This is a genomic window from Acinetobacter sp. ANC 4805, assembly GCF_022549495.1.
Lineage (GTDB): Bacteria > Pseudomonadota > Gammaproteobacteria > Pseudomonadales > Moraxellaceae > Acinetobacter.
Genome location: NZ_JAKZGD010000001.1, coordinates 461,372 through 519,042 on the forward strand (window position 1 = coordinate 461,372; position 57,671 = coordinate 519,042).

Here is a 57,671-nt window from a genome sequence, read left to right on the forward strand (position 1 = left end):
ATTTGCCACATCATGACGTAATGGTAGTGGATAAGGCAGTGCTGTGAAAAAGCTCCAAAAATCAACTTGAGCAAGATTTCTGACCAATACATATTCATCATTATCGGTACGTTTTACTAAATTTTGCTGTTCTAGCTGTAAGATATACGCAGGTAAGCGACCTAATTCACCACGTCCAATAATATTGAGAAGTTCTTGCTCACTGACACTTTCTCCAATTTGTTGCTTTTTATAAAACAACTCCAATATGTCCAATAACATTAAGATGGGATGACGCTTTTGTTCTTTATCTGAATGAAAAGCAGTTAGGGCATAACTTACTTCTACACCTAATAAGATAATGTTCCAAGACAAATAAATCCAAAGTAGAAAAATTGGAACAGCAGCAAAAGCACCATATACAATTTCATAGCTGGTGAAATTACTCATGACCCAACCGAAGAAACGTTTTAAAATTTCAAATACTGTTGCGCTAAAACATGCAGCAATAACAGCGGAAAGAATAGGGACGCTACGATTGGGGATAGTCCAATATAAAATGAAAAAGCCGACAATTGTAAGTAGGAATGAAATGAGCCATAAAAGGAAAGAGCCATCTAATTGATAGCCTGCAAAATTATTACTGAGAATATTCATTGAAGCGACAGTAGATGAAAGTACAAAAGCACTGCCTAGAATAATTGGACCTAGAGAAATAATCGTCCAATAACGCATAAAACCAACAAGACCTGTTCGAGTTTCTTTGACACGCCAAATACGGTTAAACACATTTTCAATAGACGTTAGCATGAGTACAGTGGTCACAAACAGAAACAGCACACCAATAATGGTGAGATTACTGGATTTATCTGTAAATGCGTTTAAGGCTTTGTCAAAGGCGATGGTACTTTTAGGTAGAAAGTTACTATAAATGAGTTGCTGTAATTGTTGTCGAGCAGGCTCTAAGGCTTTAATTGAGGAGATAATGACTAAGAAAACAGTCAACATCGGAACAACGGCAAAGAGTGTGGTGTAGGTTAAACCACCTGCTTGTTCTCGACAGCGATCAGCTTCGAAACGTCGTAACACAAACACAATAAATTGAAACCATGTTTTTTCTAAAAAAGGCAGTTTTTTTAGATAACGATTTAAGATCATGGGTTCTATCCTAGTTATTTTTAATAAAATCCTGTGTAAGCACAGGATTGACTACAGCTCAAAAGATGAAAAATGTCGTATAGTGTTCTTTTTAACAAAATTCATTAAAGTGATGCAACCTTACGTTCTTGTTCTTTATTACAGTAAATATGGTTCAACTCGAGAAATGGCACATTTAATTGCCGATGGAATTGAATCTTCTGGCATGACAGCTCGTATTCGAACTGTTCCTAATCTTTCAACTGTAGTGACGCAAGCAGAGCCAAGCATTCCAGCAGATGGGGATATTTATTGTACTTTGGATGATTTGACGTATTGCTCTGGTTTGGCACTCGGTTCACCTACTCGCTTTGGTAATATGGCGAGTGAGATGAAATACTTTTGGGATCAAACGACGAGTTTATGGTTGAATGGCGCTTTGCACAATAAACCTGCATGTGTCTTCACGTCATCGGGCTCGATGCATGGTGGGCAGGAAAGTACTTTACTCAGCATGTTACCGCCATTGTTCCATCATGGTATGTTAATTATGGGATTGCCCAATTCAATTCCAGCTTTGTCGAATACTAAAACAGGCGGTACGCCGTATGGGGCAAGCCATGTCAGTGGTCCTCGCCATGATCAAAGCCTAAGTGCAGATGAGAAAATCTTATGCGCAGCGCAAGGTAAACGCTTGGGTGATGTTGTGAAAGCTTTGCTCGGGAATGTTTAGATCTAAAAATGGGAGCATTTGCTCCCATTATTTTATTTTTTAATTTGCCAATCGTAGATTTTTTTCTGATAGGCATACCACATCATCCACAGTCCAATCAGTAACATTGGAACTGTGAGAATCTGACCTTTAGTCATCCAACCGAATAGAATGAAACCTTGATCTGCATCGGGTTGGCGGAAGAATTCCATAAAGAAACGGGCTACCCCATAACCCATCAAGAATAATGCTGAAACCGCCATACGTGGACGAGGTTTAGCGCTAAACCACCAAAGTATGATAAATAGAATCAGACCTTCACAAAGTGCTTGATAAATTTGTGACGGATGGCGAACTAAGCCCAATGGATCAGTTGGAAAAATCATCCCAAATGGATAGCTAAGGTCTTGAACTTGGCGACCATACAATTCACCACCAATAAAGTTACCGATGCGACCAAACATTAAACCTGTAGGCACACATGGGGCAATAAAGTCCAAGGTTTGAAACCATGTTTTCTGATATTTCTTACACCAGAATAACATGGCGATCATGACACCAAGGAAGCCACCATGGAAGCTCATACCGCCAGTCCAGACTTGGAATAACCAAAGAGGATGTTCTAGAAACTTACCAAACTCGTAAAACAAGACATAGCCGATACGACCACCAAGTACCACGCCCAAAGCACCATAAAACACCAGATCTGAGACCATGTCGGCAGTCCAACCATCACGTTGTTTAGCACGATAAGAGGCTAAGCCCCAGGCGCATAAAAATGCCAAGAGATACATGAGTCCGTACCAATGCACTTTGACTGGTCCCAAGCTCAGCGCAACTGGATCAATATTTGGATAGGTCAGCATTGCTGTTCCTCAATTTAGAATTTGAAATTAAGTTTTGAGCAGATTGTAGCGGAATGATGTGAAAAATGTTGTACATTCAATGTGTAAAGATGTGAGAACAGAATTAATGTGTATTGTCGCTTTTGCATGGCAGGTTCTTGATGATATGCCGTTGTGTTTAATTTCAAATCGTGATGAGTTCTATTATCGCCCCAGTGCTGTCTTACATCAGTGGGAAGCAAGTTCGATTATTGCTGGGCAAGATTTACAGTCAGGTGGAACATGGATGGGAGTTACTGAGTCTGGGCGTTGGGCAATCGTGACTAATTTTCGCAATGGACGAGATAAAAACCAATATTCAACTTCACGCGGGCATTTAATCCAGTCTTTTTTAGAAAGTGAGTTAGCCCCCATCCGTTTTGCACAACAGTTAGAACAGCAGCAACAAGATTATGCTGGGTTTAATTTATTTGTCGGTGATCGAGAGCAAGCCGTTTATATCAGTAATCGTGGTGAAGCACCACAAGTCTTAGCCAATGGTGTTTATGTTGTTTCCAATGGATTAATGTCAGAAGATTGGGAAAAAACCAAACATTTGCGTAAACGTTTTACTCAAGAATTTTTACCAATGTTGCAACAATCAACAATTACTGAATCCGATGTGCAATATTCAGTCTGGGATATTTTGGAAGATGAACGGAAAATCATTCCAGATTTGTTGCCAGACACAGGAATAAGTGTGGAAATGGAAGAATTATTATCTTCAACTTTTATCCAGAGTCCTATTTATGGAACACGATGTTCAAACTTTTTAACCATGACCAAGAGTGAGTGGAAGTGGATTGAAAAGACACAGCAAGGTGAACAGCAGGGGCTTGTCATGGAAATAAACGTGGATGTGTTGAAATAAAAAAGTGTCTACCCGAAGATAGACACTTTGTTAGAATAATTTCAGGTTTTATCCTGCAATTACACCACCATCTTTACGTGTAATCACAACTGTCGCTGAACGTGGGCGAGCAGTTTTATTACTTGGATTTGTTTGTGTTGCAGGCCAGTTACTACTCGGTGTTGCATAATCTTTCGAGTCTTCACCAGGGTGCTGTACATTGATGAAAATAGCTTTGTAATCTGGTGTCATTGCAATACCTGTGATCTCACATTCCTTTGGTCCAGTAAGGAAGCGACGTAAGGTATCATCAGTGACTTTTTTACCAACAAGGGTCTCTGTACCATTAGATGTTGTTGCTTTTGTACCGTCACCAATTTGACCAGGTAAAGCCGCTAACATCATACAATTGGTCACATCTGTATATGCGCCATCATCAGTTTGAATCCAAAGTACACCACGAGGATCGAACCACATACCGTCTGGGCTTGATAAGTCATTATTATCAGTTAAACCTGAGAGGTTAATATTTGATGCCATAGATGCTTCTGCGCCAAATAAGTAGATGTCCCATTTAAAACTTTCAGCAGTGGTTACATCACCTGTTTCACGGAAACGGATAATGTGACCATTGACATTCCCTTTCTGTGTTTTTTGATTGTTATAGAGGTCTTCGTAAGCACGTGGGTTAGCAGCATCAGTTGGGTAGCTTGAACCACGGTTAGAGTTATTGGTTAAAGTCACATAAATTTCGCCGTTAACAGGGTTGACTGTACACCATTCTGGACGATCCATTTTTGTTGCACCAACAGCATCAGCAGCTAAACGGGCAAAGGTTACGACATCCGCTTGAGAGCTAAAAGGATAGACTGAATTGCTTTGGTTTAAACCATTCTTACCAAAAGCTAACTCAATCCATTGACCAGTACCGTCATTATTGAACTTGGCAACATATAATTTACCAGCATTCATATATTTATCACCAGCAGCATAGCCACCGTTGATATCTTTACTGTCCCATTTTGCATCAGAAACGAATTTATAAATGTATTCGCCGCGAGAATCATCACCCATATAGAAGGCAAGCTGTTGACCAACGATGGCACGGCATGCGCTATCTTCATGAGCAAAGCGACCTAATGATGTACGTTTTACTGGATTTTGGCGACCATCAAAAGGATCGATTTCTACCATCCAACCAAATGTATTTGGGCCATTGCGATAATCTTTGGTTGCAAGATCTGCTTTGACATCAGTATTCCAACGGTCATATAAATCTTGTGATTCAATACCGCCGTTTGCTGTTTCCCAACCATAACGAGAGCTTGAACCAGCTTTTAAACCATAACGTTTAAGCGCAACGATCTCTTCTGGGCGTCGTAAACTATCATCAGTTGCGCTACGCACAAAATAACCGATAAAGTTCTCTTCCGTTGTCAGATAGGTGCCCCAAGGTGTATGACCATTACCACAGTTATTGTGGGTACCACGTGTTTGACGACCTGCAGGAGAATATGCTGTCGACAGAAGGGTTGAACCTGCTGCAACACCTGCAAAGTCCATTACTGTAGACCCTGTAATACGGCGGTTAAAAATAGAGCTTTTAACAATTTCTACTTTTTGAGTTGTTTTATCTTTTTTAATTTCAACAACTGAAACACCATGTGCATTTACTTCGCGAATGACCTCATCTTCAGGGCGACGACCATCGACTTTTGTTGGGCCTTTTGGATGCAAAAACGTTGGGTTAATGTATTCATGGTTCATAACCAATAAACCGCGATCAGAAACACTCTCATCAAAGCGTTGCGTAGATGCATTTAATCCGAAGAAATGCATACCATCATGGCAGTCGCCAGAACGGAATTGAAAGCTTGGACCTGACGGAATATTGTTATCATCCCATTCAGAATAAACAGGATTAATTGAATCACCTAAAGCGTATAAAACAGTTGCTTGATAGCCTTCTGGAACAGTAACGATATCATTCAAATTTTTTGAAACTGTTTTAAATGTTAACTTTTCTGGTTTTTTATTCACATCTACAGGTGTTGTTGGTGTTCCAGTACTATTATTTGTAGAGTTATCGTCACTACTATTACAGCCAGTTAATGTTGATGCTAAAGTTAATGCAACAGCACCACTTGCAGTTTTACTGATTAAACTACGACGGCTGATATGCTGTTCTAAAATGTCGCGGAAGTGGATGTTATCTGAAGTATTGTTGTCTAACTCTTGATCTTCATGATATGGCGATAGCTCGGTCATGGAATATTCCTAAAATAATTACAGTTGTTCTGAAAAATCTCTCCATATAAACTTAATAGCTGAATGTGACGAAGGATTTACATTTGTATTACAAAATGGTGAAATTTCAATTGATAAGTGAAATAAATTAAATAAAAAACAGGTCAGTAGACCTGTTTAATGATGATTGAATTTTAAGTATTTTTTCTTTTTTCTATAATTTTTCCAAAAAACAGTCCTAATTCAAAAAGTAGCCACATTGGTACGGCTAACATAATCATAGAAATAGCGTCAGGAGGAGTGACAAACATAGCAACAAAGAAGCATCCAACAACGATAAAGCGCCTTTTCTCAATCAAACTCTGAGTGCTCACAATACCAATTAGAATTAACAATAAAGTAATAATCGGAATTTCGAAGGTAAGACCAAATACAAGAAACAACTTCAAACAAAATGCTAAATAACTATTAATGTCGGTCATGGGAGCGACAGTTTCTGGGGATACACTCATAAAAAAGTGCAGGATCGAAGGGAGCGCAATAAAATATGCAAATGCAATACCTGCATAAAATAAAACAATACTGCTGATCAGTAAGGGGAATGCTAAGGCTTTTTCTTTTTCATAAAGTGCTGGCTTCGCAAAAGCCCAAATCTGATAAATAATGAAAGGCATAGCCAACATGAGTGCAACGAAGAAATTTAGTTTAAATGGTGCCATAAAAGTAGCAGTAACATCTGTTGCAATCATAGAGGAATTAACAGGAAGTTGAGCTCTTAATGGTTCTGATAGTAATTGATAGGTGCGGTTTGCAAAGGGTAATAAGCAGAAAAATAAAATTAATAAGATGCCCACTACTTTAAATAAATGCTGCCGTAGAATCATTAAATGCTTAGTAATGGGCATTTCTTCAAGCTTAACGTCTTCATCGGTATCTAATAATGTTGACTGTGGAAGTTGAGGGGTTGATGAGTTCATATAGCCACCTTTAATTCAGAAATTGAGGAAGCTAAATGTGTTTTGGATATACAAATAGGCGACTCCATATATAACGCTGCAAATTTTGGCTGATATATGGATCTAAGTGGTTTGATTAAGTAGTGATAACTTAATTGCAAGTTTTTATTATTGGATATAACCGTATCAGATTGTTTTTCTAATATTGCAGTTTTTTGCTGCTCTAACTCAGTCATCTGTGCTTGCATTTTTTGTTCAAGTTCATTGATACGTTGCATTTCTTTTTGCATTTGCTCACGTAGCTCAGATAAGCGTAACTCGCGATCAAGATCATTTTGAACATTGTTCACGAGTCGCTTCACTTTGCCATACCATTTACCGACAAATCGAGCAGCTTGGGGGAGTTTATCTGGCCCGAGTACAAGTAAAGCAATAATGCCGAACACTAAAAGCTCGGACATTCCTACATCTAACATAATGTCGCTCGCTTAGCTTTTTACAGAGCTTTCAGCATTCTTAACTTGAGCATCAATCGTACGAGGCTCATTAAGTGGTGCAGCCACTTCATCATCTTTAATTGATTTTTTAAAGTCTTTTACTGCACCGCCAACATCTTTGCCTAAGTTTTTAAGCTTAGCTGTACCAAATAATAAAATAACCACAATTGCAAAAATCAACACATGCCAAATTGATAAACCAGCCATAATTTTATTCCTATCAAACTTTGTTTATATCTCAACAGTTTGGCATGACAAAGATGTGACACTTATATTGCAATTTTGCGACAAAGAGTTGTAATAATTAGTATTGGTGAATGGAATTTTTTACTTTTTGGTTTGTAATCAATGCTTAATAGAGTGAGGTATTGTTTGCTAACAAGAGGGTGTTTTTTATTCAATCTTGATTTAAATCACTTGCCCTAGGTTTTAGCTAGGGCAAGCTATTTTTAGATCAAACTTGCTTTAAATAGCTGCATGGCTTGACCACGGTGACTGATTTTATTTTTATCTGTTTTGCTTAACTCTGCACTCGAAAGATTGAGTTCTGGCAACCAAAACAGTGGGTCATAACCAAAACCATTTTCGCCACGTGCTGCTTCTAGGATCTCACCTTTCCAGATACCTTGGAAAATTTGTGGTAGTGGATCTTCGGCATGTGTGACCAGTGCCAAGACACAGACAAACATGCCTTCAATGGCTTCACCATCTTTACGAAAGGGCACAAGATCAGCCAACAGTTTTTGATTATTGGCAGCATCATTACCATGCTCACCCGCATAGCGTGCCGAGTAAATCCCAGGTGCACCGCCTAAAATGGGTACACAAAGCCCTGAGTCATCTGCAAGTGCAGGTTGACCTGAAAGCTTAGATGCATGACGTGCTTTGATAATGGCATTTTCAACAAAGCTGAGGCCGTCTTCAATCGCATCTTCAATATCCAGTTTGCCTTGAGGAATAATCTCTACAGGTAGATCAAGTTGTTGAAAGAGATGCTCAAATTCAACCACTTTGCCTTTGTTGTTACTTGCAAGGACAAGGCTGCCTTGGTTTAACCATGCTTGGGTAGACATATCAGTTTTAGATTAGTTTAGATTGAGTGGAATTCTAGGATGTTTTTATTGAATAAGGTAGTGCTGAGTTATCTCATTCTGAAAGCTAAGCGGAATTGCTCTTTTCCCATATCTTTAACTTTGTGTAGATAAGAAATCTTTTAAATCGTTTATGAAATCTTTAAATACAGCATCTGGTTCAGAAAGCGTATATCCTTCAAAACTTAAGTAGAACTGGTCATCATAGTAATTTAATAACTCAAAAAGATCTTCATTCTCTACAGCCTTAGATAAAGCCAAGAGCTTTTGAAGAAAAGGAAATAGAAGCTCTTGGCTTTTGATTAACTCTAGATGTTTTTCAATATAATCTTTTAAGAGGTTATTGACGGATTCCTTTGTTAAGCCTGTATTAAATAGACTTCGGGATAATTGATTAAAATAGGTTGTAACTTGTTGTGGTGTTGATAGAAAGCATATTTCTAGAGCTAAATCATTAGATGGATCTTTTTCTAATGCCTCAATTGCCCATCTTTGGATTTCTTCTGGTGTTATTGTTTCCAATTCTAGTTTTGCTTTGAATATGGCCTTTTCTATATCGCTCATTTAGTAAACTTAATTCAGAATGAATGTTATCACTATAATAAAAAAACCGACTATCACAAGTCGGTTTTTATTATCCAATAGATCTAAATCAGATTATTGCGCTTGAATCCATTTATCTGCACGATCACGTGCAGTACGGATTTGATCTTGAGTTAAGTTCGCAGCCAACGCTGTTTTCTTACCTTCAGAAAGGCTAATCACTTTGGTATCAAGCATGCCATCACGCGTTGAAAGCTCATACCACTGGTAAGCACCAACAAAGTTTTTCTTCTGTTCTTCCATCATTGCAAGATTGAAACTTGCACGGTTATCACCATTGCTCGCAGCTTTCTCAAAATATTTACGTGCTAAAGTTTCGTCTTTTTTGATGCCAATACCATCTGCATACATACGACCAACATTTAACTGCGCCGCAGATAAACCTTGATCTGCTGCTGCCTTAAATAAAGAAAAAGCTTGTTTTTCATCTTTCGCAACGTCTTTGCCAAATTGGTAACGCGTTGCTAAATAAAACTGTGCCCCAGCTTGACCAGACTTCGCTGCGCTTTGTAATTCACTGATACTCATGACTGAATATCGCGCTGCCTGTGTTGCCACAGATTGTGGTTGAGCAACATAGTCAGCGTGCGCTTGTATACTGATCAGACCAAATAAAAATGTGCTGATTAATGTCTTTTTCATAGAGCGCTCACTCGATAAATTGCGACTTCACCAAATAGGTTCGGCATATGCTTGCTGAGCACACTACCTTGTTGGTCACCATTAACGGCAAGTCGATTAATAATTTTAATCCGATTCTCAGCACATAAGGCTTCAAAGTCTCGGAAAGTACATAAATGAATATTCGGGGTGTTATACCACATATAGGGTAAAGCTTCCGAAACAGGCATTTTTCCTTTTATTGCAAGAAAAGAACGAGTCTTCCAATACGCAAAGTTTGGAAAGGTAATAATTGCCTGTTTACCAACACGCACCATATCCCGTAATAATACATCGGGTGCATCTACTGCTTGCAAAGCTTGTGCCATGACCACAGAATCAAAAGATTGGTCGGCAAAACGGCTTAAACCTAAGTTTAAGTCCTGTTGAATAATATTTAACCCCCGACTGATGGCAATTGCAATCTTTTCTTGATCAATTTCTAAGCCATAAGCACGAATATTGTGCTGTTTGCTCATATGAGCAAGCAATTCGCCATCACCACAGCCTAGGTCTAATACGCTAGAGTTCGGGCTGATCCATTTTTCAGCGAGTCGTTGATCTATACGCATTAGTGCTGCTCCTGCGGTGTAGCTTGTAACTGTTGTTCTCCACCTAAAAATGCACGTAGTGTTTTTACATATAGTGGGATAGGGAATAAGAACGAGTCATGACCTTGTTCAGCATCAATGTCTAAATAGCTGACAGGTTTATGATTATCAATCAAAGCATCCACGATTTCTTGTGAACGACTTGGGCTAAAACGCCAGTCAGTGGTAAAGGAAACCACTAAAAATTTGCATTTCGGCTGACTCATGGCTTTGGTCAATGAATGCTCATATTCACGAGAGGGATCAAAGTAATCCAATGCCTTGGTCATAATCAAGTAGGTATTTGCATCAAAATTACGGCTAAATTGTTCGCCTTGGTAACGCAAATAACTTTCGACTTGGAATTCGACATCAAAACCATACATAAATTTGCCCGATTTTAAATCACGACCAAATTTTTGTTTCATGGCTTCTTCAGACAGATACGTGATATGACCGACCATACGTGCCAAAATTAAACCACGTTTCGGGTAACTATCATTTTCTAAATAACGCCCATGATGAAAATCAGGGTCAGACAGAATGGATTGGCGAGCAACCTCATTGAAGGCAATATTTTGTGCAGAAAGCTTTGGCGCACTGGCAATAATCACACATTTATTTAAACGATCAGCATAGTCCAAAGACCATTGTAAAGCCTGCATGCCCCCTAATGAACCGCCAATAATGGCATACCAAACCTCAATTCCTAATACATCTGACAGCATCGCTTGGGTTTTGACCCAGTCACGAACTGTGACTAATGGAAAATCTGGGCCATACGGTCGGTTTTCATTTTCAGGGTTAGGTGAGGTCGGTCCTGTTGAACCATTACAGCCACCAATATTATTTAAAGAAACAATAAAGAAGTGATTGGTGTCAATGGCTTTTCCTGGACCAATACAACTGTCCCACCAGCCTGCTTTTTTATCATCTTCATGATGATAACCCGCAGCATGATGATGCCCTGATAATGCATGACAAATCAGGATTGCATTGGATTTATCTGCATTGAGTGTTCCATAGGTTTCAACCATTAGATCGAAGCGTGGCAAAATACGCCCACATTCAAGATGTAATGGTTGCTCAAATTGAAATTTTTGTGGTGTGACTAAACCCACTGAATCCGATGGAAAAGACACTGTAATGATTCGCCTTATATTTAAAGTCCCTCTTAATAAAAGAGGGATTTAGGAGGATTTGGAAAATAAATAAAAGGATACCAATTCAGGTATCCTTTCCAAAGTCATTTTTTCTGATATTACAACTCAGCTTTACTTAGACTGCGGCAGCCGCAACTTGCTCAGTTGTCAGTACACCTTGCTCAATCAAGCGGTTGGTACATGCAATAATCGCTTCGATTGATGACGTTACAATGTTGTCATGAATCCCTGCACCAAATGCGCTCTTACCCGTGCCTTTGACTTGAAGTTCAATCAATGCAAGTGCTTTGGCATTCGCCCCAGAACTGATACTGCGCTCTTCATAGTTTAAGACATCAATTGGTAATTGTAATGCATCTAACATTGCCGAGATTGGACCATTGCCTTCGCCGTGTAAACGTTGGATTTGACCATCAATCTCAATGTCTAATTCAATGATTTGTTTGCCATCAATATCAGACAATTGATAATGTTTTGTTTGGTAATGACTATTTTTCACATCCACATACGTATTTTGGAATAAAGTCCAAATTTCATGGGCGTTGATTTCTGTGCCATTTTCATCGGTATATTGCTGTACGATTTGGCTGAATTCAATTTGAACACGGCGTGGTAATGCCACGTTGTAATTTGATTCTAATAAGTATGCGATACCACCTTTACCTGATTGGCTATTCACACGGATCACCGCATCATAGTCACGACCTAAATCTTTAGGGTCGATTGGTAAGTATGGCATATCCCAGATTTCTTCATTTTTCTGGAACTCAAAACCTTTTTTAATCGCATCTTGGTGTGAACCAGAAAACGCAGTAAAGACCAAGTCACCTGCATATGGATGACGAGGGTGTACAGGTAAACCTGTGCATTCTTCAACGGTTGCAATCACTTCATTGATATTTGAGAAGTCTAAGTTAGGTGCTACACCTTGGGTATACATATTCAAGGCAATTGCAGCAACGTCGACGTTACCTGTACGTTCACCATTACCAAACACACAACCCTCGACACGGTCTGCACCTGCCATGATTGCCAATTCAGAGGCGGCGATACCACAACCACGGTCATTATGACAGTGAACTGAGATAATCACGCCATCGCGACGTGCCAAGTTACGGTGCATCCATTCTATTTGATCGGCATAGACATTTGGTGTTGAAACTTCGACCGTCGCAGGCAAGTTCAAGATGACTTTATTGGTCGGTGAAGCTTCCCAAATTTCAGTGACTGCATCACAGACATCTTTGGCAACTTCTAATTCTGTTGCAGAAAAACATTCTGGGCTGTATTGGAAAATCCAGTCGGTTGCAGGATATTGCGCTGCATACTCTTTCACTTTATTGGCTGCATTAATGGCAAGTTGTTTTGCGCCGTTTGCATCCACATTCAATACTTTTTGACGGAAGGTGGGTGAGTTAGAGTTATAGATATGTACAATCGCACGTTTAGCATCAACCAACGCTTCAAAAGTACGTGCAATCAAATGATCACGTGCTTGGACTAAAACCTCGATATACACATCGTCAGGAATCAAATCTTCTTCAATCAATTTACGCGTAAAATCGAAGTCAATTTGTGAAGCAGATGGGAAACCAATTTCAATGTGTTTGAAGCCGATACCGACCAACATTTTGAACATTTTTAATTTTTGATCCATATTCATCGGTTCAAAAATCGCTTGGTTACCGTCACGAAGGTCGGTGCTCATCCAAATCGGCGCTTGGTTAATTTCATTATTTGGCCATTGGCGATCTGGTAAATCCACACGTTGATACATACGGCGGTATTTTTTGCTTGGGTCAGCCAACATCATGAGATAACTCCTTGTTATAGCTTGGGTTGCAAATTCAGATTAAATGCAACGTGCTATAAATATATATGGTGTCTATAAGAATCAATTTAAAGCGAATAAGGGATTGAATACCTAAAAATTAGGTTAAAAAATTTATACGCGCGCAAGGCGCAGCATCAGCAGTGCATGACGATGGTTTGAATAAGACGAAGAGCTAAAGCCGTGATTTATTTTCATTATCTACCATTCAAATGCGTTATTCGGTTGTGCAGTGATATGAGTCACCTAATAGACATCAGTCTAGGTGAAAATACAAGCGACTGCAAAGGTCTGTAACTTATTTTAATTCGAATGGATGGAAAATATTTCCCTATTTTTTGCGTAATAGTGAAAAATGAAGAAAATATTTTCCGTAAATACCCTTAGATTCGATAAATGTAGTCTTGGTTAATGTCTTTTATGGTTGCTGTTCCCATGAGTGCCATCGTAATTTCGAATTCTTCTTTTAACATCCGTATGACATGCGCTACACCGAGTGCGCCTGCTGTTGCTAAACCATAAATGTAGGGACGACCAATCAATACAGCATTTGCACCTAAGGCAATTGCTTTGAACACATCCGTTCCACGTCGAATACCACCATCGAATAGTACAGGATAATCAGCAGGAACAATTGCTCTGATTTTTTCTAATGCAATTAAGGGGGAGATGGTGGTATCAACGATACGTCCACCATGATTTGAAACGATGATTCCTGCAACACCATAATCAAGTGCTTTCTGAGCATCAGCAGGGTGTAAAATTCCTTTTAAAATAACGGGTAATTGGGTATTTGCAATGACCCATGCAATATCAGACCACTTTGGCGCGATTTGCATTAAACCTTGAAACAACTGACTTTCGGATGGAGATACATCAGGAAAACTCAGGTGTGTAGGCGTATGTGGGTGCTGCATATCTTTAGGTAATTGGAAGAATAATTTGCGTTCTCGATCTCGAATACCAACATGTGGAGCATCGACGGTGATGACCAGTGCGCGATAACCTGATTGTTCAGCTTGTTTGATTAAAGCCGATGATTTTTCTCGAGAACCCTGCCAATAAAGCTGAAACCATTTATATGGATTATGGTGCGTGAGTTCATCCATTGCGGTATTACTAAAAGTACTGAGGATGATATTACTCTGCATCACTTCGGCAGCAAGGGCAGAAGCAGCCTCTGCTTGTGGGTGAAAAAGTGCTTGATGACCAATCGGTGCTAAAAAAATAGGATGAGGATATTCCAAACCAAATAAATGAAAACGGGTATTCCCCTGTGTTAAATCATTTAAATGTCTCGGAATTAGTTGAATATTTTGAAATTGCTGGCAATTATTTTGCACACTAAGTTCATGCATTGCACCGCCATTTAAATATCCCCACACATCTTCAGGCACATGCCGTTGAGCTTGTTGTTGATAGTCGTGAATGGTTTGAATATATGCCGGAATCGCATCTAATGGTGCTAATGGTCTGTGCTGAGACATTATAAATTGCCCCATTGTCTTAATAAATTATGATAATGACTGGTCAAGCTCACAACTTCTTCGGTGTCTCCCAATTGTTGTCTGAGTTTGATAATGGTCATATCGAGATTAAAGAGCATGGTTCGCTGCCAGTCATCTTTCACCATACTTTGAATCCAAGTAAAAGCCGCAATTCGGCTGCCTTGAGTCACTGGTTCAACGCGATGTAAACTGGTTGCTGGATAGACAATTGCGTCTCCTGCATCAAGCTTAACTTCATGGCTGCCATAGGTATCTTCGATGACTAATTCACCACCTTCATATTCATCAGGTTCAGATAAGAAAACGGTAATAGAGACATCGGTACGAATCATTTGCCCAGTTTTTGTTGAATATTGAATTGCATTATCAACATGATTGCCATAGTTACCTTGACTTTGGTAACAGTTAAACATAGGCGATAAAATATGCTGGGGGAGAGCCGCTGAGCGAAGCAGTAAGTTTTGTTGTAAGGCATTTAAAACACGATGGCTGATTGAAGGATATACATCACTATGCACATCAATTTGTAAATTGTTTTTAATTTGTTGAGCTTGTTGTCCCGCACTTTGGATACCATTGACCCAGACTGATGCTTGTTGTATTTGTTGGCGTAGTTCAGCAACTTGTTGTTTATTTAGGACTTCGGGGATATGCAACATCATATTTAAAATCTTCCAAAAAAATACAGCCTGTCGAAAGTATAACTTTTCTGACAGGCTGTTTTCATGTGTTAAATCATTAATGATTTAACACATCGATTTAGAACTTATAGTTGAAGCTGAGCGCCGCTGAACGTGGTTGACCAAGAACGAGACGGCTACCGCCACCATTTAATGTGCTGATATAGTCTTTATCTGCAAGGTTATAGACGTTTAAAGTCATTGATGCATTTTTGTTAAAGGTATAGGCAGCCATTGCATCAAATACCACATAAGATGGAATAGTTGGCATCACTACAGGTGTTGCACTATTGGTAATCAAACGTTTTTGTTCATCTACATAACGTGCACCAATACCTGCTTTAAAGCCAGCAACGCTATATGTTGTCCACAAAGAAGCAGTCCAATCTGGCGACCAACGAACGCCATCGGTATATGTCCATGTTTTGGTTGTAGAGTTATAGGTCTGCTGATTTTCCTGTTCTGTGTTCATATAAGCAACACCAGCAGAGACATTCCATGCACGTGTAATTTGTCCAACAGCACCAAGTTCTAAGCCTTTAACCGTTATTTTACCTTCAGGAATATACGTTAAACTGATTGGATCTTGAGTGATTTGGTTTTCATTCTCTGTATGGTAAGCCGCGGCAGTTAAAATGATTTTATCGTCATTTAAAACCCATTTGGTTCCAATCTCATAATGATGTGTTTCTTGAGGTTTGGTTGATGGGTTGTTGGTTACAGCATTGACTGAATTTGAAGCACTACTTAATACAAAGCCCGTTCCTGGAGGGGTTAATGATTTAGCATAAGATGCATAAACACTACTTTCGGTTGTTGGTTTAAATACACCACCGAGTTTCCAGCTAACCAAGGTATCATGTACTTTTAAATTTGTTTGTACTTCTGTAATTTCAGATGTCGTTGAATTCGTATTTACTTCGAGTGCATCATATTGAGTATCAAAATAATCGACACGAACACCACCATTTAACTGGAAACGTTCACCAAATTTGAGTGTGTCAAACAAATAAAGTGCCGCTGTATCCGTTTGTGCGTCTGTATATCCGCCTGTGTAAACCAAATCAGGTAATACTGTATCTTGGTTTGGGTTGTATAAATTGGCAGCTGGAATGGTTGGGGCTACCTGACCTGGTATTTGTACATTACGAGTCTTGTTGTACTGCTGTTCTTGTAATAGCTCTAAACCAGCAACAATATTATGCTCAATGTCACCTGTTTTTACATTGATATTCAATGTGCTTTGGTTCGCAAGTATTTTATTGGTTTGATCTAAGCCTTGGCGGGTGCGAGCAACTGTAAAAGTATCTGGGTTAGATAAATCAAGGGTCTTATAATTAAATTTATAGCTATAAGTTTTATCTGCATTCACTGTGACATTTACAGATGGAACTGTAATCGCATTGACTCCAGTCAATACACGTTCCATTTCAGTTTTACCAAAACGTGAAATATTGGTGAATTTGATATTTTCAGAGAGGTCACTTTCAATTTTTGCAGAGACCATATTGGCTGTAATATCTTCATGATCATTAACATTGCCGTAGAAATTGGTACGGTCAACTGCAGATGCTTTTGCTAAAGCCGCATTAATTTTCTTTGCATCCGCTGAGTTGTTAATATCTGCTCGAATTGTATCTCTTAATGTTTTGTCTTTAGAGTCAAAAGGATACTTGCTATCATATTCATAATTAGATGAATAGCCATAATAGAAACCATCCATACCAATGGTCGGAATACCACCATCAGGGATATTATTTTGTTTGATATGTTGTGAATATAGATAGAAGCGTGTGTCAGAATCTAAACCGAAAGCAATAGCTGGTGCGATTGCCCAACCATTTTGTTCAATATAGTCACGACCTTCAACACCACCTTGTTGCCCCATAACATTCAAACGTACAGCCGTACTTTCATTGATTGCTTGGTTAATATCGGCAGCCAAACGGCTATGTTCTGCTGTGTTGTATGTCGCTGAAACTTCGCTGCTGTTTTCTGCATGTGGTAACTTGGTTGATAAGTTGATGTAACCACCTGCACCACCACGACCTGCTTCTGCACCAGATGGACCTTTGACCACTTCAATTTGTTCAAGGTTATAAACATCACGGCTAATTGCACCAATGTCACGGATACCATCGACATAAATCGAGTTTTTGGTATCAAAACCACGCATTTGGAAAGAATCTCCCGCGCTGGTATTACCATTTTCACCTAACTGTAGGGTAATGCCTGGTGTGTTACGCAAGGCATCTGTCAGTGAAGTTGCACCTTGTTCTTTTAAAATTTCTTTTTTGATGACACTAATCGTTTGAGGTGTATCAACCAAAGGTTGTGTGTACTTTGGTGAACTTACTTTATCCGCTTTATAAGTATTTTCTGCATTCACTTCAATGGTTGGAAGTTTAGCAACATTTTCTTCTTTGGTCGCAGCATGACCAGCAAAAGGTAAACTTGCAGCAAGTGCAACTAACTGTGTCGTACCAATGTGTTTACGACTTTTAATCTTTGCCATTGAGAGAACCCCTGAATTGAAGTGATGAATGACAGAACTTTAGATCTTGTAAATACTTTTACAAAAAAGCAGTAAAAGTGGATAGATTGTTAAGCTATGTAACAATTTGTGCGAAGTCTAATGATAATTATTATCGTTATCAATGGCTTTATCTATTATAGAATGGATTGTATATGCGTAAGTTGTTGATATTTAATATCTAAAAGTATAATTGGTATTAACGATTCTTATTCGAATGTAAATTAATAATAATGATTGATTTAAATAAGCAATTGTTTTTAAATGAGTAAATTGTAAGTATTAAATTTGTTAAATTATCTTTTTATCCATAAGTGATGAGAGCTTAAATATAATTTTTTTGATTTATACGAAAAATAGGGAATTTTGATCATCTAATTTTGTATATCTCGAAAGTTGTCATATAATGTGGCACTTTAAAAAATTGTTACTACTAACTATATATCGAGGAAGCCATGCAAGTAACGACTGAAGCGGTTTCGGGCGTTGCCCGTCGTTTAAATGTTTCTGTACCGACGAGCCGCGTTAACGAGCAATTTGAAGCTCGCTTAAAACGCACTGCCAAAACTGTGAAGATCAACGGCTTCCGTCCAGGTAAAGTGCCTTTAAATGTTGTACGCCGTGAATATGGTGCAAGCATTTATCAAGAAGTGGTAAATGACATCATTCGTGACAGCGTATTTGAAGCAATTCAACAAGAAAAAATCAATGCAGTCGGTATGCCGAACATTGAAAAAGTTGAAAACAAAGATGATGCTTTAGTTTTTGAAGCAACTGTTGAAGTTTATCCAGAAGTAGAAGTGAAAGCTTTTGCTGATTTGGAAGTTGAACGTAAATCATCAGAAATCAACGATGCAGATGTTGATGTAATGATTGAAAACTTGCAAAAACAACGTGCTTCTTGGACTGAAACCAAAGGCATGGCGAAAAAAGATATGCAAGTGACTTTCGATTTTGAAGGTACTGTTGATGGCGAGAAGTTTGAAGGCGGTGCTGCTGAAGACTTTAAACTAGTTCTTGGTTCTGGTCGTATGATTCCAGGCTTTGAAGACGGTATTATCGGCATGAAGAAAGGCGAAGAGAAAGTGATTGATGTTACTTTCCCTGAAGATTACCAAGCTGAAAACTTAGCGGGTAAAGCAGCTCAATTCAAAATCAATGTGAAGCTTGTTGAAAAACAAAAACTTCCAGAGATTGATGCTGAGTTCTTAAAAATCTTTGGTTTAACCGAAGAAGAAGGCGTAGATAAGTTAAAAGCTGACGTTCGTAAAAATATGGAACGTGAAGTTCGTAACGGTCTTCGTAACCAAATTAAACAAGCTGCGTTTGATGCGCTTGTTGCTGCAAATGAAATCGAAGTTCCAGCGTCAATGGTTGCTCAAGAAATTGACCGTCAACGTCAACAAATGATTCAACAATTCACGCAACAGTTTGGTGCTCAAGGTGCAGGCGCATTTGATAGCAGCATGCTTCCAGATGAGTTATTCAAAGAACAAGCAGAAAAATCAGTGAAGCTTGGCGTATTGGTCAGCAAAGTATTGGCAGATGCTAAACTTGAAGTTGATTCAGCACGTGTTGATGCTTACATTGACGATATGGCTTCTTCTTATGAAGATCCAACAGAAGTGATTGAATACTTCAAAAATGATAAACAACAACGTGCTCAAATCGAAGCTGTTGTTTTAGAAGATCAAGTTGTAGATCACATTTTAGCTGCTGCTAAAGTAAGTGATGTTGCAGTAAGCTATGAAGACTTGTTGAAAGAACAACAAGCTCGTCGTGGCTAATCTTTTAAAAGTCGAGAAGAAAGGTGCTTAATGCACCTTTTTTTATTCGTGTTATGAAAGTGTTAATTTATCGAAAAATTGCTAGATTTTAGTATAAATAATCGAATATTTAGGGTTGAACCTTTTGCAATTTCATTGATTATCCCTCATATTGTTGACATAGATTAAGTCAGAATAATTTAGGAATAAGTAAACGTATGTATGTTCCAACAATTGAAAATGCTTTAGTTCCGGTTGTCGTTGAGCAGTCATCTCGTGGTGAACGTTCATTTGATATCTACTCACGTTTGTTACGTGAACGTGTCATTTTCTTGACTGGTGAAGTCGAAGATAACATGGCGAACTTAATCGTTGCACAGATGTTGTTTTTAGAAGCAGAAAATCCAGAAAAAGATATTCATCTGTATATTAACTCACCAGGTGGTTCGGTGACTGCGGGTATGGCAATTTATGACACCATGCAGTTTATTAAGCCAGATGTGGTGACTTATTGTATGGGGCAAGCAGCATCTATGGGTGCATTCTTACTCAATGCGGGTGCAAAAGGTAAGCGTTATTGTCTTGAAAATGCACGTGTGATGATTCACCAACCATTAGGTGGTTTCCGTGGTCAAGCATCTGATATTGAAATTCATGCACGTGAAATACTTTTTATCAAAGAGCGTTTAAACCGCTTAATGGCAGAACACAGTGGTCAGGATTACGAGACTGTTGCACGTGACACAGATCGTGACAATTTTATGACTGCACAAGCAGCTAAAGAATATGGTTTAGTTGACCAAGTACTGAGTAAACGTCTCTAGTTTTTAAGATTTAAGTTGTGGAGTAAATATGTCCGAACATCCTCAAGGACAAAAACATTGTTCATTTTGTGGTAAGACGCAATCTGAAGTTGGAAAATTGATTGCAGGTGAGGACGCATATATTTGTAATGAGTGTGTGGATGTCTGCTTAGACTTGGTACAAACCAGTCAACAAGTTGAAGCAGGTGATTGGGCAAGCAAAGCATTGCCTAAACCACATGAAATACGTGCTGCGTTGGATCAATATGTAATTGGGCAAGATTTAGCGAAGAAAACTTTATCTGTTGCAGTCTATAACCATTACAAGCGATTGAAAGTTGGTCAGTCTCATCATGCACATCAGGATATCGAGATTGCAAAAAGTAATATTTTGCTGATTGGACCAACAGGTTCAGGTAAAACTTTGCTTGCACAAACCCTCGCACGCTTACTGGATGTACCTTTTGCGATGGCTGATGCAACCACGTTGACCGAAGCAGGTTACGTTGGCGAAGATGTTGAGAACATCGTGCAGAAGTTATTACAGAAAGCTGATTACGATGTAGAAAAAGCGCAAAAGGGCATTATCTATATTGATGAGATTGATAAGATTACCCGTAAATCTGAAAATCCTTCGATTACGCGTGATGTCTCGGGTGAAGGCGTACAACAAGCATTATTAAAAATGATTGAAGGTACGGTTGCTTCTATTCCACCACAAGGTGGTCGTAAGCATCCTCAGCAAGAATTCATTCAAATTGATACCTCAAATATCTTGTTTATTTGTGGTGGTGCATTTTCTGGTTTAGAGAAAATCGTACAACAGCGTCAAGAGAAGGGTGGTATTGGTTTTACCGCTGATGTGAAGAATAAAGATGATAGTAAAAAAGTCTCTGAATTGTTCCGTCAAGTTGAAGCAACAGACTTAGTGAAGTTTGGTTTAATTCCTGAGTTTATTGGTCGTTTGCCTGTGATTGCAACTTTAGAAGAGCTGGATGAAGAAGCATTGATGCAGATTCTGACAGAACCAAAGAATGCTTTAACACGCCAGTATCAATATCTCTTTACCATGGAAAACGTAGACTTGGTGTTTGATGAGTCCGCTTTACGTGCTGTTGCGAAAAAAGCGCTTGAACGTAATACGGGCGCACGTGGTTTACGTTCTATTTTGGAAAATGTATTGCTTGAAACCATGTATGATTTACCGAGTCGTACAGATGTTGGAACTGTAATTTTGGATGAGGCTGTAATTAACGGTACAGCAAAACCAACGTTTAAAGCCGATCGTGTACCTCAAGTTGCAACACCAGAGTTGGTGGAAAAGAAAGATCTGAAAGTGATTGACTCAAAGTCAGCTTGATTCACATTCATCTAAAAAAGCATGAAAGCCTCGGCTTTTCATGCTTTTTTTATTTGCAATTGTGCGGTGAGGTGTTAATCTTAAAAGTTGAAAATTCCGCATAGTTTTGCGCCGTTAAAAATAAATCCAAGAAAACGCCTTGAGGGATATCATGCGTTATTTAATATTGTCATTATGTTGTGCAGGGGTATTGGCTGGTTGTCAAAGTCATAAGACAGTTGAAGAAAATACGACAACACTCACAGCAACGTTACCTACAGTAGATACAACAAAAGAGCCAGGTCTGCTTGATCAGTATCATGTGGGAGGTTTTACTGTTGGTGGGTGGGTCAATCAAAAATTAGGTCAATTTTACACACCGATCAAACCACAAAACGAACAAGCCGCGGTGGTTTATTTGTATCGTCCAGATACACGTTGGAATCGTCAAGAAATTGCGGCAGCAAACTTATTTATTAATGGGCATCGAATCCCAAGCCTATTGCATAATCACTATTATTGGGTGGAACTACCAGCAGGCACCTATCGTTTGAGTGTGAGCCGCCCATTGGCTGGTATGCATTTCCAAAAACCAAAGTATTTAGATTTCACGGTTGATGCATCACAAACTTATTTTATTAAATATGATGAAGAAAATAAGATTTCTCGCAGCGAACACACAGGTCCATTTATGATTACGCCTGATAAAGTCGCACATCAAGAAATTGCCTTTACACGCCTAAAATCATCAAGCTATAACTTTGTTGCACAAGATGCTTCAGGTAAAGTTCGTTCAAAACCACAAGAATTGAAACCGCTGAAATATGATGAAAAGTCTGAAGTACTATTGGTTAAACCATTTAAACTTTGGAATCCTTTGACTTGGTAATGGATAAAGAGCAGGGCTTACTCATCTTGAATTAAAGGTTTGATGATGCTTAAAAGCTGCTCTTTAAGCTGTAAACTCTGCTCAGGGTCAGCCAACGTTTTTTGACTTAAATTATTCATGTATTGAAAAACATTAGTATTAATCTTTAAGTTCTTTTGATTAATCGATTTTCCTTCAGGTGTTCTTAAAAACTTTAAATAAGCTTGTATTTCTTCTTCACTGAGTGTTTCTGTATAAATTTTTTCAATGGCTTGTAAGGTCTCAGGGCGAGCAAACATTTTTGAACTTGTCTCTTTTAAAAGCTGCCCCAGTTCTATAACGGCTAAATGTTCTTCTGTTGTTGTCAGTCGTTGTTTACCTAAAATTCGTAATAGAATATTTTCTGCTTCAGCATCTAATGTTGGCTGCATTTCATCTAAAGACGTATGTAAAACATTTTCTAATTCACTGAGTTTAATCAGCTCCTTTACGGATTTGACTTGAGCAGGGCTTGCCACAGTATTTTGTGCGGCTATGATGAGGCAAAAGCTTACGAGTAATTTTGATATTGTTTTATGCATATTTTTATCCTTATCGTTCTGTAAATAATTTAGCAGAAGCTTAAGGAAAAAAAATAGCCGAATACGATGATTCGGCTATGATTATTGTATAAGTATTATTGAGCAGCAGCATCTACAACTGGAATTTTACCAATCTTTGCTTGCCAGATTTTTGGCGCAGTGACATGGATAGAAGTACCATTGACATCAACTGCAACAGAAACAGGCATATCTTCAACCACGAATTTGTAGATTGCTTCCATACCTAAGTCGGCAAATGCAACCACTTCAGCTTCACGTACAGCTTTAGATACGAGGTAAGCGGCACCACCAACTGCCATCAAATAAGTTGCTTTGTTGTCCTTAATTGCTTCAATTGCAGCAGGACCACGATCTGCTTTACCAATCATGCCAAATAAGCCAGTTGCCTCTAGGACTTGACGGGTAAATTTGTCCATACGTGTTGCGGTTGTCGGGCCAGCAGGACCAACTACTTCATCGCCAACTGGATCGACTGGACCCACGTAGTAAATGAATTTACCTTTTAGATCTACTGGAAGTTCTTCGCCATTATTTAACATGTCAACCATACGCTTATGCGCAGCATCACGACCTGTGTAAATCGTACCGTTAAGAAGTAATGTATCACCTGGCTTCCATTCATTCATTTCTTCTTGGGTGATGGTATCAAGATTCACACGTTTTGATTGTGATGAATCCCATGTTACAGCAGGGTAGTCTTCAAGTTTTGGTGCTTGGATATGTGCAACACCAGTACCATCTAACTGGAAGTGTGCATGACGAGTCGCCGCACAGTTCGGAATCATACCGACTGGTTTACCTGCTGCGTGGCATGGATAATCCTTGATTTTAATATCAAGCACTGTGGTTAAACCACCCAAACCTTGCGCACCAATACCGAGTGCATTTACCTTCTCGAAGATCTCGATACGGAGTTCTTCCATTTTGCTTTGTGGACCACGACGAAGTAATTCATCCATGTTGATTTCTTCCATGAGTGCTTCTTTTGCAAGCATCATGGCTTTCTCAGCAGTACCACCAATACCGATACCGAGCATACCTGGTGGACACCAGCCTGCACCCATGGTTGGAACAGTTTTAAGTACCCAATCTACAATTGAATCAGATGGATTCAACATCGCAAGTTTAGATTTATTTTCTGAACCGCCGCCTTTTGCTGCAACAGTAATATCGACTTTATTACCAGGAACGAGTTTGTAGTGAATGACAGCAGGCGTATTGTCTTTGGTATTCTTACGACCAAAAGCAGGATCAGCTAATACAGAAGCACGAAGCACGTTTGAGTTTTCGAGGTAACCTTGGCGTACACCTTCGTTCACTGCATCATCTAAGCTCATGGTTAAATCAAATTTAACATCTAAGCCAACTTCAAGGAAAACGTTAACGATCCCCGTATCTTGACAGATTGGGCGATGACCCTCAGCACACATACGTGAGTTGATGAGGATTTGTGCAATAGCGTCTTTAGCAGCTTTGTTTTCTTCACGATCATAAGCACGGCTCATCGCTTGGATGAAGTCTTGTGGGTGATAGTAAGAAATAAACTGTAGGGCATCCTTGATTGATGTAATCAAGTCATCTTGTTTGATGATCGTTGTCATATCAAAATTCTCTTGAGCGGGCGATTAGCTGGCGGGCTAGATTATATGACAAAAAGCTGAGATTGTGGGAGTTTTAAACGACTTTTGGCTAAAGGTCTGAGTGGAAAATAAGATTAAAAAGTGCGGCATATTTAAGCACTCTATTTTAGTGTTTTCTTATTTGAGAGGGTGAGTAACCAAAATACTTTTTAAAGCGATGACTAAAATGGCTGCTTGAACTAAAGCCATATAGGGATGAGATTTCGGTGAGATTCAGTGATGTTGTTTTGAGTGCTTGCTGTGCTAATTCGAGTCGACGTTGCATCACATATTGGTGTGGTGGTATCTGCATTGATTGTTTAAACATATGGGCAAAATGATATTCACTGAGTTGGCTTTGTTGCGCTAAATCAGACAAAGTCAAACTTAGGTGTAGATGCTGATCAATCCATTCTAATAATTGCTTAAGCACATAAGGAGAGAGACCTCCTTTGACTTCAGGCGTTTGCCATTGCACATGACTATAATTTTTAATCAGATGATTGAGCAGTAAGGTGGTTGCCGTACTCATTTGCAAATGATTTTCACGATTTTGCCAAGCGTCATTGAGTAGGAAGTGCCGATAAATCATTGAAATTTGTGGATCGGCCACAAAAATTTGCGGATTTAGAACAATCTGGCTCGGTTCTCGATCCCAGACTTGTTCAGCTACGCGTTGTAGATGCTGCTCGGTATAGTACAAATGTACAAAAGTAAGTGAGTCACGCAGATCCCAAGTCGACTCGAAATCTTGTGGCATCAGACACATACGGTCTGGACCACCGCCATTATGCCAACCTTGAGCGGTCTTCTGATAGCTTTGATAACCACCCTGAATATACATACTCAAGGTGTGGTGGTTGCTACAGACATTGACACGATCTTGATTATTTTGCCACATGGCGAGCTGCATACCCGATCCCAATTCAACTGAGTCGAGCAATTGGGCTTTATGCTGTTGTAATTGATCTAGAATCTGATAGTTCATCTTCTATACGCAGTGCCAAATAGAGGAATGAGTGTAGGACGTTCATGTGATCTTGTCACCTAGCAAAAAGCATGCATAAAAATCGCAAGTTGATGACAAGCACCGCAAGATCATGCAAGCAATCATTGGGTTTGAGCGAGCAGAATAGCATCTTGTAGAGATTGAGTTTGGTTTTCATCATATGAATGCGCTGTTATATGCTTTGGTTGTGGTGATTTGGGGAACCACATGGATTGCGATTACGCTGCAACAACAAAGTGGAATTTCGGTCAGTGTTGCGGTCTTTTGGCGATTTTTTATTTCTGCAATGGTGTTATTTGCTTTCGTTAGTTTGAATCGAAAGTTACAAAAACTAGCAGCTCAAGATCACCTGTTTTGTGTGTTACAGGCGTGTTGTATTTTTGGTTTTAACTTTGTCTGTTTTTACTATGCCGTGCAATATATTAGCAGTGGTTTGGAAGCTGTGATTTTTTCGATGGCAGTGATTTTTAATACCCTCAATGCCAAATTATTCTTTGCTCAGCAGGTGTCGACACGCTTTTATCCTGCGGCTTTGTTTGGTGTGTTGGGGATTGTTGCCTTGTTTTGGCATGACGTGGTGGGGACGACTTTAAATAACCATACCTTGATTGGTATTGGACTATGTATTTTGGGAACTTATGGTTTTTCTTTGGGGAATATGATTAGTACCCGCCATCAAAAACACGGGTTAGATATTTTCACCACCAATGCTTATGCCATGTTGTATGGTGCTTTACTCATGGCGCTGATTTCATGGTTTAAACAGGATGACTTTTTCCCAAGTATGCAATTCAGTGCAGTTGGTGCGTTATTGTATTTGGCGATCTTTGGTTCTGTGATTGGGTTTACTGCCTATTTCTATTTGGTTGGGTGTATTGGTGCAGCTAAAGCTGCCTATAGCACTTTGTTATTTCCTTTGGTGGCGTTGGTGATTTCAACGCTATGGGAAGGGTATCAATGGCATTTCAATGCTGTGATTGGAGTGATTTTGATCTTATGTGGTAATGCGATTTTCTTTGTTAAAAGCCCATTGGAGATCAAGACAAGTGTGTTAAAAAAGCTGAGATGAACAGGCAATTTGTAAAAAAGCCATCTATTTCTGATCAATAGATGGCTTTGTGTTATCGCAACAAGATGAACTTAATCCTGCTGTTTTGCTTGAATCGCAGTTAAGGCAATGGTAAAGACAATATCATCGACCAAAGCACCACGAGATAAGTCATTCACAGGCTTGTTTAAACCTTGCAGCATTGGGCCAACACTCACCACATTTGCCGCACGTTGTACTGCTTTATAGGTCGTGTTACCTGTATTGAGATCAGGGAAAATGAAGACATTGGCACGACCCGCAACTTTAGAGTCAGGTGCTTTTTGACGACCAACGCTTTCAACGGATGCCGCATCGTATTGTAGTGGGCCATCAATCAATAAATCAGGTCGGCGTTGTTGAGCAATTTTGGTTGCTTCCGCAACCTTCTCAACTTCAGCCCCTGCGCCTGATGTACCTGTTGAATAACTGATCATGGCAATACGTGGGTCAAGACCAAAGGCTTTAGCAGAGTCGGCAGATTGAATCGCAATTTCAGCAAGTTGTTCAGCATTTGGATCAGGATTAATTGCGCAGTCACCGTAGACATAAACTTCATCAGGCAACAACATAAAGAAGATCGAAGATACCAACGAATAATTTGGAGCAGTTTTAATCAACTGAAATGCGGGACGAACAGTATTGGCAGTCGTGTGGACTGCACCTGAGACTAAACCATCGACTTGATCTAGTGCCAACATCATCGTACCAAGAACAACCGTATCTTGCAGTTGGGTTTTCGCTTGTAATGCATCCAGTTTGCCTTTGCGTAGCTCAACCATTGGTTCAATATATTGATCACGAATATGATCCGGATCAATAATTTGTAGATCACTTGGCAGTTGAATACCACGAGCTTTAGCAACTTCGGCTACCGCTTCTGGTTTTGCTAGCAAGATGCACTCGGCAATACCACGTGATTGACAAATTGCAGCGGCTTGTACGGTACGTGGTTCATCACCTTCAGGAAGTACAATTCGTTTTTTCGCAGCAATCGACTTTTGTACCAACTCATAGCGGAATGCAGAAGGTGATAAGCGTGGATTGAGGTTGTTTTTAGTGTGTTGATCGAGCCAGTTATTATCAATATGGCTTGAAACAAAACGAGTCACTTGCTCAGCACGTTCAATATCATCTACTGGAATTTCATTACCAAAATGATATAACCGTTGTGCCGTTTCTAGCGTATCGAGAGAAGTATGTAAGATTGGTAAACCTTGTTTAATTGCGCCTTGGCAGAATTCGAGAATATTGGCTGCTGGCGCAGCTTGTTCTGTTAAAACCAAACCTGCTAATGGAATACCGTTACTGCTTGCAAGACTGGCTGCAAGTAAGGCATCTGTGCGCTGAGATGCGCTAATGATGAGTTCCCCAGCAACAAATTTATGTAGCTCAGCTTCAATATCAGATGCAATCAAACTGGTATGTAAAATGCGGCGTTGTTTTGCTTCACCTTCATTGAGCCAAGTTCCATTGACAACTGTGGCAATATCTAGGCTACGCGGCACACTCAAAATATTACTGAAGGGTACTAAACCAATAATTGGTAATTCATCTGTGCCAATGAAACGATTGTAACGTTGTAGTTGTATGGAAAACTCAGCAATTTGCTTATCTAAACGAAGGCTAGGGTCAAGTGTGACAGGAATCGCCGCATTACCGTCAGGGAGACCCTTGGTACGCATGAACAAGACACCTGTCGTTCGTGTAGATGCAGCGCCACCGAATTGGCGTAAATGCGCATCAACTTTTTCTGCTGTTTTACGCGGATCTGCAAGATCAGCAGTGCTGACTAACACCACTTGTGCATCAAGTGCCTGTGCCAGTGCCGCATTAATTTCACCCGCAAAATGATCTTGCCCATTGGGTACAAGACCTTCAACAATAATCACATCATGATGAGCTGAAATTTTACGATGTAGTGCAACGGCTTCTTCGAGAAGCTCATCTGTTTCGCCTGATCCGAGGAGTTGCGTCAGTTTTTCATAAGCAATTGGTTCAACAGATTGATGTTGAAACAAATGACGATAAAGCGTGGCAGTACGATCAACCGCTGCATCTGCAAGTTGAGAAAATGGTTTTAAAAAACCCGCATTAATCCCTTTGCAATCTAGTGCATAGATCATTCCTAAGCACGCAGATGTGAGACCAACCCCTTCACCTGTTGGGATGAGTAAAATAGTATTCATAAGAACCTTAAAATTTGTCTAAATTTTGATTGTTTAAGCTGTGTGTTCAATCACTTGGCGAGTTTCTTTCGCAATACGTCCTTCTTCATCAGTCGGAACAACCCAGAGTTGTGGGCCTGTACCATTGTCGATACGACCTTCTGTACCACGTGCTAAAGCATTATTTTTTTCTGCACTAAACTGCAAACCAAAGTGAGGTAAATAAGCCAAGGTTTTTTCACGGACATACGCTGAGTTTTCACCGATACCACCAGTGAAAACTAAACCATCTAAACGTGGTAAACCACAACTTAAAGCAGACAAAGATTTTGCTAAACGATAGCAGAATACTTCAATCGCAAGTGTTGCACCTTCATGACCATTTCCTGATGCTTCGACTAAGGTACGCATGTCATTTGAAAGACCAGATAAACCCAGTAAACCACTTTCTTTATTTAGCATGTTGTCAATTTTTTGGATGCTCCAACCTAGATTGCTCGCAAGGAATAAATGCAAACTTGGGTCAACATCACCACTACGTGTACCCATCACGACACCTTCAAGTGGGGTCATACCCATTGAGGTATCAAGACTTTGACCATTCCAAACAGCACAGGTTGAGCTACCATTGCCTAAGTGGGCACTGAGCCAGCCCCCTTGATTTTTCGCACCCGCGAGTTCACTTGCACGTTCTGTGACATAGGCGTGACTTGTGCCGTGAAAACCATAACGACGCACATGGTGTTCGGTATATAAATTTTGTGGCAAAGCATAGCGGTAAGCATGTTCAGGCATGGTTTGATGGAATGCCGTATCAAATACAGCAACCTGAGGCAATTCAGGGAACAAACGCATTGTGGCTTCAATCCCAATCAAATGTGCAGGATTGTGTAAGGGTGCAAGCGGTGTTGCTGCTTCAATACATTGTACAATTTCAGGCGTCAAAAGTTCTGCTTTGGTCAAATTGCCGCCGTGAACAACACGGTGTCCAATCGCTTGAGGATGATAGTTGGCTAAACGAGCAAGAAGTGTCTCAAGTGCTGTGGCATGATCTGCATGTGGAATCGAAAGCTCAAGTGGTTCACCCCCAATCGTGACACCTTTGATACGTGCTTCAGCAGAGCCTAAGTTTTCTGCTAAACCATAAATACGATCTTCACGACGTTCTGAAATAAGCGCATATTTGATCGACGATGAACCACAATTAATTACAAGTACAGATTTAGCCACGTTTGAACACCTAACAAATTTTAAATTTTATGACGAACACTTTGATCTTGCTGCAACGCATAAGCAGGGTAATCAAGCACAATGTTTTAACATGGGTTGTCATATTGGCGAAGATAGACTTTAGCCTATACAACTGATTTATAATTGAATCTAACGAGTATAGTGTGTAAATAGAAATGTCTTTGAATGGATCTGTTTATTTTGATCAGGTTTTTTGTATATAAATATGAAAAAACACGATAAAGATCAATTAAATGAGCTTTATCGTGTGCAATATTTAAATGGAGATTTTGTTACTGGCGAATTTGACCATCACCAAATACAATCCATTTTTGTGAAGTTAAACCTTCCAAACCAACTGGACCACGTGCATGAATTTTATCGGTTGAAATACCGATTTCTGCACCTAGACCATATTCAAAGCCATCAGCAAAGCGAGTTGAAGCATTAATCATCACCGAACTTGAATCAACACGTGCTAAAAATTCACGCGCTAGACTAAAGTTTTCAGTAATAATCGCATCGGTATGATGAGAGCCATATTTATTGATATGTGCAATTGCTTCATCCATCCCTGTGACAACTTTCACAGCTAAGATTGGACCTAAATATTCGGTATACCAATCTTCTTCCGTCGCCGTTTTAACAGATTCACCTAAAATACGTTGTGTTTCTGGGCAACCACGGAGTTCGACTTGCTTATCTGCGTATAATTCAGCAATGCTTGGTAAGAACTCATCCGCAATCGCCTCATCTACTAATAAAGTTTCCATTGCGTTACACACACCATAACGATGTGTTTTTGAATTGAGCGCAATCGGTAAAGCTTTTTGTAGATCAGCCTGTGCTTCTACAAACACATGGCAATTGCCATCTAGGTGCTTAATCACAGGAATACGTGCTTCATTGGTCACACGTTCAATCAGGCTTTTTCCACCACGCGGTACAATCACATCGACAAATTCAGTCATAGTAATTAAATGACCGACTGCTGCACGATCAGGTGTATCAATGACTTGTACTGCATGTTCTGGTAAGCCTGCAATTTGCAAACCATGCTGAATCGCAATCGCAATGGCTTTGTTCGATTCGATGGCTTCTGAACCACCACGTAAAATAATGGCATTTCCAGATTTTAATGCCAATGATGCTGCTTCAAGTGTGACATTTGGTCTTGATTCATAAATCATTCCAATGACACCTAAAGGCACACGCATTTTACCCAGTTGGATACCTGATGGACGGTAAGCCAAATCAGTAATTTCCCCAATTGGGTCTACAAGAGCAATCACATCTTTTAAGCCTTGTAACATGCCTTTAAAACGAGCGGGTGTCAGTTCAAGGCGATCAAGCAATGCGAGATCTAATTGACGCTGATGACCATTTTGCATGTCAACTTGATTGGCAGCTAAAATTTGTGCTTGATTATTTTCCAAAGCAGTATAAATTGCAGACAAGGCATGATTTTTTAAGTGCGTAGAAGCACTCATTAAGATACGAGACGCTTGGCGTGCCTGCGTACCTACCTGTTGCATATAGTTTTGAATAGAGTCTTGCATAGCATTTTGACGATTGCATGTATTTATAAAGATAGTAACAGTCAAATGCTGAACAATGAATAGGCGGAACTGATAATTCAAAAAATTATGGATTAGGTCAGATATTTTGACTCAAAAATTTGAATTTAACGATGTGACTACATATTTTGCAAAATATTATTGATCTAAACAAGATAAGTGGTTAAGGAAATCATTGCGTATAAATCATGCATTTGTATAGAATGAAAAATGTATAGGATAAATGTAATACAAATTTTATAAATTTGTTAACTTGTAAGTAGAACTCACTAAAAATGAGACTGTTTGCAGCAAAAAAATAAACAAGGATGGAGGAAGGATATGAATTCCATAATCCAAATGGACTCGGATTTAAACCATACCTACACGGGCTTTGGTTTTTTCGATATTTACAATAAAAACAGTTTTAAACAACCAGCGCGTACTACATGGATAGATGGTTGGAAAATTGAATATATGGCAATTGCAGATCCTAAAACGATCTACAACACGCCAATTGTAATTGTCGGAGGCGCATTTCAGAATTTTAACTCTTATAAGTATTGTGTTGAACAACTCTTTGAGAGTGGGCCTGTCATTTTGATCGATTTACCTTCAATGGGCGCAAATCAACAGATTTGTAATGTTGATACTGGTGAATCGGCTGGAATGCTTGAATTACCAGATTTATCAAAAATGTTAGGTCAATGGCTGGATATTGTTGGTATTGATAAAGTTTCAGTCATGGGAATGTCTTTAGGCTCTGTGGTTGCATCTTCATTTGCTCATCAACGTCCTGAGCTGATTGATCGCATGGTGCTGATGGGTGTGATGCAGAAGACACGCAAAAGTTGGCGTATGCTACTCGAAGAATCTCTGCATTTGATGCGTGAAGATCGTATGGAGGAGTTTGGTCAAGCGGTTATTTTATATCTCGTGAATCATGCCAAACTTGATAAAACGCGGATGTCTCCAACTGCAAAGCGTTTGTTCTTCAGACAAATGGCGGAATTTACTGCAACAGAACGTGAGCGTTACGAGATTAATTGCAATCGACTACTCCGTTTAAGCAATGTACCTGTTGCGCAGTGTAAAACCCTTGTTGCAGCAGGGCAGTATGATAGTTTTACTTTGCCACATGAAAATGCTGACTTTGCTTTGCAATGTAATAATGTGGAATTTGCGTTGATTGCCAATGCAGACCATGTTCCACAATTACAACGCCGCAAAGAAACGATGACGCTTTTTACTACGTTTTTAAAGGGAGAGTCCATCGACAATCTTGATGGTATTATTCCAATGAACCGCGAACAGATGAAGAACATTGAGCGCCGCGGTGAAGAACGTATCCCTGTTTTAAAACCAGACACTAAATTATCACATCGACATTCAGATACCGAAGTAGCAGTAAAGATTGTAGATATTACGTTCTTTGGCGTGTACTTAAAACTTGATCATTTGGATCAGCTCAATTTTGTTAGCCAACATCCACGAGATTTAGCCTTACATTTAGCTGATGAAGAAGGTGAGTTTAAAATAGAATGTTTAACATTTGAGGCAACGGAACAGGGTTTACGTATCTTGTTTAAACATGGTAGTTTCGATGTTGCGGATCGTTTGTCTCGTTTTATTGAGCGTCAAAAGCAAGCTGAATGATTTGGATTAAATTTTAAAAGAGAAGTGGAATCACCACTTCTCTTTTTTTATGGGTTTTATTTATTGGTTGCTTGGATCATCCAAACAAGATCACCTAAATGTTGTTGATCGTTTTCCAAGCGGGTTTGATCGAAGAACTGTTTAGGTTGAAGTACGTCGACTTGCTTGAAACCTGCTTCATGGAAAAAGCTTTCGACTTCTGCTGGTGTTTTGAAATGAAAACTAAACGCACTGCGTGACATCAATTTCAATAAGCGACTGCTATTCCAGATAATGGTTGCTAACTTATTTTGCGTTGGTTCAGGATAAAGATCAGTCAAATAGTGCAGTTCTTTGAAATCGCTGCCATAAGTTGCGATTGCTTGAATGAGTTGCTGAAGTAGGGGTTTTTCGAAGTAGTTGATTAAGCCTTCACTAATAATCACTAAAGGTCGTTTAGGATCGAATAGTTTAAACACATTGGCAAAAGCCTCTGTGAATAAATCGACAGACAGTACATCATCGACATGCGGTTCAATTTGTTGTAATGCTGCTTGCTTCGTCGCAGCCATATCAGGTAAATCAAGTTCACGATAACAAATATTTGGATGATGTTGTCTAAACCACCAACCACGTGGTGATAAACCACATGCAATTTCAAGTACTTGTAGGTCTGGATGTTGTTGGATCAATTCTTCCAAATGAGCATCAAGCATGGTATGACGTTGTTTTAATGTTGTCCGCATGCTACCCCCGACATACTTTTCAGCCCAACTCTCAATGGGATGAACTAATGCCGCCAGTGTTTTTCCTTTAGCTGTTGCGAATGCAGGATGGGAGATGCCCATTTGATACCAAATATAGCCTGTATAATGTGCCGTAAATGAAATATGGCGATGTTTCGAAAGTTGTTGTGTCATCTGTCCTAGACTCTGTTTTTATCTTATTTGGAGAAGAGAAATAAATCTTTATTAAATTGAAGATTCTTTTAACCAAATAAGACTTTAAGTTTGTTATTGACTATCGTGGAGCGGCATGAATGCCTCCGTTGGTCAGCCTTGCGCTGTTTTCAAAGCTTTGCTTTGAAATGGCTCAGGATGTACCCTCTGACCAACGACGGATTTTTGTTACTTTTGATCCTTCAAAAGTAAGGTATTGCTTATACAAAAAATATTTGATGTCGCATTATTTCTGAGGCAATTCTAGCTTATTGAATCAGAATTAATCTAAGTTGCAGAACAAATTAAAACGAATTCTTAAAGTCTTCAATGACTTTTTTCACGTTCTGCCAATTTTCATCCAAACAAAGTGTCGTGTCCACTTGGATATTTGGGATTTTACCGCGCATACGTTCTAGGCGTTGTTGATTTGGTAAAGCAAGCTTCTCGATACCATCTAAGGCTGTACATGCTGCGGCACGGTCATTACACACTAAACCCATATCACACCCAGCATTTAAGGCAGCTTGAATACGCGCATCAGCACCGCCAGCAACACATGCAGCTTGCATACTCAGGTCATCAGAGAATAGGACGCCGTCAAATTTAAGTTGCTGACGTAAAATATTTTGTAGCCAGAACGGAGAGAAGCCTGCTGGGTTTGGATCGACTTGATCATAAATCACATGCGCTGGCATCAGTGCATCAAGCTGAGGCATCAACTTGATAAAACTTTGCATGTCTTTGTCATGAATTTCTTGATATGAACGGCTATCAATCGCCGCTGCAACGTGCGAATCGGCTTTCACAGAACCGTGTCCAGGAAAGTGTTTTCCAGTCGTTGCCATACCTGCTTTTTTCATTCCACGCATAAACGCATCTGCCAATGGCACGATATCTTGTATATTTTTAGCAAAGCCACGATCACCGATCACATCACTAATGTCATTGAGGTCTAAAACAGGGGCGAAGCTAAAATCAATACCCACGGCGAGGACTTCGATTGCCATTAACCAACCACATTGTTCAGCAAGTTCTGTCGCTTGTTGTGGATGATGTAGATAATGTTCACCAAGTCGACCCATTGCAGGTAATAAGGTAAAACCTTGTCTTAAACGCTGCACACGACCACCTTCTTGATCCACTGCAATGAGGATCTCTGGGCGAATTTGACGCATATGATCTGTTAAAGCACGAACTTGTTGAGGCGACTCAATATTTCGTGCAAATAAAATCATGCCACCGACTTGCGGAGCTTGTAATAGTTCAATATCTTCTTGAGTAAGTTCTGTGCCAGCAATATCTAGCATCAATGCGCCGATCATATAGATTCCATTTGAATTTTGATGTAAAAAAGTGATAGTTAAATTGTGCAATGATTTGCTACATTTTGTCAGTACAGAATATGATAAAACTACATGATATTGATGATAAGTGCTTGTTGGTCATTTATTTATAATGACAAATCCGTACTATAGTTTGGTAAAAAATATTGAATGAAATACGTTCATATTGATCGTACTAGCATGTAATAATTGCCATATCCAAGGAAGTACCAAAATTTTATGAAACTTCAAATGATAGCGTGTGCAGTTGCAATTGCGACTGGTGGTTTATTTTTCTCTCATACAATGAATGAGGCATTTGCGGCAACGGAAGCTCCTGTTGTTTCAACCGTGATCAAGCCATCACAAGAACAAGCATTGGTCACACGTCAGTTGGCAACATTAGTTGATCGTCAGCATTATCTAAATATGCGTTTGGATGCTGCGACATCAAATCGTATCCTAGATATGTATTTGGATAGCTTAGATCCAGATCATTCATTATTTCTGAGCAGTGAAGTTACAGAATATAAGAATAAATATGGTTCAAATTTTGGTAGTTCTTTAAAAGCTGGAAACTTAACAGGACCTTTTGCCATTCATGAGCAATATCGTGAGCGCTTAAAACAGTTTTATATGTTTATGTTGGCTGAGTTGAAGAAGCCACAAAACTTACAACAAAAAGGTGCTTATCTTGATATTGATCGTGAAAAAGCAGCTTATTTTCCGACAGATGCTGAGCAACAAGCACACTGGCAGAAAATGTTAGTTTCACAACTGATTAATTTAACCATCAGTAAAGAGGAAGAACAGGCGAAACAAAAAGCGTTGAAAGCTGATCCATCGCTTGCTAACGGTCAGGACTTAACTGGGCCGGAAGATTTAACACCAGTTCAGACGCTCACGAAACGTTATACACGCCAGTTAGAACGCATGGGGCGTGTCAAGAGTGATGATGTCTTAGATAAAACACTCAATGCCATGCTTGCAACGTATGATCCACATAGTAATTATTATCCTCCTATTGATGCGATGGAGCTAAATCGTCAAACGACCTTACAACTTGAAGGTATTGGGGTTTCAATTCGTCCAGAGCGAGGCAATGAGGACTATACTAAGATCGAAACGATTGTTGAAGGTGGCCCAGCGAGCAAATCTGGGCAAGTAAAATCAGGTGATCGTATCATTGGGGTGGCTCAAGATGGCGAGAAGATGGTTGATGTCATTGGTTGGTCGAGCTCAGAAATTGTTGGGTTAATTCGTGGTAAACGAGGCACTAAGGTAACGGTTCGCTTACTCGGTGCTGGTGCTTCGATGAGTCAAGCACGTAATGTCAGCTTGGTCCGAGATGTGATTCAGGAAGAAGATGCTGGGGTTCGCTCTCGTACGGTTGAGATTACACGTGATGGCAAGCAACATGTTTTTGGTGTAATTGAAATTCCATCATTCTATTTCGATTATCGTTCACGTCGGGCAGGCGCTGAATATCGTTCAGTTTCAGAGGACACAGCGAAAGCCTTTGAGTCTCTCAAAGCTAAGAAGGTTGAAGGGATTTTGGTTGATTTACGTAATGATCCAGGCGGTTCTTTAGAAGAAGTAGCTCGTATGCTTGGTCAGGTGATTAAATCGGGTCCTGTCGTACAAATCCGTGATGGTAATGGCAATGTGAATGTGTTTGAAGATACGGATGGAGGAGCACAAATTTATGCTGGTCCAATTGCAGTTTTAGTAAACCTAGCATCGGCTTCTGCGAGTGAAATTTATTCTGCCGCAATCCAAGATTATGAGCGTGGCATTATCATTGGTAGTACAACAACGGGGAAAGGAACAGCTCAAGTTCAGTTAGATTCATTAGCACATGGACAAGCAACTTTAACACAGCGCAAATTCTATCGTGTTACAGGTGGAAGTACGCAGAACAAAGGCGTGATTCCTGATATCAAATTGGTTGATATTTACAATGAAGAGTTTGGTGAGCGTAAGGCGAAGAATGCTTTGAAATGGGATACGATTCCAACAGCACCGTTTAAACGAGAAGGTTCTGTACAACCTTATATTACTAAACTTGTTCAAGCGTCTGAACAACGAGTCAAAGCTGACTCTCAATTCAGTTATTTAGAAGCACGAAAATTGATTGCACAAAAGAGTTCTGATCAGAAGAAAGTGGAATTGGATATTCGTCAACGTCGAGCTGAGTTGAGTGATTTGGAAAAACAGACACTGAATGCTGAAAATCAACGCCGTGTAGCGACAGGGCAAGCGCCTTATGCCAATTGGGAAAGTTATCAAGCTTCTATTGATGCATTAATTGAATCACGTGCCAAAATGAAAGCCTATTTACGCCCAGCTTTGCCTGAAGAAGAAACGTTTATTACCGAAGCTGCAAATGTTCTTATCGATTATGCGAAGCTACAAGGTCGTTAAAGCAAAAGAATAGATTGAGCTTATTCCATTTAAACCAAGTGAAGTAATTCGCTCGGTTTAAATGTTTAGGGAGATAAAACTACTTTTTACGTTTTGGTAACCAAGCCCAAAGCATTTGGCATTGGATAGGTTGGTTAGCAGCATCATCAATTACCGTTACTGGAATCAATAACTCGCCTTTGTCATTTTCAGCAATAAACTTCTGTTGATCTGCCGATAAGGTTGCTGTTGCAGTTAAACCGCCTTGTGCAACTTTTAAATAATCGACATGTAGTGATTTAATCAACAAGATCCGATCATCAGGAATATGCAAACCTGTTAAAAAACCTGTTGCAGTTTCAGCCAATAAAGCCATTGCTGCTGCATGAACACCTTTAATATGATTTTGCATATTACGTTGGTTTTCAATACGAACAGTGACATGATCTTTATCGACTTCTAAATAGCGAATATTCGCTGTTCCTACCATCGGAACAATACGACCAAAAGCTGTACTCCATAGCGTACTACGGATGCCTTTGGGAAATTTAGAAGTCGTTTTAACCAACGTATAAAGACGGTTATCTTTTGCCATAGTGAACCTATTGCTTAGTCTTTGAAATTATTAAATTGAAGTGGCAGACCAAATTGTTGTTCACGTAAAAAGTTCATGACTTGTTGTAACGTATCGCGCTTTTTATCTGTGACACGGATTTTGTCTCCTTGAATAGAAGATTGCGCTTTGATACCGCTTTCTTTAATGGCTTTATTAATTTTTTTTGCAGTATCTGAGTCAAGTCCATCTTTTAGCTTGATTACTTGAACTACATTTTTACCTGAAGCGGTTGCTTTTTGTGGATCTAAAGCTTGAATGTCGATTTTACGTTTAAAGAAGTGGTTTTCAAGCATGCTATAGACTTGTTCGCATTGGAAATCACTTTCAGTTGAAATTTTGATTTCCTTATTTTTTTCATTTAACTCGATTGAAACGTCTTGTCCACGGAAGTCAAAACGTGTTGCAATCTCTTTTTCTGTATTTTGTACAGCATGATTGACTTCAAATAACTCTAATTCAGAAACAATATCAAAAGAAGGCATGGTTAGACCTTTACAAAGGGAAAGAATATCTGAGATGCTAAGGGTGTTTTCTTCATTTGCCAAGTGTTGTTTACATCTAAAGGAGTGTGCAATGATCCGTAAACAAGAAATTACAACATTTGAGTTCCCAGAGGGTGCCATCATTTGGGATGTCCGAGATACCAGAGCGTATACAGAGGCTCATGTCAAAGGGGCGGTGAATCGCCCAATTACTGAAATCACTGTGGATAGTTTGACTCAAGTTGCAACGGATCAGCCGATTTATATTCTATGTGGTGGCGGTAGCAAAGCACCTCGTGCAGCAGAAATCCTAGACAGTCTTGATGGTTCTCGTGAATATGTTGTACTCATGGGTGGCACACGTGCAGCACGTGATGCAGGCTTTGCTTTAGAACAGGGCGCTTAATTCACTCGAAAATTTGCCAAAATACTTGTGGGTATTTTGGCAAAGTAAAATGTTTAGATTTAAATGATATTAAAAACAACAATTTAAGCTGAAAAATACGGTTTTTTGATTTTGACTTTCTTCTGGAATCGCTGAGGATTCAACTTATCCAATAAATTTTGTGGTACTGGACAAAGCTCACCTAAGATCAATGCCGCCAAAATTTCACTACACAATGGCGTAAATAAGAAGCCTTTGGAACCTAAGCCTGCAAAAGTATAAATGTCATCCGTATTTTGTATTTTCCCAACCAAAGGAAAGTAATCCAAACTTTGGGCACGTACAGAAGCTCGCCCTTGCCATCTATCTACAGATGGGAGTTGTTCGGCGTAGGTTGGAAAAACACTGTGGATAAGTTCATAGTTATGCACATGGTCTTCTCTTAAGATTTCGGTATCATCACGATTGGGATAAAAAGATGCGCCCAATATCATTTGTGATGTATCCAGTTGCATACAGTAGCCACCATAACTATGGGCTTGATTGGGCGCTAGAGGCTGGTTGGTATTTTCAACCCAACTCACTTGTCCACGAATCGGTTTTAGTACAGGATAATTTTCAAATAATTCAGAACTTTGCTTGGCACAACAGACAATCACATGATCTGCTCTAGCAATACTTTGTTGATCTTGCCAGAGCATGGTTTGGTGTTTAATCGGCTCTAAACGAGAAATTTTTGCTTTTTTTATGCTGATATTTGGATGTTGCAAAATTTCGTCACGAAGCTGATGAGGGGAAACTGCACCTGCTTCATGTAAGGTCAGACTTGGAAGCTCTGTTTCAGGAAAGCATTCAAGCGTTGTATTTGCAGTTAAAACGTTTTCAGGATATTGCTCAACCAGTCCTAGCAGTTCATCTGCATCTTTTAATGCAATCTGCTGTACTTGAATCGGTTTAAATGCCTTGAAACGGGAATAAAAATTCAACGCATGTTGCCAACTCAAGGTCATCAAGTGTTCATGTGCCTGTTCAATCGGGCATAGTTTTGGGTTGAGCAACGCCAGCGGATTGCCAGAAGCACCTGAAAGCGGCTCATTTTGCTCGTAGATCGTGACTTGATGCCCTCGTTGAGCAAATGTCCATGCTGAGCTTAAACCTGCGATTCCTGCGCCAATAATCGCAATCTGTCGCTGTGCCGCCGTTGAGCTTGCTGTTTCAGATTCATTTTGAATCGTTATGTCTTGCTTCGAATCGGCAGTGTCGGCTTCTTCTTGTGAAGCATTTAGCCAAATGGCTTTGAGCATTTCTCGTTTATGACCAAAACCGCGTGGGCGACTGATTTGAATGCCGTGTTGTTTAAGCCCACGTTTTAAAATGCCTGCGACACTAAATGATGCGAAAGTCGTCCCAAAGTCAGATAGACGTACAATGTGATTTAATACATTTTCTTGCCACATATCAGGGTTACAAGAGGGGGCAAAGCCATCGAGAAACCATGCATTCACTGCTTGGGTTTTTGGGATACTTGGGAAAATATCTTGGGCATCACCTAGCCATAAATCGATGCTAAAGCGTTCATCAGGAAAGCTTAAACGATGGCAGCCTGCGATCGGTAATGGATATTGTTCAATTAATTTTTCTGCAAAAGGTTTGAGTTCAGTCCAGACATTTAGTGCGCGGATCAGGTCTGCTTTACTGAGAGGGAATTTTTCTACACTGATCACATGTAAATGACTATGATTATTTGGGCGTATTTGCTGCCACAGTTGCCATAGCGTCAAAATATTCAACCCAGTCCCAAAGCCTGTTTCACCCACACAGAAATATTGATAATTATTTAGTTGAGAAAGACGTTCAGCTAAATCATTGCCATTTAAAAATACATGACGGGTTTCAAGCAAACCATTATCTTTGGAAAAGTAGACATCGCCGAATTGTTTGGAAATGGGAACTTCAATACCATCGACCAGTTCCCAGTCCAATTCAGCAGTTTGTAATTCTGATAAGTGAGACATAAATAAAAGCTTGAGTTCTTACCACTGACGACGACGTTTAGTGTAAACATAACTGGCAATAAAGAAACCGAGAATTACACCAACAGCAATCGTCATGGCACCATATAAAAACATTTGTGCGCTACGTTCGCTTTGTAAAACCTGCACTTGTACGATTAAGCTATCATTTTTTAGCTGTAATTCTTGGTTCTGAGAAAGTGCTTCCAAGTTAGCGTGTTCAAGTTGTTTCAAACGATTGGCTTGATCTTGAATAAGAGCTTTGACTTTGGCTTCTTGCTGCTGTTTGGCTTTGGCAATTTGTTCCGCAGTTAAGGGTTTTGCTGTCGCTATCGGATTGGTTGGAGTTGCTGTTGAAGTCGGTTTAGGTTGTACTACAGCTGTTGTTGGAGCAGTAGGTGTTGTTGGTTCAACGGCCCATGCTGGTGAACTCAGTAAACACAAAGCGAAAAAGCTTTTGACTACAACGTGCATGATTTACCCTTTTGGAAAAGCTTTGTTGAAAGGTTTAACGTCAATTTTCTCGTAAATCCCTTCTTTTAAAAATGGCTCTTCCTGAATCCATTCATCTAATGATTCACGGTTATCAAATTCAACAATAATCGTACTGCCTAAAAAGCCTGCTTGTGGATCATTCGGATCTTTAGGGTGCGCACCTGCGGCGACTAAACGTCCTTCATCATCCAATTTTTGTAATCGTTCAACATGCTGTGGACGAGTTGCTAAACGTTTTTCAAGCGTACCTTCACGATCAGTACAAGTCAGGACAAAATAAGGCATAGTCGTTGCTCAATGATTCAGAATTTAGTCAGTCGTTTTAAAATGCTTTCTACAGAAAAAGAGTATAGCAGCAAGGTAACTGATGGAAACGATAATATCGCCGAAAGCGGTGAATTCACCCCAATATTTACCTTGCATATAAATAAAACCAAAGAAGAAATGTAATGTAGCGAGTAAAAAGAATTGCCCACACCATGCCAAGTTTAATCGCATCCAACCTTGATGACTTAATTCGAGTAATGAACCGAGAAGTTTTTTAATAATTGGGGTACGTTCTTTATTAAATAATGGGGTGACGAGGAAGCCTATTCCGATACCGACATTGATGATGATCGCTTTCATTTTAATGTAAGTTACATCACTGAATACGAGTGTGATTCCACCAAAAATCACCGACATTACAACAATAAACCATTGCATTTTTTCCAGTTTAAATTTCTGAAAAAAGAACAGACAGCCGTAAACAACAAGGGTTGAAATGAGTAGGGCACAGGTTGCAACAAGGATATGATTTTGGTCAGTATTTCCAGCACTACCAACAAGCTCTAATAAAGGATGGTGACTATCTTTTGGATCAGTGGTTTTATAAAAATAAAAGAAGATAATAATCGGCAGATAGTCGAGCAACGCTTTCATGTTACAGTACGATGATGAAATAGGTCAGATAGCATAATACAAACCATGTTCGGTGTCGATTTACATACTCATACTCTCATTTCAGATGGTACTTACTCTCCTGAGCAACTGGTACAAGCAGCTGTTGACTTAAAAATACATACACTTGCGGTCACTGATCATGACACGATGGACGGTTTAAATCGTGCCAAAAACTATGCTCAAGATCATGATATTCAAATAGTTTCTGGTACGGAAATATCCAGTCAATGGTCACGACCGAATACTAAAAAGAGTTATGGTGTACATATTGTGGCACTGAATATGCAAGATGAAGCACCGATCAGAGAGATGCTTGAAAATCAGAAAAAAGTTCGTGCTGAGCGTGCCAAAGTCATCTGTAGCTTATTAGAGAAATGTATTGATTTTGATATTTATCCTGATGTAGTTGCCAAGGTCGATGGGCAAGCAGACCGTGTAACACGAACGCATATCGCCAAAGCATTGGTAGAGAAAAATATTGTCAGTCGTCCGCAACAAGCATTCGATCGGTTTCTTAAAGAGGGCAAAAAGGCTTTTGTGAAATTCGATGGTATTGGACTCAAAGAAACCATTGATGTGATTCATGCGAGTCAAGGCTTCGCTGTTTTAGCGCATCCAACACGTTATGATTTATCTGCTACTAATATCCGTTATTTGATTGAGTTATTTGCTGAATCGGGTGGAGATGCTGTTGAACTTCCTCCGAGTGTAGAACCCGCTTCAACACGTCAAATGGTCGATCGAATGATTCAGCAGTTTGATTTGGCTGTTTCGATTGGTAGTGATTTTCATGGCGAAAATATGCCGTGGATTAAACTGGGGAATACACCTAGAGTTAAAGAAGGGCAACGAGGTATTTGGGAAAGTTTTAGATAAACTTGCACATGAAAAAAATAGAATTATATTTAATCATTCTTCAAAATTTTTAGATAATCAAATCGGGAAGTGACGAATTTAGTAAGTAATGCAGCAATCAACATGAAAATTGCAAAAAATATAAAAAGAGTATGCAATATGGTTAATCTAAAAAAGATTCCTGATAAAGTAAAAAGTACCCAACGCATATTTTTAGGCTGTTTGGATAAGTCATATAAGGTCATGACCTTTAATGAGGTACTAATTTGTTTTAGCTCGGCAAGGCAATAGGTACTTCAATTACCAAATTAATTACAAGTCCAAATTTTCCATAGGTGGTAAAATATGAATAAAATAAAGTTTTTCTTAACTCATATTTTTCCTTGGGTACTAGGTGTAATATTTATATATTATAAAATTTATATAGTGGAGGATAATTCATTCAATTGGGTTGTTTTTATATCTTTTATGTTTTTTTGGTGGTTATTTAAATATTTAAACTACATTAGAAAACGGTAAGAGAAAAGGGAGTAGATGGGTGATATTATAAAAATAGGTATTATTTTTTCAGTGTACAATCGTAAGAAAGCTGCAAGTCCTTGATTAATATTAATGTGTGATCGAATAAAAATTTTTATCCAACAATAAGGAAAAAGACAAAATTTAAATAAACATTTAATATGTGAATAATGCTTTAATAAGCCAAAAGCAATATAAAAAGATGTAATTGTGGTGACAGTACTTAAACTAGCCAGAAATTATGAAAAATGATACTTTTGAAAAGGTCTAATAAATTTGTGACTTAGTGTTAAGATGGCTCTAGGTAAAATTTCTTTCTTTGATGTAGGATAGTATTTCATATTTTCATCTATATGAAATGAATATCTGAGGTTGCAAGTATTTGATTAATTGCAATAAATTTATTTTTATCACAATCAATTAAGACTTCACCTTTTCTAAACTTTAACTTGAAATGATGAACTTTCTTTATAAAGTCAAAATGATGTTGAACTTTATGAATATCTTTGTACTTTAAAATTTTGTTTAGATTGTATTGATCTCTATATTCTAACTGTTTATAGAAAAAATGAATTTCATGACCTGATTGAGCTTTGACAGTAAGACCGAGATCAAAAATAAAAGCACTGTGTTGAAATGAGCGAAAAATGATTGGCTGATTGACAAAATCATCTAATAAAAACTTATGTATTTGAGAAGAAAATAGCCGTTGATAAAAATAGGTTCTTCGTATTTCATTTGGTGTAATCATTAAAAAGTGTTGTGATAAATCTTGATTGATCTTTTCTTGGGTATTGATTTTTATCTCAGTAGAGTAATTGCTATGTTCTGAAGGAAAAAATTCAGTAATTTCACCTCTAAACTCAATGAAATTTCTAAAAATTAGGTCTTTTGCAATCATTAACCGAGGTGCGTATATTGAGATTAGATAATAAGCTAGTAACATCAAAAAGAATAAGTTCTTCTTTTCTAAAGATAAGAATAGGGAAGCTAGTGGGAAAGAGATTAAAAATATAATGGTACATAACACAGAATCCTGATTCATTTCAGGAATAAAGGGGAGTCGAGTCAATTTTGAGAGTTTTTTCATTTCAATAGAGGCGTTATTTTAATTTTTAATCAATATAAATGAAAAAATAATAATTTACAATAGATTATGATCATGTGCTTGAATCGGTAGTGAATCGAATAATTTGGCTGTTTCGATTGGTAGTGATTTTCATGGCGAAAATATGCCGTGGATTAAACTGGGGAATACACCTAGAGTGAAAGAAGGGCAACGAGGTATTTGGGAAAGTTTTAGATAAACTTGCACATGAAAAAAATAGAATTATATTTAATCATCATCTTTTTGATCATTATTTTATGGGGCATACAATGGATGTTTCACGGTTTTGCAATCTAATGATTTCTTTAATCTAAAAATCAATCTTTGCCGCTGTCAGTATTTGATAAATCATCAAATACTGAGTTTGATTACAACTGAACGAAACGTCATCGGTTTATCTAAATTTATAATTTACAATAAATTATGATCATGCGCTTGAATCGGTGGAGGGGTTGGGCGACCTAATGTTCCCAGTAACTCAATTTCAATTGAACGTACCATCGCATCTAAAGGCAAGTCATTGCTTTGTGTTCCAAATGGCTCTTCAATTTCTGTACTTAAAGCATCTAACCCCAAAAATGTATAAGCCAAAATTCCGACTAAAAGTGGGGTCACTAGACCTAATAAAGATCCCAAACTAAACGGTAGCATAAAGCAGAAAAAATATACAGTACGATTCAGTAAAACAGAGTAGGCAAATGGAATCGGGGTATTCGCAATACGATCACAACCCGTTTGCATTTCACTTAAAGCCGCGACATGGCGGTTCATTTGAGTATAAATAATATCTGATATTTCACCTTCTTTCATGGCTTGTAATAGTTCCCATTGAATCAGGCTAAGTGTGTATTGTGGTGCATTATGTTGTTGATAGAGTTGAGTTAGTGCTTGCTGGCTTAGACCACTGGTTTCTGTAAGTTCAGTGGGATTTGCTGTTTGGTGACGTAAGCGGTCGCGTAACACATTCGCAAATACAATTACATTTTGAATAATACGTTCGCGGCGAGCCTGAGTTAATACACGACAGTCACGATCAAAATGACGAGAAGTTGCAATTAAAACACCCCAAAGCTTACGTGCTTCCCACCAGCGATCATAACAAGCTGTATTCTTAAAACCCAAAAAAATCGAAAGGACAACCCCAATCAGTGTAAAACCTACCAAAGGAATTTCTGGAAATCGATACAGATCTACATACTCAACACCACCAATAATGGCAGAGATAAGCATGACAAATCCTAGCGAGGGTAAAATTTTAGGCAAAATCGTCCCGCGCCATGAGAATAAAACTTTAAAAATACTCGGTTGATCACGGACAATCATGTTATTTGAATCATTAATTTTATGTGTTGATGTTCGGGTTAGATTTGGGCTTTGTCAAGATGAGATTACTTGATTTTAGTGGGGTTGAGGAGTTGTTGTTCAGAAAATGAAAAATGATCTTCTGCTGAAATAATAAAATGATCAATCAGATTAATTTCCAATAGTTTACAAGCTTGTTTGAGTTGCTGCGTCAGATAAATATCTTCTGCTGAGGGTTGAGCAATGCCATAGGGATGGTTATGGGCAACTACAATTTGGCAGGCTTGTTGTTGTAATGCATAACGTAAGGTTTGATTCAGCGAAACATTACATGAATGATGTGAACCATAGAATAGTTTTTTGAAATGGAGCTTTCTAAGTTCAGCATCTAAACAAAGTACAGCAAAAACTTCCTGCTTTTCACCTTGCAATTCGTAGCGCAAATAATCCAATACCAGTGTTGATGTATCTAGGCATAAACGTTGTTGATGAAAATAGTTATGTAGATAACGCCGTCCAAGTTCTTTAACCGCCATAAGTTGGGCATATTTGGTAGAAGCAATTCCATTAAATTGGGATAAGTCTTCAAGTGATGCATCAAAAATTGGATTCAATCCACCAAAATGTTGAATCAGAATCCGAGAAAGTTCCACCGCGGAGTGTTGTTTTGAGCCTGAGCGTAGAAAAATGGCCAATAGTTCTGCATCAGATAGGCTTTGTGCGCCTTGTAATAATAAACGTTCGCGTGGGCGTTCTTGTTCAGGCCATGCTTTGATAGATTGTCTTATTGATTGATTCATTTTTATTCACGTAATTTTTTTATGATGATGATTTTTCCAAGTGCATCACTTGGGTATGACCGTATTTAATGCTATTGTGAGCGCCACTGCAACAGTAAGGTATCCTGTTTGTGAGCTTCGATCTCAGTGTTATTCCACATAAAAACATTATATTAGCGGTTACAGGCGGTATTGCTGCCTATAAAAGTGCGATTTTAGTCCGTCGTTTAAAAGACTTTGGTTTTGATGTCCGTGTCGTAATGACGCATGGCGCACAAGCATTTATTACCCCGCTGACTTTTCAAGCACTTTCAGGAAATCCTGTACATACCGAATTGCTTAATCCTGAAGCAGAAGCAGGCATGGGACATATCGAATTGGCGCGTTGGGCTGATCTGATTCTCGTTGCACCTGCAAGTTGTGACAGCATTGCAAAATTTGCCAATGGTTTGGCTGATGATCTATTAAGCACTTTATATTTAGCAACCAAAGCACCTGTTTGGGTTGCGCCAGCCATGAATCAGCAAATGTGGGCAGCGAAAGCAACTCAGCGTAATCTGCAAACCTTAGTTGAAGATGGTGTACATGTGATTATGCCTGATGCAGGTGAGCAAGCATGTGGTGATGTTGGCTTAGGGCGTATGCCTGAGCCTGAAGATTTAGCACGTCAAGTTGCCGCTTATTTTCATAAAGCACAACGTGCGATTGCTGAAAAGTTTGGTTTGTTGGCAGGTAAACGAGTCACGATCACTGCGGGGCCAACCCGAGAAGCAATCGATCCTGTTCGTTATATTTCAAATCATAGTACAGGTAAAATGGGCTTTTCACTGGCAGCGGCTTGTTATGCAGCAGGTGCTAAAGTGACCTTAGTTGCAGGTCCAGTCAGCTTGGATACACCGAATGGTGTGCAACGAATAAATGTTAGCTCTGCTATGCAAATGCTCGATGTCAGTATGAATCAGCTTAAAGAAGGTTGTGACATCTTTATTGCAACTGCGGCGGTTGCTGATTATCGCGTTGCTCAAGTCGCAGAACATAAGATTAAAAAAGCAGGTGATGAACTTGCCGTTTCCTTGGTGAAGAACCCCGATATTGTGGCGACCATTGCTGAGCAACAACAACGTCCATTTATGGTGGGTTTTGCGGCTGAAACACAAAATGTTGAGCAATATGCAGCAGGAAAATTAGTCGCTAAAAAACTGGATATGATTGCTTGTAATGACGTGTCACGTCCAGATATTGGTTTTGCTTCAGATGAAAATGCGATGACAGTTTTCTTTGCGCAATCGTACCATATGGAAAAGCGTGAATTAGAGAAAGCGTCTAAACAGGAAATCTCACAGCAATTGGTTGAAGCAATTCACGATGCTTTAGTGCATCCATGATCAGTCAATCCATGAGTCGTGATGTAAGGTCACGATTCATTTTTAGATTTACATAGATAAAACCATGCGAAGCCACCAACAAGAATGGCACAAATACAGCTATAAAAAATTACGGAATAGGGAACTAGACCGAGTAGGGGATTTTTCAAAATCCATGGATAAAACCAATAAACATCATGGTGCATGAATGCATCTAAGAGAATGTGACTAAAACTGCCGATATAGGCACTGATCGCCGCTGTTCTCCATGAGATGCTCCAATTTCTATCGTTTAAAATGGATCGTGATAGCCATTGACTGATTGGCTTACCAATCAATAGCGCAATACTCCCAATCAGTGTCGCACCAATTAGATTATGTGTGTGAAGATGAAGATATTGCCAACCGTAAATCAAACCCAATAAAGGCTCTATATCCATAAGCACTTGCGTACCTGCAAAAATCATCAAACTAAAACGCTGCTGTCCAACTGCTTTGCAGCAAGCCCCAAGGCCCAAATGTAAGGGTGTAAATGGCATTCTGTTCTCTCTTATTCTTGTGATTTAGATGTGTGACATCATAAAGCAGTAAGCAAAGCCATGAATAGCTTCGTTCAAAGGATCAATTCATGGTCAGTCTGTTGTCGATGCAGAGCAATAACATGGTTTGAGTTGTTTTAAGCAATCATGCAATGCATGGTTGAAATGTCAACAGAATGGAATAATTTGGTTAACCTTTTCATCAAAGTGCAACGAACTGATAGCATTTTTTATGTATGCTAAAGCAGCGTAACAATTATATGCATTCGAGCGAACATTCGATCTCTTTGCATATGATCAATCAACCCTAGCCACAGTTTTTGATAGGATATCCTGATGATTAAAAAAACTTTAGCCACCGTTATGATGTTGTCTTCTTTTGCGTTTAGCAGCACCGTTATGGCTGCTGGTCTATCTGATGATATGAAAGCATTAGGTAAAAACTATAAAGCGTTTAACCAAGCTGAAAACCCACAAGCGGCGACAACGGCTTTAAATAATATGCGTACTGCCGCAGTGCATTCAAAACAATATAAATTGGCAGCGAATACGACGGATAAAGTCGCAACTTCAAGCGTTTTATTTGATCAAATTATTGTTGAGATTGATAAGGCTAAAGTGCTTGTGCAAGCAGGTAAATTAGATGAAGCGAAGAAACAAGGTAAAAAAATTGCTGAGTTACGTGATCAAGGGCATAAATACTACACGCACTGATCTTATTATCAGATTCAGCATTGCTAGAGTTATTGATTGGCAATCTCGTGTGATCGGCTAAAGTCGTTTTGTGATCTTTATATAAAAAGCTGCGCTTAAATGAGGGCAGCTTTTTTATGTATGGTTGATGGTTGAGCATACACAGGTTAGATTGAGCATGATTCAGATTTTCACTGCATTCTAAAATTGATACAGTGAAAATGTGAATGATGAGAGGTGGTCTATGTCCTCACAGCAACATTATCAACGGATTGCTCAAGCAATTACTTATATTCAGCAAAATTTTCAGCAGCAGCCACAACTTGATGAGGTGGCAGCTCATATTCATTTGAGCCCAGCACATTTCCAGCGTTTGTTTACGGAATGGGTGGGGACAAGCCCCAAGAAGTTTTTGCAATATACCAGTATTGAATATGCCAAGCAGATTTTGAAACAAGAACAGGGCAGTGTTTTTGATGCAACCTTTGCCACAGGTTTATCGAGTACCAGTCGATTACACGATCTTTTTCTTCAGATTGAAGGAATGACTCCTGCTGAATATAAAAATGGTGGTGCAGCTTTAACGATTTCTTATCAATTTGCAGAAACTTTGTTTGGTGGCGTCTTGGTCGCTTCAACATCCAAGGGAATTTGTGCTTTAACATTTGTGGAAAATCCAACAGAAGCTTTACAGCATTTAAAAGCACAATTTCCTAAAGCAAAGTTTGTCGCTCAATCAGATTCACTTCAGCAAAGTGCTTTGGCACTGTTCCAAACAGATCAAAATCAATTGGCTAAAATTAAATTACATTTAAAAGGAACAGCGTTTCAGTTGAAGGTTTGGCAATCTTTGCTCAAAATTCCAATGGGTCAACTCACGACTTATGGGGAATTGGCGAAAGTGATTGATCATCCGAAAGCCGCGCGTGCGGTGGGTACTGCAATTGGCAGTAATCCCGTGGCTTTTCTGATTCCCTGTCATCGTGTGATTCAAGCTACAGGTGCATTGGGTGGATATGAGTGGGGACAAGTGAGGAAAACGGCAATGATTGCATGGGAGGGTGTTCATAGTCATGCAACTATTTGATATTGAAGCTGATCCAACGCATAACTATTTACCTTATGATGGTACGGTACAGTACTACGGTAAAGTCATTCCCCATTTGTCTGCCGATGATTATCTTGATAAATTGCTGCAAAACATTGCATGGGAAAATGATCAGGCAATCATTTTTGGGCGCAAAATTATTACCAAAAGAAAAGTGGCTTGGTATGGTGATCAGGCATTTGAATATACCTATTCAAATATCCATAAATACGCATTACCTTGGACAAAAGAATTACTCGAATTAAAAGTACTTGTCGAAAGCTTAACAGGTGAATCATTCAACTCATGTCTGCTCAATCTTTATCATACAGGTGAAGAGGGCATGGCTTGGCATAGTGATGATGAAACAGATCTTAAGCGAGATGGTGCCATCGCTTCACTCAGTTTTGGTGCAGAGCGGAAGTTCGCCTTTAAACATAAACAAAGTAAAGAAAAAGTAGAGTTGTATTTAGAGCATGGTAGCTTATTGGTGATGAAAGACACCACGCAGACCTACTGGTTGCATCGCTTGCCACCGACCAAAAAAGTCAGTACTGCACGGGTTAACCTAACGTTTAGAACGATTGTTTAATCTGCATTTCGCAAACAAAAAAAGGACTGAAAAATCAGTCCTTTTTAACTCATCCTACCTTGCGCTGCTACAGTCACAGCTCCCTCTCTTTGTTAAAGAAGGGCTAGGGGAAATTACTTATGCTTGACCTTGTACGTCTGCATCCGCTTGTAAACGTTGCATGTTCGCTTCGAACTCAGCATCAAAGTTAATTGGTGTAAGTAACAATTGTGGGAAGCTACCTTTAGTTACTAAATCATTTACAGATTCGCGTAAGAAAGGGAACAAGATATTTGGGCAGTATGCACCTAAGATGTAAGGAAGACGGTCTTCTTCTACACCATCAATAAGGAAAATACCTGATTGAGTTACATCAACGATGAACGCAGTTTCATTTTCATTATTTGCTTGAACCACAACTTTTAAAGACACTTCATAGTGTGTTGGATCAATTTTTTCTGCTGAAGAAGATAAATTGATGTTGAGTTCTGGCTGCCATTGTTTAGTAAATACTTGCGCACCAGGAACCTCAAAAGAAATGTCTTTTGTATAAATACGTTCTAACGCGAGTTGTGGTTGAACTTGTTCTTCGCTCATTGTTTTTCCTTAAATCTTGGAGTGTTGTTAAGCTAATAATTGGTCGAGTTTACCTTCATGCTCTAAAGCATAAAGTTGATCAAAACCACCGATAAATTGATCTTTGATAAAAATTTGAGGCACTGTACGATGATTGGTACGTTGCATTAACTCAATACGAACTTCAGGGGCTTCGTTGGAAAGATTAATTTCTTTATAAGCAACGCCTTTACGCTCCAATAATTGTTTTGCGCGTACGCAATATGGACAAGAAAGCGTTGAATAAATTGTGACGTTTGAGGTTGTCATTTCTTCTCTCCTTAAGCTTTGGTTTTGCTTTTCACTAAAGGTAAGCCTTGAGCTTTCCAGTTGCTAATACCACCATCTAAACGATAGCTGTCAGCATGCGCAACTTTTTGTAATGCAGAGCCTGCGACTTGCCCTAAGTTACAAATAAAAACCAACGGACGATCACTTGCTTTTAACTCATCAACATGACTTGTGATTTGGCTGTATGGAATGTTGCGACTACCACTGATATGACCATCACGGAAATCTTTTGCATCACGTAAATCGATCAAAATCGCATTTTTTGCTTTCACCAAAATACCGAGTGATTGTGGTGAAATTTTACGACCATTGCGTTGCCCTTCTAAAATAAAGAACAACACAACTAATACGCCGAGCGCACCAAACAAGAAGGGGTGATTCCCCATAAACTCTAACCAGCGTTCCACAAGTCACCTAAAGTTAAAATCAAAATTGATCCTGAGTATAACTTATCTCTATGGTGATCAAAAATCTTAGTTCAAGGGCAAAACTTCAAGAAAACTAACTTTTTTGCTGTGCTTCCTGAATTTCATCTAACAAACGCAGATAGCTGTCTAAACGACGTGGTAAAACTTCACCTGCGTCAACGGCTTGTTTTAAGGCGCAATTTTTTTCATGGGTATGGGTGCAGTTGCGGAACTGGCACAGTCCTAAATGTGTCTCGATATCAGGAAAACCAGCCCGAACTTTCTCTAAACTGAGATGCCAAAGTCCAAATTCACGAATACCAGGGGAATCAATTAATGCACCATTTGTTCCAAATTTGATCAAACGGGTTGAGGTTGTTGTATGCTGACCGAGCGCTGAGTTCTCAGAAATGATATTGGTTTTCTGTGCTGCATCAGGAACAATGGTATTAATGAGTGAGCTTTTTCCAACACCAGACTGTCCAACGAAAGCTACTGTTTCGTTATCTAAGCGTGCTGAAAGTGCCGATAAGTCACCTTGAGAATGGCAAATCAGCGTTTCATAACCCAATGCTTCATATTCGCCGAGTAGCGTCAGAATTGGATCATTTTCGGTGAGTAAGTCTGATTTATTCAGTACCAATAAGGCTGGAATATTGGCATCGGCACAGGCAACTAGATAGCGGTCAATCAATGTAGGTGCAGGCTCTGGCAAAGGCGCGAATACAATCACGATCAAACTAATATTAGCTGCGACTGGTTTGACTTTGTGATAACGGTCAGGGCGAGTCAACAATGATTGTCTTGGATAAATCGCCGTAATAATGCCTAAACCTGTGTTCGGATCAGCTTGCCATTTGACCCGATCACCTGTAACCAAGAGTTCTAAATTGGTGCGAGTATGACAGCGCCAAATGCTGTCTAATTCGATTGGTTTCCAGAAAGGTTCTGGTTCACCTTCAGCGATCTGTGGTTTTTCAGGGTGCTGTTCAGGCACAGATAAAGCTTGTACTTCGAGTTGGCGACCATAATGCTGAACAACCAGTCCATCTAGATCTTGTGATGTATCAATGTCGTCTTGACGTGATTTATGCTGTTTCTCAATACGACGTTGCTGTTGTTCGGTTAAACGACGCTTACGAATTAAAGCCATTCATGTCCCAAAAATCCACACTTTGAAGATCGCAAAAATAGCATGAAGCCAGCATAGAATTACAGCCAAGATGTAATTAATTTGCTACTATTGATGTTTTTAAGCCCTTTAGAATCGCTATTTATGAGCAGCACCCCAGATACACGATTAATTTGGATTGACCTTGAAATGACAGGTCTTGATACTGATAACGACAAGATTATTGAAATCGCAACAATTATTACAGACGATAACCTTAATATTTTAGCTGAAGGCCCTGTTTTAGCAGTGCATCAATCTGATCTCATTTTAAATGCAATGGATGAGTGGAATACCAAGCAACATGGTCAATCTGGTCTGATTGAACGTGTACGCCGTAGTAAATTAAAGGCGCAAGATGTAGAACAGCAAACACTTGAGTTCTTAAAAAAGTGGGTGAACCCAAAATCATCACCAATGTGTGGTAACTCAATTTGCCAAGACCGCCGTTTCTTACATCGTTTAATGCCAGAGCTTGAACAGTTCTTCCATTACCGTAATTTGGATGTTTCTTCAGTAAAAGAATTGGCAAAACGCTGGAGACCTGAAATTATGAGCGGTTTAAAGAAAAATGCATCGCATTTAGCAATGGATGATATCCGTGACTCGATTGCTGAATTAAAATACTATCGTGAATACTTTTTTATTATGAATCATTGAGATAATGAGTGGTAATTAAAGGATAGCAGTTTACAAGCACTCCATAGAAATCGAAAAAAGAGTCTCTTTATAGGGACTCTTTTTTTGTTTGTAGCTACTTTTTGTTAAGAAAAAAGTAGCTTTATAGGCTTATTCTCAAGAAGCTGAAGATATTGGGTACTCATTCAGTTCTATGAGAAAGAGAAAACCGAGTTAATTACTTAACTCGGTTTTACATGCAAATATGATTAAGTTATTTAGAAAGCAAATCTAACTTAGTTGACTCGAATCCAGATCTGGCTACGACCCAATACGGATACGCCAACATAGCCTCGTAAATGTAAGCGTTGTCCATTGTTACTTAATTTTGCCGCAAGACTATACATACGACCACTGTTTGGATCTAGAATTTTTCCACCTGCATAAGACAAGTCTTTTTTATGCTTTAACTTAGTAATCACGTTTAAGCCCAAGATCGGCTTGTTAGTGTAAGGGGCAGGACAACCTGTACAGAATTCCTTTGGTATATATCCTGTACGCGGTGTAATTTTAGTAATTTTACCAATATATGTTCCATCAGCTTCTTTGGTAATCTCAACTTGTCCTTTCGGCGCTCCTGTTACATCGTCAACGCTTTGCCAAGTACCTGTGATATCTTGTGCGAAAGTCAGATGGCTAAGACTAAATAATAAGAAGAACGTAATAAGTTTTGTGTACATGTCTAAGCTACTCAGCCACTATTATTGTCTCTCTATTATTTCGGATTTTTAATCCTAGATTCAATCATTATTTTACAATTGTGTATTTTTTTAATAATTGAAATTTCAAGGAATTTTTTTAAAATTTAATAAAAAAACACCCTTAATTCTGAAAGAAATAAAGGTGTTTTATAGTGCTAAACCGTGATCAATTTGATCTAATATAGATGGTCGGCGCGATGATATCGTTTTAAAAATTATTCATCGCGAATCCAGATTTGATTACGGCCTAATACCGATACGCCAACATAGCCACGCAAATGTAAGCGTTTGCCATTAGAGCTCAATTTGGCTTTCATACTATAAACTTTGCCTGAATTTGGATCTAAAATACGACCATTAACATAGTTCAGACCTTCAGCATGTTTTAGACCTGTCATCACATCTAAGCCTAAAATAGGTTTATTGGTATATGGTGCTGGACAGTCTACACATGTTTCTTTTGGTGTGTAACCCGCACGTGGGGTAATCTTTACGATTTTACCAACATAAGCACCATTCGCTTCTTTACGAATTTCGACTAAAGCTTTTGGCGCTCCTGTTTTGTCATCAATACTTTGCCACATACCTGTAATATCTTCTGCAAAGGTAAAACTACTCATTACAGATAAAATCAACGCACCGAATAATTGTTTGCCCATCATTAAAAATCCTTTTAACGTTTGAATCTCCATTATGTAGGATTTATGACAACCAGTTCAATATTTATGTGTTATTTGAGAAAAAAATTAAGAGAGAGACAGAATAAAGGTAGGTAGCCAAATTGCGGTAAAAACACCATTCACAGCCATGCCAAATGCAGCATAACGCCCAGTAATAGGGCCTCGTTGCCACGCTTGTGCCGTACCTATTGCATGAGCAGCTAGACCTAAAGCTAAGCCTGAGGCACGTTCATCATGGATATGTTTTAAAATCAATGGAGAAAAAGCCGCGCCGATTACACCTGATAAAATCACAATCAGTGAAACCATCATCAGTGGTGCATGTAATAGCGTGGCAATGTTGAGCGCAATAGGCGTAGTGACTGCTCTGGTTGCAAAAGCCATAATCGTTGGTTCAGACATATGGAGTAAATAAGCAAGCCCCATAGGTAGTGCAACAGCACTGATGCTGGCAAAACATAAAATCCCAATCATAGATTTAATTGGTAAGTCATCATAACGCATTGCAGCCAGTGGAATTGCTAAAGCAACAGTTACATAACCAAGCAAATGATTAAAGATACCATTCACATTATTTATGTACTGTTCATAGGGTACACCCAAGATAGCCAATAGCCCAATCACAATAAACATTGCAAAAACAATTAAAGGAATCTGAGGAATTTTTTTATTCAGTGGTTTTGCGATGAGGTAACTAATAAAAGTAATGATGAATCCGTAAATAATCATAAACATATTTATAGATCCTTATAACCAACGCTTTGCCATTTTGGCGTAAACCCATAATGGCAATAAAGTACTCAATGTTAAAACAAATAGAAAGACAGGAATTTCTTTACCTAAATGAACCAACATAATCAATGAGCCTGCACAAATAGGCAGAAATGCAAAGGCACTCTCTTTCATGATTTTGTTATTGGTATCAATAAGCCGATTGGAAATTTTCCTAAATCTTCTCCAGATTAATAAGGTGGTGAGCAAGCTGATCAGCCCTACGAGATTTCCAAGTTCGGGATGATGAAAGATAGTGGTGATGGCAACAGCACCTTCACGAAATACAATAATTAATAAAATCGTGCAAAACCAAGCCATCCAGTCAATTTCTTTCAT

At 39.1% G+C, this 57,671-nt stretch carries 57 protein-coding genes and 1 pseudogene (1 of these 58 cut by a window edge); 17 read left to right on the forward strand and 41 right to left on the reverse strand.

From position 1 onward, the window contains the following. On the reverse strand, positions 1-1,137 hold the 5' portion of the coding sequence (locus MMP60_RS02245) for a YihY family inner membrane protein (protein ID WP_241334762.1). Its footprint begins 114 nt before the window's first position; the window shows 1,137 of its 1,251 coding nt (coding positions 1-1,137); its start codon is at positions 1,135-1,137; its stop codon lies beyond the left edge, outside the window. Positions 1,138-1,249: 112 nt separating this feature from the next. On the opposite strand from MMP60_RS02245, the gene wrbA reads away from it, so the two are divergent. After that, positions 1,250-1,849, forward strand: coding sequence for an NAD(P)H:quinone oxidoreductase (gene wrbA / locus MMP60_RS02250; RefSeq protein ID WP_241334763.1), 600 nt, complete (start codon positions 1,250-1,252; stop codon positions 1,847-1,849). A 32-nt stretch (positions 1,850-1,881) separates the two neighbouring features. Here the strand turns inward: wrbA and lgt are convergent, their stop codons facing one another. Next, positions 1,882-2,694 carry a prolipoprotein diacylglyceryl transferase gene (gene lgt, locus MMP60_RS02255; protein WP_241334764.1) on the reverse strand — a complete coding sequence of 271 codons (813 nt, stop codon included), beginning with the start codon at positions 2,692-2,694 and terminating at the stop codon, positions 1,882-1,884. A 106-nt stretch (positions 2,695-2,800) separates the two neighbouring features. Here lgt and MMP60_RS02260 point away from each other — a divergent pair, with 106 nt between their 5' ends. Further along, positions 2,801-3,583, forward strand: coding sequence for an NRDE family protein (locus MMP60_RS02260; RefSeq protein WP_241334834.1), 783 nt, complete (start codon positions 2,801-2,803; stop codon positions 3,581-3,583). A 48-nt stretch (positions 3,584-3,631) separates the two neighbouring features. Here the strand turns inward: MMP60_RS02260 and MMP60_RS02265 are convergent, their stop codons facing one another. The 13 genes from MMP60_RS02265 to MMP60_RS02325 form a co-directional block, all read right to left on the reverse strand. Then, entirely contained in the window at positions 3,632-5,830 is a 2,199-nt protein-coding gene (locus MMP60_RS02265) for a PhoX family phosphatase (RefSeq protein WP_241334765.1), read from the reverse strand. A gap of 173 nt (positions 5,831-6,003) precedes the next feature. After that, positions 6,004-6,714, reverse strand: coding sequence for a twin-arginine translocase subunit TatC (gene tatC / locus MMP60_RS02270; protein WP_241334835.1), 711 nt, complete (start codon positions 6,712-6,714; stop codon positions 6,004-6,006). 68 nt (positions 6,715-6,782) lie between these two features. Further along, positions 6,783-7,241: a Sec-independent protein translocase protein TatB gene (gene tatB, locus MMP60_RS02275; RefSeq protein WP_241334766.1), complete on the reverse strand. Its 459-nt coding sequence runs from the start codon at positions 7,239-7,241 to the stop codon at positions 6,783-6,785. Positions 7,242-7,253: 12 nt separating this feature from the next. After that, positions 7,254-7,469, reverse strand: coding sequence for a Sec-independent protein translocase subunit TatA (locus MMP60_RS02280; protein WP_241334767.1), 216 nt, complete (start codon positions 7,467-7,469; stop codon positions 7,254-7,256). 242 nt (positions 7,470-7,711) lie between these two features. Beyond that, positions 7,712-8,335 carry an RdgB/HAM1 family non-canonical purine NTP pyrophosphatase gene (gene rdgB / locus MMP60_RS02285; RefSeq protein WP_241334768.1) on the reverse strand — a complete coding sequence of 208 codons (624 nt, stop codon included), beginning with the start codon at positions 8,333-8,335 and terminating at the stop codon, positions 7,712-7,714. 114 nt (positions 8,336-8,449) lie between these two features. After that, entirely contained in the window at positions 8,450-8,917 is a 468-nt protein-coding gene (locus MMP60_RS02290; protein ID WP_241334769.1) for a hypothetical protein, read from the reverse strand. 93 nt (positions 8,918-9,010) lie between these two features. After that, positions 9,011-9,598: a tetratricopeptide repeat protein gene (locus MMP60_RS02295; protein WP_018679606.1), complete on the reverse strand. Its 588-nt coding sequence runs from the start codon at positions 9,596-9,598 to the stop codon at positions 9,011-9,013. Beyond that, entirely contained in the window at positions 9,595-10,188 is a 594-nt protein-coding gene (gene metW / locus MMP60_RS02300; RefSeq protein ID WP_018679605.1) for a methionine biosynthesis protein MetW, read from the reverse strand. Before metW ends, MMP60_RS02295 begins: the two co-directional genes overlap by 4 nt. After that, a complete protein-coding gene (locus MMP60_RS02305; RefSeq protein ID WP_241334770.1) occupies positions 10,188-11,348 on the reverse strand; it encodes a homoserine O-acetyltransferase in 1,161 nt (386 codons plus the stop codon). Before MMP60_RS02305 ends, metW begins: the two co-directional genes overlap by 1 nt. 136 nt (positions 11,349-11,484) lie before the next feature. After that, positions 11,485-13,182, reverse strand: coding sequence for a 2-isopropylmalate synthase (gene leuA / locus MMP60_RS02310; RefSeq protein WP_241334771.1), 1,698 nt, complete (start codon positions 13,180-13,182; stop codon positions 11,485-11,487). Between the two features lie 401 nt (positions 13,183-13,583). Continuing rightward, positions 13,584-14,687 (reverse strand): alpha-hydroxy acid oxidase, encoded by a 1,104-nt coding sequence (locus MMP60_RS02315; protein ID WP_241334772.1) that lies wholly within the window; start codon positions 14,685-14,687, stop codon positions 13,584-13,586. Next, the gene (locus MMP60_RS02320) at positions 14,687-15,370 is read right to left on the reverse strand and encodes a Fe2+-dependent dioxygenase (RefSeq protein ID WP_241334773.1); all 684 of its coding nucleotides are present in this window, start codon (positions 15,368-15,370) and stop codon (positions 14,687-14,689) included. Before MMP60_RS02320 ends, MMP60_RS02315 begins: the two co-directional genes overlap by 1 nt. Before the next feature lie 97 nt (positions 15,371-15,467). After that, complete coding sequence (locus tag MMP60_RS02325) at positions 15,468-17,903, reverse strand: catecholate siderophore receptor Fiu (protein ID WP_241334774.1); 2,436 nt, start codon at positions 17,901-17,903, stop codon at positions 15,468-15,470. A gap of 473 nt (positions 17,904-18,376) precedes the next feature. Between MMP60_RS02325 and tig the strand changes: the two genes are divergently transcribed. The 4 genes from tig to MMP60_RS02345 all read left to right on the forward strand — a co-directional run bounded on the left by tig (position 18,377) and on the right by MMP60_RS02345 (position 22,718). Continuing rightward, complete coding sequence (tig, locus tag MMP60_RS02330) at positions 18,377-19,708, forward strand: trigger factor (protein ID WP_241334775.1); 1,332 nt, start codon at positions 18,377-18,379, stop codon at positions 19,706-19,708. Between the two features lie 197 nt (positions 19,709-19,905). Beyond that, complete coding sequence (gene clpP, locus MMP60_RS02335; RefSeq protein ID WP_241334776.1) at positions 19,906-20,511, forward strand: ATP-dependent Clp endopeptidase proteolytic subunit ClpP; 606 nt, start codon at positions 19,906-19,908, stop codon at positions 20,509-20,511. A gap of 28 nt (positions 20,512-20,539) precedes the next feature. Then, positions 20,540-21,850 carry an ATP-dependent Clp protease ATP-binding subunit ClpX gene (gene clpX / locus MMP60_RS02340; protein ID WP_241334777.1) on the forward strand — a complete coding sequence of 437 codons (1,311 nt, stop codon included), beginning with the start codon at positions 20,540-20,542 and terminating at the stop codon, positions 21,848-21,850. 151 nt (positions 21,851-22,001) lie between these two features. After that, complete coding sequence (locus MMP60_RS02345) at positions 22,002-22,718, forward strand: DUF2846 domain-containing protein (RefSeq protein ID WP_241334778.1); 717 nt, start codon at positions 22,002-22,004, stop codon at positions 22,716-22,718. Positions 22,719-22,735: 17 nt separating this feature from the next. Here MMP60_RS02345 and MMP60_RS02350 read toward each other — a convergent pair whose 3' ends face one another. The 3 genes from MMP60_RS02350 to MMP60_RS02360 all read right to left on the reverse strand — a co-directional run bounded on the left by MMP60_RS02350 (position 22,736) and on the right by MMP60_RS02360 (position 25,906). Next, a complete protein-coding gene (locus tag MMP60_RS02350) occupies positions 22,736-23,278 on the reverse strand; it encodes a DUF2059 domain-containing protein (RefSeq protein ID WP_241334779.1) in 543 nt (180 codons plus the stop codon). Between the two features lie 95 nt (positions 23,279-23,373). Beyond that, positions 23,374-24,900: a fumarate hydratase gene (locus MMP60_RS02355; RefSeq protein ID WP_241334780.1), complete on the reverse strand. Its 1,527-nt coding sequence runs from the start codon at positions 24,898-24,900 to the stop codon at positions 23,374-23,376. Positions 24,901-25,045: 145 nt separating this feature from the next. Further along, on the reverse strand, positions 25,046-25,906 hold the full coding sequence (locus MMP60_RS02360; protein ID WP_241334781.1) for an AraC family transcriptional regulator: 861 nt from the start codon (positions 25,904-25,906) through the stop codon (positions 25,046-25,048). A 181-nt stretch (positions 25,907-26,087) separates the two neighbouring features. Here MMP60_RS02360 and MMP60_RS02365 point away from each other — a divergent pair, with 181 nt between their 5' ends. Further along, positions 26,088-26,996: a DMT family transporter gene (locus MMP60_RS02365; RefSeq protein ID WP_241334782.1), complete on the forward strand. Its 909-nt coding sequence runs from the start codon at positions 26,088-26,090 to the stop codon at positions 26,994-26,996. A 71-nt stretch (positions 26,997-27,067) separates the two neighbouring features. Here MMP60_RS02365 and pta read toward each other — a convergent pair whose 3' ends face one another. The 3 genes from pta to MMP60_RS02380 all read right to left on the reverse strand — a co-directional run bounded on the left by pta (position 27,068) and on the right by MMP60_RS02380 (position 31,971). Next, a complete protein-coding gene (gene pta, locus MMP60_RS02370) occupies positions 27,068-29,203 on the reverse strand; it encodes a phosphate acetyltransferase (protein WP_241334783.1) in 2,136 nt (711 codons plus the stop codon). Between the two features lie 33 nt (positions 29,204-29,236). Beyond that, entirely contained in the window at positions 29,237-30,412 is a 1,176-nt protein-coding gene (locus MMP60_RS02375) for an acetate kinase (protein WP_241334784.1), read from the reverse strand. Between the two features lie 293 nt (positions 30,413-30,705). Continuing rightward, positions 30,706-31,971, reverse strand: coding sequence for a glutamate-5-semialdehyde dehydrogenase (locus MMP60_RS02380; RefSeq protein WP_241334785.1), 1,266 nt, complete (start codon positions 31,969-31,971; stop codon positions 30,706-30,708). A 339-nt stretch (positions 31,972-32,310) separates the two neighbouring features. Between MMP60_RS02380 and MMP60_RS02385 the strand changes: the two genes are divergently transcribed. Continuing rightward, on the forward strand, positions 32,311-33,624 hold the full coding sequence (locus tag MMP60_RS02385) for an alpha/beta hydrolase (protein ID WP_241334786.1): 1,314 nt from the start codon (positions 32,311-32,313) through the stop codon (positions 33,622-33,624). A 56-nt stretch (positions 33,625-33,680) separates the two neighbouring features. Here MMP60_RS02385 and MMP60_RS02390 read toward each other — a convergent pair whose 3' ends face one another. Together MMP60_RS02390 and nagZ are read right to left on the reverse strand one after the other, a co-directional pair. Beyond that, positions 33,681-34,523, reverse strand: a complete 843-nt coding sequence (locus MMP60_RS02390) for a class I SAM-dependent methyltransferase (protein WP_241334787.1) — start codon at positions 34,521-34,523, stop codon at positions 33,681-33,683. A 323-nt stretch (positions 34,524-34,846) separates the two neighbouring features. Beyond that, the gene (nagZ, locus tag MMP60_RS02395; protein ID WP_241334788.1) at positions 34,847-35,866 is read right to left on the reverse strand and encodes a beta-N-acetylhexosaminidase; all 1,020 of its coding nucleotides are present in this window, start codon (positions 35,864-35,866) and stop codon (positions 34,847-34,849) included. A gap of 240 nt (positions 35,867-36,106) precedes the next feature. On the opposite strand from nagZ, the gene MMP60_RS02400 reads away from it, so the two are divergent. Beyond that, positions 36,107-38,290: a carboxy terminal-processing peptidase gene (locus MMP60_RS02400; RefSeq protein WP_241334789.1), complete on the forward strand. Its 2,184-nt coding sequence runs from the start codon at positions 36,107-36,109 to the stop codon at positions 38,288-38,290. Between the two features lie 79 nt (positions 38,291-38,369). Here MMP60_RS02400 and MMP60_RS02405 read toward each other — a convergent pair whose 3' ends face one another. Together MMP60_RS02405 and MMP60_RS02410 are read right to left on the reverse strand one after the other, a co-directional pair. Next, complete coding sequence (locus MMP60_RS02405; RefSeq protein ID WP_241334790.1) at positions 38,370-38,864, reverse strand: DUF4442 domain-containing protein; 495 nt, start codon at positions 38,862-38,864, stop codon at positions 38,370-38,372. A gap of 14 nt (positions 38,865-38,878) precedes the next feature. Then, complete coding sequence (locus tag MMP60_RS02410) at positions 38,879-39,367, reverse strand: YajQ family cyclic di-GMP-binding protein (RefSeq protein ID WP_005051404.1); 489 nt, start codon at positions 39,365-39,367, stop codon at positions 38,879-38,881. 91 nt (positions 39,368-39,458) lie between these two features. Here MMP60_RS02410 and MMP60_RS02415 point away from each other — a divergent pair, with 91 nt between their 5' ends. Beyond that, positions 39,459-39,773 (forward strand): rhodanese-like domain-containing protein, encoded by a 315-nt coding sequence (locus MMP60_RS02415; RefSeq protein ID WP_241334791.1) that lies wholly within the window; start codon positions 39,459-39,461, stop codon positions 39,771-39,773. 83 nt (positions 39,774-39,856) lie between these two features. Here MMP60_RS02415 and mnmC read toward each other — a convergent pair whose 3' ends face one another. The 4 genes from mnmC to MMP60_RS02435 are packed head-to-tail and all read right to left on the reverse strand — an operon-like array spanning position 39,857 to position 43,180. Further along, complete coding sequence (gene mnmC / locus MMP60_RS02420; protein ID WP_241334792.1) at positions 39,857-41,767, reverse strand: FAD-dependent 5-carboxymethylaminomethyl-2-thiouridine(34) oxidoreductase MnmC; 1,911 nt, start codon at positions 41,765-41,767, stop codon at positions 39,857-39,859. 18 nt (positions 41,768-41,785) lie between these two features. Then, on the reverse strand, positions 41,786-42,238 hold the full coding sequence (locus MMP60_RS02425) for a hypothetical protein (protein ID WP_241334793.1): 453 nt from the start codon (positions 42,236-42,238) through the stop codon (positions 41,786-41,788). Positions 42,239-42,241: 3 nt separating this feature from the next. Next, entirely contained in the window at positions 42,242-42,544 is a 303-nt protein-coding gene (locus MMP60_RS02430) for a YciI family protein (protein WP_241334794.1), read from the reverse strand. 24 nt (positions 42,545-42,568) lie between these two features. Further along, positions 42,569-43,180, reverse strand: coding sequence for a septation protein IspZ (locus tag MMP60_RS02435; protein ID WP_241334795.1), 612 nt, complete (start codon positions 43,178-43,180; stop codon positions 42,569-42,571). Between the two features lie 45 nt (positions 43,181-43,225). On the opposite strand from MMP60_RS02435, the gene MMP60_RS02440 reads away from it, so the two are divergent. Beyond that, on the forward strand, positions 43,226-44,077 hold the full coding sequence (locus MMP60_RS02440) for a PHP domain-containing protein (RefSeq protein WP_241334796.1): 852 nt from the start codon (positions 43,226-43,228) through the stop codon (positions 44,075-44,077). A gap of 847 nt (positions 44,078-44,924) precedes the next feature. Here the strand turns inward: MMP60_RS02440 and MMP60_RS02445 are convergent. Then, a complete protein-coding gene (locus MMP60_RS02445) occupies positions 44,925-45,665 on the reverse strand; it encodes a hypothetical protein (RefSeq protein ID WP_241334797.1) in 741 nt (246 codons plus the stop codon). A gap of 103 nt (positions 45,666-45,768) precedes the next feature. On the opposite strand from MMP60_RS02445, the pseudogene MMP60_RS02450 reads away from it, so the two are divergent. Then, positions 45,769-45,882 (forward strand): annotated as a pseudogene (locus MMP60_RS02450) (phosphatase); the annotation flags it as partial. A 212-nt stretch (positions 45,883-46,094) separates the two neighbouring features. Here the strand turns inward: MMP60_RS02450 and MMP60_RS02455 are convergent. Further along, a complete protein-coding gene (locus MMP60_RS02455; protein WP_004664130.1) occupies positions 46,095-47,006 on the reverse strand; it encodes a bestrophin family protein in 912 nt (303 codons plus the stop codon). Between the two features lie 65 nt (positions 47,007-47,071). After that, the gene (gene radC, locus MMP60_RS02460) at positions 47,072-47,785 is read right to left on the reverse strand and encodes a DNA repair protein RadC (RefSeq protein ID WP_241334798.1); all 714 of its coding nucleotides are present in this window, start codon (positions 47,783-47,785) and stop codon (positions 47,072-47,074) included. A 110-nt stretch (positions 47,786-47,895) separates the two neighbouring features. On the opposite strand from radC, the gene coaBC reads away from it, so the two are divergent. Further along, positions 47,896-49,149 (forward strand): bifunctional phosphopantothenoylcysteine decarboxylase/phosphopantothenate--cysteine ligase CoaBC, encoded by a 1,254-nt coding sequence (coaBC, locus tag MMP60_RS02465; RefSeq protein ID WP_018677666.1) that lies wholly within the window; start codon positions 47,896-47,898, stop codon positions 49,147-49,149. Positions 49,150-49,178: 29 nt separating this feature from the next. Here the strand turns inward: coaBC and MMP60_RS02470 are convergent, their stop codons facing one another. Beyond that, positions 49,179-49,667, reverse strand: coding sequence for a DUF4184 family protein (locus tag MMP60_RS02470; RefSeq protein WP_241334799.1), 489 nt, complete (start codon positions 49,665-49,667; stop codon positions 49,179-49,181). Positions 49,668-50,003: 336 nt separating this feature from the next. Between MMP60_RS02470 and MMP60_RS02475 the strand changes: the two genes are divergently transcribed. The 3 genes from MMP60_RS02475 to MMP60_RS02485 all read left to right on the forward strand — a co-directional run bounded on the left by MMP60_RS02475 (position 50,004) and on the right by MMP60_RS02485 (position 52,039). Beyond that, positions 50,004-50,381, forward strand: a complete 378-nt coding sequence (locus MMP60_RS02475; protein ID WP_241334800.1) for a cytochrome b562 — start codon at positions 50,004-50,006, stop codon at positions 50,379-50,381. A 223-nt stretch (positions 50,382-50,604) separates the two neighbouring features. Beyond that, positions 50,605-51,447 (forward strand): methylated-DNA--[protein]-cysteine S-methyltransferase, encoded by an 843-nt coding sequence (locus MMP60_RS02480; RefSeq protein ID WP_241334801.1) that lies wholly within the window; start codon positions 50,605-50,607, stop codon positions 51,445-51,447. Beyond that, positions 51,434-52,039: an alpha-ketoglutarate-dependent dioxygenase AlkB gene (locus tag MMP60_RS02485; RefSeq protein ID WP_241334802.1), complete on the forward strand. Its 606-nt coding sequence runs from the start codon at positions 51,434-51,436 to the stop codon at positions 52,037-52,039. Before MMP60_RS02480 ends, MMP60_RS02485 begins: the two co-directional genes overlap by 14 nt. A 117-nt stretch (positions 52,040-52,156) precedes the next feature. Here the strand turns inward: MMP60_RS02485 and secB are convergent, their stop codons facing one another. From secB to rsgA, 4 genes are all read right to left on the reverse strand, one after another. Then, positions 52,157-52,615 (reverse strand): protein-export chaperone SecB, encoded by a 459-nt coding sequence (gene secB, locus MMP60_RS02490; RefSeq protein ID WP_241334803.1) that lies wholly within the window; start codon positions 52,613-52,615, stop codon positions 52,157-52,159. A 27-nt stretch (positions 52,616-52,642) separates the two neighbouring features. After that, positions 52,643-52,903 (reverse strand): glutaredoxin 3, encoded by a 261-nt coding sequence (gene grxC / locus MMP60_RS02495; protein ID WP_241334804.1) that lies wholly within the window; start codon positions 52,901-52,903, stop codon positions 52,643-52,645. 11 nt (positions 52,904-52,914) lie between these two features. Beyond that, positions 52,915-53,331, reverse strand: coding sequence for a rhodanese-like domain-containing protein (locus MMP60_RS02500; protein ID WP_023274712.1), 417 nt, complete (start codon positions 53,329-53,331; stop codon positions 52,915-52,917). A 94-nt stretch (positions 53,332-53,425) separates the two neighbouring features. Next, the gene (rsgA, locus tag MMP60_RS02505) at positions 53,426-54,484 is read right to left on the reverse strand and encodes a ribosome small subunit-dependent GTPase A (protein WP_241334805.1); all 1,059 of its coding nucleotides are present in this window, start codon (positions 54,482-54,484) and stop codon (positions 53,426-53,428) included. A gap of 123 nt (positions 54,485-54,607) precedes the next feature. Between rsgA and orn the strand changes: the two genes are divergently transcribed. Further along, complete coding sequence (gene orn, locus MMP60_RS02510; protein ID WP_241334806.1) at positions 54,608-55,162, forward strand: oligoribonuclease; 555 nt, start codon at positions 54,608-54,610, stop codon at positions 55,160-55,162. 254 nt (positions 55,163-55,416) lie between these two features. Here orn and MMP60_RS02515 read toward each other — a convergent pair whose 3' ends face one another. The 4 genes from MMP60_RS02515 to MMP60_RS02530 form a co-directional block, all read right to left on the reverse strand. After that, positions 55,417-55,860 carry a DUF2147 domain-containing protein gene (locus MMP60_RS02515; protein ID WP_241334807.1) on the reverse strand — a complete coding sequence of 148 codons (444 nt, stop codon included), beginning with the start codon at positions 55,858-55,860 and terminating at the stop codon, positions 55,417-55,419. A 236-nt stretch (positions 55,861-56,096) separates the two neighbouring features. Further along, positions 56,097-56,543 carry a DUF2147 domain-containing protein gene (locus MMP60_RS02520; RefSeq protein WP_241334808.1) on the reverse strand — a complete coding sequence of 149 codons (447 nt, stop codon included), beginning with the start codon at positions 56,541-56,543 and terminating at the stop codon, positions 56,097-56,099. 84 nt (positions 56,544-56,627) lie between these two features. Next, entirely contained in the window at positions 56,628-57,296 is a 669-nt protein-coding gene (locus MMP60_RS02525; RefSeq protein ID WP_241334809.1) for an LrgB family protein, read from the reverse strand. A gap of 12 nt (positions 57,297-57,308) precedes the next feature. After that, positions 57,309-57,671 (reverse strand): hypothetical protein, encoded by a 363-nt coding sequence (locus MMP60_RS02530; protein ID WP_241334810.1) that lies wholly within the window; start codon positions 57,669-57,671, stop codon positions 57,309-57,311.

Excerpts from the sequence above, each read along its gene's own strand:
- MMP60_RS02400 (WP_241334789.1), top strand. The coding sequence starts at position 36,107 with ATGAAACTTCAAATGATAGCGTGTGCAGTTGCAATTGCGACTGGTGGT.
- MMP60_RS02480 (WP_241334801.1), top strand. The coding sequence starts at position 50,605 with ATGTCCTCACAGCAACATTATCAACGGATTGCTCAAGCAATTACTTAT.
- MMP60_RS02360 (WP_241334781.1), bottom strand. The coding sequence starts at position 25,906 with ATGAACTATCAGATTCTAGATCAATTACAACAGCATAAAGCCCAATTG.
- MMP60_RS02350 (WP_241334779.1), bottom strand. The coding sequence starts at position 23,278 with ATGCATAAAACAATATCAAAATTACTCGTAAGCTTTTGCCTCATCATA.
- tatB (WP_241334766.1), bottom strand. The coding sequence starts at position 7,241 with ATGTTAGATGTAGGAATGTCCGAGCTTTTAGTGTTCGGCATTATTGCT.
- MMP60_RS02470 (WP_241334799.1), bottom strand. The coding sequence starts at position 49,667 with ATGCCATTTACACCCTTACATTTGGGCCTTGGGGCTTGCTGCAAAGCA.
- MMP60_RS02315 (WP_241334772.1), bottom strand. The coding sequence starts at position 14,687 with ATGTCTCAGCACAGACCATTAGCACCATTAGATGCGATTCCGGCATAT.
- rdgB (WP_241334768.1), bottom strand. The coding sequence starts at position 8,335 with ATGTCTACCCAAGCATGGTTAAACCAAGGCAGCCTTGTCCTTGCAAGT.
- MMP60_RS02475 (WP_241334800.1), top strand. The coding sequence starts at position 50,004 with ATGATTAAAAAAACTTTAGCCACCGTTATGATGTTGTCTTCTTTTGCG.
- MMP60_RS02415 (WP_241334791.1), top strand. The coding sequence starts at position 39,459 with ATGATCCGTAAACAAGAAATTACAACATTTGAGTTCCCAGAGGGTGCC.
- tig (WP_241334775.1), top strand. The coding sequence starts at position 18,377 with ATGCAAGTAACGACTGAAGCGGTTTCGGGCGTTGCCCGTCGTTTAAAT.
- MMP60_RS02440 (WP_241334796.1), top strand. The coding sequence starts at position 43,226 with ATGTTCGGTGTCGATTTACATACTCATACTCTCATTTCAGATGGTACT.
- MMP60_RS02435 (WP_241334795.1), bottom strand. The coding sequence starts at position 43,180 with ATGAAAGCGTTGCTCGACTATCTGCCGATTATTATCTTCTTTTATTTT.
- metW (WP_018679605.1), bottom strand. The coding sequence starts at position 10,188 with ATGCGTATAGATCAACGACTCGCTGAAAAATGGATCAGCCCGAACTCT.
- MMP60_RS02265 (WP_241334765.1), bottom strand. The coding sequence starts at position 5,830 with ATGACCGAGCTATCGCCATATCATGAAGATCAAGAGTTAGACAACAAT.
- secB (WP_241334803.1), bottom strand. The coding sequence starts at position 52,615 with ATGAGCGAAGAACAAGTTCAACCACAACTCGCGTTAGAACGTATTTAT.
- MMP60_RS02260 (WP_241334834.1), top strand. The coding sequence starts at position 2,801 with ATGTGTATTGTCGCTTTTGCATGGCAGGTTCTTGATGATATGCCGTTG.
- MMP60_RS02520 (WP_241334808.1), bottom strand. The coding sequence starts at position 56,543 with ATGATGGGCAAACAATTATTCGGTGCGTTGATTTTATCTGTAATGAGT.
- radC (WP_241334798.1), bottom strand. The coding sequence starts at position 47,785 with ATGAATCAATCAATAAGACAATCTATCAAAGCATGGCCTGAACAAGAA.
- MMP60_RS02425 (WP_241334793.1), bottom strand. The coding sequence starts at position 42,238 with ATGCACGTTGTAGTCAAAAGCTTTTTCGCTTTGTGTTTACTGAGTTCA.
- MMP60_RS02295 (WP_018679606.1), bottom strand. The coding sequence starts at position 9,598 with ATGAAAAAGACATTAATCAGCACATTTTTATTTGGTCTGATCAGTATA.
- MMP60_RS02410 (WP_005051404.1), bottom strand. The coding sequence starts at position 39,367 with ATGCCTTCTTTTGATATTGTTTCTGAATTAGAGTTATTTGAAGTCAAT.
- MMP60_RS02405 (WP_241334790.1), bottom strand. The coding sequence starts at position 38,864 with ATGGCAAAAGATAACCGTCTTTATACGTTGGTTAAAACGACTTCTAAA.
- rsgA (WP_241334805.1), bottom strand. The coding sequence starts at position 54,484 with ATGGCTTTAATTCGTAAGCGTCGTTTAACCGAACAACAGCAACGTCGT.
- tatC (WP_241334835.1), bottom strand. The coding sequence starts at position 6,714 with ATGCCCATTACTAAGCATTTAATGATTCTACGGCAGCATTTATTTAAA.
- pta (WP_241334783.1), bottom strand. The coding sequence starts at position 29,203 with ATGAATACTATTTTACTCATCCCAACAGGTGAAGGGGTTGGTCTCACA.
- wrbA (WP_241334763.1), top strand. The coding sequence starts at position 1,250 with ATGCAACCTTACGTTCTTGTTCTTTATTACAGTAAATATGGTTCAACT.
- leuA (WP_241334771.1), bottom strand. The coding sequence starts at position 13,182 with ATGATGTTGGCTGACCCAAGCAAAAAATACCGCCGTATGTATCAACGT.
- grxC (WP_241334804.1), bottom strand. The coding sequence starts at position 52,903 with ATGACAACCTCAAACGTCACAATTTATTCAACGCTTTCTTGTCCATAT.
- clpX (WP_241334777.1), top strand. The coding sequence starts at position 20,540 with ATGTCCGAACATCCTCAAGGACAAAAACATTGTTCATTTTGTGGTAAG.
- MMP60_RS02280 (WP_241334767.1), bottom strand. The coding sequence starts at position 7,469 with ATGGCTGGTTTATCAATTTGGCATGTGTTGATTTTTGCAATTGTGGTT.
- MMP60_RS02430 (WP_241334794.1), bottom strand. The coding sequence starts at position 42,544 with ATGCCTTATTTTGTCCTGACTTGTACTGATCGTGAAGGTACGCTTGAA.
- MMP60_RS02525 (WP_241334809.1), bottom strand. The coding sequence starts at position 57,296 with ATGTTTATGATTATTTACGGATTCATCATTACTTTTATTAGTTACCTC.
- MMP60_RS02530 (WP_241334810.1), bottom strand. The coding sequence starts at position 57,671 with ATGAAAGAAATTGACTGGATGGCTTGGTTTTGCACGATTTTATTAATT.
- MMP60_RS02355 (WP_241334780.1), bottom strand. The coding sequence starts at position 24,900 with ATGACAACGATCATCAAACAAGATGACTTGATTACATCAATCAAGGAT.
- MMP60_RS02325 (WP_241334774.1), bottom strand. The coding sequence starts at position 17,903 with ATGGCAAAGATTAAAAGTCGTAAACACATTGGTACGACACAGTTAGTT.
- MMP60_RS02445 (WP_241334797.1), bottom strand. The coding sequence starts at position 45,665 with ATGAAAAAACTCTCAAAATTGACTCGACTCCCCTTTATTCCTGAAATG.
- nagZ (WP_241334788.1), bottom strand. The coding sequence starts at position 35,866 with ATGATCGGCGCATTGATGCTAGATATTGCTGGCACAGAACTTACTCAA.
- MMP60_RS02385 (WP_241334786.1), top strand. The coding sequence starts at position 32,311 with ATGAATTCCATAATCCAAATGGACTCGGATTTAAACCATACCTACACG.
- lgt (WP_241334764.1), bottom strand. The coding sequence starts at position 2,694 with ATGCTGACCTATCCAAATATTGATCCAGTTGCGCTGAGCTTGGGACCA.
- MMP60_RS02455 (WP_004664130.1), bottom strand. The coding sequence starts at position 47,006 with ATGATTGTCCGTGATCAACCGAGTATTTTTAAAGTTTTATTCTCATGG.
- MMP60_RS02390 (WP_241334787.1), bottom strand. The coding sequence starts at position 34,523 with ATGACACAACAACTTTCGAAACATCGCCATATTTCATTTACGGCACAT.
- MMP60_RS02345 (WP_241334778.1), top strand. The coding sequence starts at position 22,002 with ATGCGTTATTTAATATTGTCATTATGTTGTGCAGGGGTATTGGCTGGT.
- MMP60_RS02380 (WP_241334785.1), bottom strand. The coding sequence starts at position 31,971 with ATGCAAGACTCTATTCAAAACTATATGCAACAGGTAGGTACGCAGGCA.
- mnmC (WP_241334792.1), bottom strand. The coding sequence starts at position 41,767 with ATGTCTCACTTATCAGAATTACAAACTGCTGAATTGGACTGGGAACTG.
- MMP60_RS02515 (WP_241334807.1), bottom strand. The coding sequence starts at position 55,860 with ATGTACACAAAACTTATTACGTTCTTCTTATTATTTAGTCTTAGCCAT.
- MMP60_RS02320 (WP_241334773.1), bottom strand. The coding sequence starts at position 15,370 with ATGATGTTGCATATCCCCGAAGTCCTAAATAAACAACAAGTTGCTGAA.
- MMP60_RS02485 (WP_241334802.1), top strand. The coding sequence starts at position 51,434 with ATGCAACTATTTGATATTGAAGCTGATCCAACGCATAACTATTTACCT.
- MMP60_RS02290 (WP_241334769.1), bottom strand. The coding sequence starts at position 8,917 with ATGAGCGATATAGAAAAGGCCATATTCAAAGCAAAACTAGAATTGGAA.
- MMP60_RS02365 (WP_241334782.1), top strand. The coding sequence starts at position 26,088 with ATGAATGCGCTGTTATATGCTTTGGTTGTGGTGATTTGGGGAACCACA.
- clpP (WP_241334776.1), top strand. The coding sequence starts at position 19,906 with ATGTATGTTCCAACAATTGAAAATGCTTTAGTTCCGGTTGTCGTTGAG.
- orn (WP_241334806.1), top strand. The coding sequence starts at position 54,608 with ATGAGCAGCACCCCAGATACACGATTAATTTGGATTGACCTTGAAATG.